Source organism: Micromonospora sp. C28ISP2-4 (assembly GCF_030519385.1).
GTDB classification, from domain to species: domain Bacteria; phylum Actinomycetota; class Actinomycetes; order Mycobacteriales; family Micromonosporaceae; genus Micromonospora; species Micromonospora tulbaghiae.
In genome coordinates this window covers 229,333-285,938 of the sequence record NZ_JAUMKG010000005.1, presented here as the reverse complement: position 1 = coordinate 285,938, position 56,606 = coordinate 229,333, and the positions used below count along the sequence as shown (strand labels likewise).

Annotated in this window: 55 protein-coding genes (2 of these 55 only partly in view); 22 read left to right on the top strand and 33 right to left on the bottom strand. The window is 71.7% G+C overall.

Features of this window, described 5'->3' with window-relative positions; genetic code table 11:
* Positions 1–453, bottom strand: partial view of a helix-turn-helix domain-containing protein gene (locus Q3W68_RS20155; RefSeq protein WP_302906920.1) — the 5' portion only. It extends 378 nt beyond the left edge of the window; only the first 453 of its 831 coding nucleotides appear in the window; the start codon lies at positions 451–453; the stop codon falls past the left edge of the window.
* Between the two features lie 180 nt (positions 454–633).
* On the opposite strand from Q3W68_RS20155, the gene Q3W68_RS20150 reads away from it, so the two are divergent.
* Both Q3W68_RS20150 and Q3W68_RS20145 read left to right on the top strand, forming a co-directional pair.
* The gene (locus tag Q3W68_RS20150) at positions 634–996 is read left to right on the top strand and encodes a nuclear transport factor 2 family protein (RefSeq protein ID WP_302906919.1); all 363 of its coding nucleotides are present in this window, start codon (positions 634–636) and stop codon (positions 994–996) included.
* 149 nt (positions 997–1,145) lie between these two features.
* A complete protein-coding gene (locus Q3W68_RS20145; RefSeq protein WP_302906918.1) occupies positions 1,146–1,799 on the top strand; it encodes a Type 1 glutamine amidotransferase-like domain-containing protein in 654 nt (217 codons plus the stop codon).
* A gap of 7 nt (positions 1,800–1,806) precedes the next feature.
* On the opposite strand, the gene Q3W68_RS20140 is transcribed toward Q3W68_RS20145, so the two are convergent.
* Positions 1,807–2,760 (bottom strand): AEC family transporter, encoded by a 954-nt coding sequence (locus Q3W68_RS20140; RefSeq protein ID WP_302906917.1) that lies wholly within the window; start codon positions 2,758–2,760, stop codon positions 1,807–1,809.
* A gap of 190 nt (positions 2,761–2,950) precedes the next feature.
* A complete protein-coding gene (locus Q3W68_RS20135; protein WP_302906916.1) occupies positions 2,951–3,436 on the bottom strand; it encodes an N-acetyltransferase in 486 nt (161 codons plus the stop codon).
* A gap of 54 nt (positions 3,437–3,490) precedes the next feature.
* On the opposite strand from Q3W68_RS20135, the gene Q3W68_RS20130 reads away from it, so the two are divergent.
* Positions 3,491–4,165, top strand: coding sequence for an HAD family hydrolase (locus Q3W68_RS20130; RefSeq protein WP_302906915.1), 675 nt, complete (start codon positions 3,491–3,493; stop codon positions 4,163–4,165).
* Between the two features lie 63 nt (positions 4,166–4,228).
* Here Q3W68_RS20130 and Q3W68_RS20125 read toward each other — a convergent pair whose 3' ends face one another.
* Positions 4,229–4,855, bottom strand: coding sequence for a VOC family protein (locus tag Q3W68_RS20125; RefSeq protein WP_302906914.1), 627 nt, complete (start codon positions 4,853–4,855; stop codon positions 4,229–4,231).
* 50 nt (positions 4,856–4,905) lie between these two features.
* Here Q3W68_RS20125 and Q3W68_RS20120 point away from each other — a divergent pair, with 50 nt between their 5' ends.
* On the top strand, positions 4,906–5,490 hold the full coding sequence (locus tag Q3W68_RS20120) for a GIY-YIG nuclease family protein (protein WP_302906913.1): 585 nt from the start codon (positions 4,906–4,908) through the stop codon (positions 5,488–5,490).
* Between the two features lie 20 nt (positions 5,491–5,510).
* Here Q3W68_RS20120 and pyrE read toward each other — a convergent pair whose 3' ends face one another.
* The 4 genes from pyrE to Q3W68_RS20100 are packed head-to-tail and all read right to left on the bottom strand — an operon-like array spanning position 5,511 to position 6,806.
* Positions 5,511–6,035: an orotate phosphoribosyltransferase gene (gene pyrE / locus Q3W68_RS20115; RefSeq protein ID WP_302906912.1), complete on the bottom strand. Its 525-nt coding sequence runs from the start codon at positions 6,033–6,035 to the stop codon at positions 5,511–5,513.
* A gap of 26 nt (positions 6,036–6,061) precedes the next feature.
* Positions 6,062–6,235, bottom strand: coding sequence for a hypothetical protein (locus Q3W68_RS20110; RefSeq protein ID WP_167796883.1), 174 nt, complete (start codon positions 6,233–6,235; stop codon positions 6,062–6,064).
* Complete coding sequence (locus Q3W68_RS20105; protein WP_302906911.1) at positions 6,232–6,450, bottom strand: hypothetical protein; 219 nt, start codon at positions 6,448–6,450, stop codon at positions 6,232–6,234. Before Q3W68_RS20105 ends, Q3W68_RS20110 begins: the two co-directional genes overlap by 4 nt.
* Positions 6,447–6,806, bottom strand: a complete 360-nt coding sequence (locus tag Q3W68_RS20100) for a hypothetical protein (protein ID WP_302907152.1) — start codon at positions 6,804–6,806, stop codon at positions 6,447–6,449. The genes Q3W68_RS20105 and Q3W68_RS20100 overlap by 4 nt, the downstream gene beginning before the upstream one ends.
* 219 nt (positions 6,807–7,025) lie before the next feature.
* Here Q3W68_RS20100 and Q3W68_RS20095 point away from each other — a divergent pair, with 219 nt between their 5' ends.
* The 4 genes from Q3W68_RS20095 to Q3W68_RS20080 all read left to right on the top strand — a co-directional run bounded on the left by Q3W68_RS20095 (position 7,026) and on the right by Q3W68_RS20080 (position 11,502).
* A complete protein-coding gene (locus Q3W68_RS20095) occupies positions 7,026–8,153 on the top strand; it encodes a DNA-binding transcriptional regulator (protein ID WP_302906910.1) in 1,128 nt (375 codons plus the stop codon).
* Complete coding sequence (locus Q3W68_RS20090; protein WP_302906909.1) at positions 8,150–8,743, top strand: HD family hydrolase; 594 nt, start codon at positions 8,150–8,152, stop codon at positions 8,741–8,743. The genes Q3W68_RS20095 and Q3W68_RS20090 overlap by 4 nt, the downstream gene beginning before the upstream one ends.
* A gap of 206 nt (positions 8,744–8,949) precedes the next feature.
* Complete coding sequence (locus tag Q3W68_RS20085) at positions 8,950–10,149, top strand: DUF6236 family protein (RefSeq protein WP_302906908.1); 1,200 nt, start codon at positions 8,950–8,952, stop codon at positions 10,147–10,149.
* A 111-nt stretch (positions 10,150–10,260) separates the two neighbouring features.
* Positions 10,261–11,502: a hypothetical protein gene (locus Q3W68_RS20080; RefSeq protein ID WP_302906907.1), complete on the top strand. Its 1,242-nt coding sequence runs from the start codon at positions 10,261–10,263 to the stop codon at positions 11,500–11,502.
* 122 nt (positions 11,503–11,624) lie between these two features.
* Here the strand turns inward: Q3W68_RS20080 and Q3W68_RS20075 are convergent, their stop codons facing one another.
* The 6 genes from Q3W68_RS20075 to Q3W68_RS20050 all read right to left on the bottom strand — a co-directional run bounded on the left by Q3W68_RS20075 (position 11,625) and on the right by Q3W68_RS20050 (position 20,367).
* A complete protein-coding gene (locus Q3W68_RS20075; protein WP_302906906.1) occupies positions 11,625–13,445 on the bottom strand; it encodes an acyl-CoA dehydrogenase in 1,821 nt (606 codons plus the stop codon).
* 16 nt (positions 13,446–13,461) lie between these two features.
* A complete protein-coding gene (locus Q3W68_RS20070; RefSeq protein WP_302906905.1) occupies positions 13,462–14,922 on the bottom strand; it encodes an ATP-binding protein in 1,461 nt (486 codons plus the stop codon).
* Positions 14,923–15,021: 99 nt separating this feature from the next.
* Positions 15,022–16,215, bottom strand: a complete 1,194-nt coding sequence (locus Q3W68_RS20065) for an alanine--tRNA ligase-related protein (RefSeq protein WP_302906904.1) — start codon at positions 16,213–16,215, stop codon at positions 15,022–15,024.
* A 318-nt stretch (positions 16,216–16,533) separates the two neighbouring features.
* Complete coding sequence (locus Q3W68_RS20060) at positions 16,534–17,952, bottom strand: glycosyltransferase (RefSeq protein ID WP_302906903.1); 1,419 nt, start codon at positions 17,950–17,952, stop codon at positions 16,534–16,536.
* Positions 17,953–18,121: 169 nt separating this feature from the next.
* Entirely contained in the window at positions 18,122–19,261 is a 1,140-nt protein-coding gene (locus Q3W68_RS20055; RefSeq protein ID WP_302906902.1) for an acyl-CoA desaturase, read from the bottom strand.
* A gap of 14 nt (positions 19,262–19,275) precedes the next feature.
* On the bottom strand, positions 19,276–20,367 hold the full coding sequence (locus tag Q3W68_RS20050; RefSeq protein ID WP_302906901.1) for a ferredoxin reductase: 1,092 nt from the start codon (positions 20,365–20,367) through the stop codon (positions 19,276–19,278).
* Between the two features lie 84 nt (positions 20,368–20,451).
* Between Q3W68_RS20050 and Q3W68_RS20045 the strand changes: the two genes are divergently transcribed.
* The 4 genes from Q3W68_RS20045 (at position 20,452) to Q3W68_RS20030 (ending at position 24,126) form a co-directional block, all read left to right on the top strand.
* Entirely contained in the window at positions 20,452–21,675 is a 1,224-nt protein-coding gene (locus Q3W68_RS20045) for a CdaR family transcriptional regulator (protein WP_302906900.1), read from the top strand.
* Between the two features lie 106 nt (positions 21,676–21,781).
* Complete coding sequence (locus Q3W68_RS20040; RefSeq protein ID WP_302906899.1) at positions 21,782–22,777, top strand: nitroreductase; 996 nt, start codon at positions 21,782–21,784, stop codon at positions 22,775–22,777.
* 35 nt (positions 22,778–22,812) lie between these two features.
* Positions 22,813–23,343, top strand: a complete 531-nt coding sequence (locus Q3W68_RS20035) for a serine/threonine protein kinase (RefSeq protein ID WP_302906898.1) — start codon at positions 22,813–22,815, stop codon at positions 23,341–23,343.
* A gap of 612 nt (positions 23,344–23,955) precedes the next feature.
* Positions 23,956–24,126: a hypothetical protein gene (locus Q3W68_RS20030; protein ID WP_162959107.1), complete on the top strand. Its 171-nt coding sequence runs from the start codon at positions 23,956–23,958 to the stop codon at positions 24,124–24,126.
* 85 nt (positions 24,127–24,211) lie between these two features.
* Here the strand turns inward: Q3W68_RS20030 and Q3W68_RS20025 are convergent, their stop codons facing one another.
* Complete coding sequence (locus Q3W68_RS20025; RefSeq protein ID WP_151498864.1) at positions 24,212–24,472, bottom strand: hypothetical protein; 261 nt, start codon at positions 24,470–24,472, stop codon at positions 24,212–24,214.
* Positions 24,473–24,490: 18 nt separating this feature from the next.
* Positions 24,491–26,275: an N-acetylglutaminylglutamine amidotransferase gene (locus tag Q3W68_RS20020; protein ID WP_302907151.1), complete on the bottom strand. Its 1,785-nt coding sequence runs from the start codon at positions 26,273–26,275 to the stop codon at positions 24,491–24,493.
* A 233-nt stretch (positions 26,276–26,508) separates the two neighbouring features.
* On the opposite strand from Q3W68_RS20020, the gene glnA reads away from it, so the two are divergent.
* Both glnA and Q3W68_RS20010 read left to right on the top strand, forming a co-directional pair.
* Positions 26,509–27,933, top strand: coding sequence for a type I glutamate--ammonia ligase (gene glnA, locus Q3W68_RS20015; RefSeq protein WP_302906897.1), 1,425 nt, complete (start codon positions 26,509–26,511; stop codon positions 27,931–27,933).
* 140 nt (positions 27,934–28,073) lie between these two features.
* Entirely contained in the window at positions 28,074–29,216 is a 1,143-nt protein-coding gene (locus tag Q3W68_RS20010; protein ID WP_302906896.1) for a glutamate--cysteine ligase, read from the top strand.
* Positions 29,217–29,250: 34 nt separating this feature from the next.
* Here Q3W68_RS20010 and Q3W68_RS20005 read toward each other — a convergent pair whose 3' ends face one another.
* Complete coding sequence (locus tag Q3W68_RS20005; RefSeq protein WP_302906895.1) at positions 29,251–30,078, bottom strand: PIG-L family deacetylase; 828 nt, start codon at positions 30,076–30,078, stop codon at positions 29,251–29,253.
* A gap of 73 nt (positions 30,079–30,151) precedes the next feature.
* On the opposite strand from Q3W68_RS20005, the gene Q3W68_RS20000 reads away from it, so the two are divergent.
* Complete coding sequence (locus tag Q3W68_RS20000) at positions 30,152–30,865, top strand: hypothetical protein (RefSeq protein WP_302906894.1); 714 nt, start codon at positions 30,152–30,154, stop codon at positions 30,863–30,865.
* Between the two features lie 72 nt (positions 30,866–30,937).
* Here Q3W68_RS20000 and Q3W68_RS19995 read toward each other — a convergent pair whose 3' ends face one another.
* From Q3W68_RS19995 to Q3W68_RS19975, 5 genes are all read right to left on the bottom strand, one after another.
* Positions 30,938–33,742 (bottom strand): glycoside hydrolase N-terminal domain-containing protein, encoded by a 2,805-nt coding sequence (locus Q3W68_RS19995; protein WP_302906893.1) that lies wholly within the window; start codon positions 33,740–33,742, stop codon positions 30,938–30,940.
* Between the two features lie 152 nt (positions 33,743–33,894).
* Complete coding sequence (locus Q3W68_RS19990) at positions 33,895–34,911, bottom strand: nitroreductase (RefSeq protein WP_302907150.1); 1,017 nt, start codon at positions 34,909–34,911, stop codon at positions 33,895–33,897.
* A gap of 2 nt (positions 34,912–34,913) precedes the next feature.
* The gene (locus tag Q3W68_RS19985; protein WP_302906892.1) at positions 34,914–35,996 is read right to left on the bottom strand and encodes a hypothetical protein; all 1,083 of its coding nucleotides are present in this window, start codon (positions 35,994–35,996) and stop codon (positions 34,914–34,916) included.
* Positions 35,993–36,433 (bottom strand): DUF4188 domain-containing protein, encoded by a 441-nt coding sequence (locus Q3W68_RS19980; RefSeq protein WP_302906891.1) that lies wholly within the window; start codon positions 36,431–36,433, stop codon positions 35,993–35,995. The genes Q3W68_RS19985 and Q3W68_RS19980 overlap by 4 nt, the downstream gene beginning before the upstream one ends.
* A 3-nt stretch (positions 36,434–36,436) precedes the next feature.
* Positions 36,437–37,999, bottom strand: coding sequence for a phenylacetate--CoA ligase family protein (locus Q3W68_RS19975; RefSeq protein ID WP_302906890.1), 1,563 nt, complete (start codon positions 37,997–37,999; stop codon positions 36,437–36,439).
* 161 nt (positions 38,000–38,160) lie between these two features.
* On the opposite strand from Q3W68_RS19975, the gene Q3W68_RS19970 reads away from it, so the two are divergent.
* Together Q3W68_RS19970 and Q3W68_RS19965 are read left to right on the top strand one after the other, a co-directional pair.
* On the top strand, positions 38,161–38,571 hold the full coding sequence (locus Q3W68_RS19970) for a hypothetical protein (RefSeq protein WP_302906889.1): 411 nt from the start codon (positions 38,161–38,163) through the stop codon (positions 38,569–38,571).
* 7 nt (positions 38,572–38,578) lie between these two features.
* The gene (locus Q3W68_RS19965) at positions 38,579–39,622 is read left to right on the top strand and encodes a polyprenyl synthetase family protein (protein ID WP_302906888.1); all 1,044 of its coding nucleotides are present in this window, start codon (positions 38,579–38,581) and stop codon (positions 39,620–39,622) included.
* Here Q3W68_RS19965 and Q3W68_RS19960 read toward each other — a convergent pair.
* From Q3W68_RS19960 to Q3W68_RS19925, 8 genes are read right to left on the bottom strand one after another with little or no spacing between them, the layout of a single operon-like run.
* Complete coding sequence (locus Q3W68_RS19960) at positions 39,619–40,587, bottom strand: acetylxylan esterase (RefSeq protein WP_302906887.1); 969 nt, start codon at positions 40,585–40,587, stop codon at positions 39,619–39,621. The two genes, Q3W68_RS19965 and Q3W68_RS19960, sit on opposite strands and share 4 nt — an antisense overlap.
* A complete protein-coding gene (locus tag Q3W68_RS19955; RefSeq protein ID WP_302906886.1) occupies positions 40,578–41,267 on the bottom strand; it encodes an N-acetylmannosamine-6-phosphate 2-epimerase in 690 nt (229 codons plus the stop codon). The genes Q3W68_RS19960 and Q3W68_RS19955 overlap by 10 nt, the downstream gene beginning before the upstream one ends.
* Positions 41,264–42,193 (bottom strand): ROK family protein, encoded by a 930-nt coding sequence (locus Q3W68_RS19950; RefSeq protein WP_302906885.1) that lies wholly within the window; start codon positions 42,191–42,193, stop codon positions 41,264–41,266. The genes Q3W68_RS19955 and Q3W68_RS19950 overlap by 4 nt, the downstream gene beginning before the upstream one ends.
* Before the next feature lie 2 nt (positions 42,194–42,195).
* Positions 42,196–43,134, bottom strand: a complete 939-nt coding sequence (locus Q3W68_RS19945; protein WP_091425187.1) for a dihydrodipicolinate synthase family protein — start codon at positions 43,132–43,134, stop codon at positions 42,196–42,198.
* Positions 43,131–44,198 (bottom strand): ABC transporter ATP-binding protein, encoded by a 1,068-nt coding sequence (locus tag Q3W68_RS19940; RefSeq protein WP_302906884.1) that lies wholly within the window; start codon positions 44,196–44,198, stop codon positions 43,131–43,133. Before Q3W68_RS19940 ends, Q3W68_RS19945 begins: the two co-directional genes overlap by 4 nt.
* A complete protein-coding gene (locus Q3W68_RS19935; protein ID WP_302906883.1) occupies positions 44,195–46,153 on the bottom strand; it encodes a dipeptide/oligopeptide/nickel ABC transporter permease/ATP-binding protein in 1,959 nt (652 codons plus the stop codon). Before Q3W68_RS19935 ends, Q3W68_RS19940 begins: the two co-directional genes overlap by 4 nt.
* On the bottom strand, positions 46,153–47,109 hold the full coding sequence (locus tag Q3W68_RS19930) for an ABC transporter permease (protein WP_302906882.1): 957 nt from the start codon (positions 47,107–47,109) through the stop codon (positions 46,153–46,155). The genes Q3W68_RS19935 and Q3W68_RS19930 overlap by 1 nt, the downstream gene beginning before the upstream one ends.
* A 54-nt stretch (positions 47,110–47,163) precedes the next feature.
* On the bottom strand, positions 47,164–48,651 hold the full coding sequence (locus Q3W68_RS19925) for an ABC transporter substrate-binding protein (RefSeq protein WP_302906881.1): 1,488 nt from the start codon (positions 48,649–48,651) through the stop codon (positions 47,164–47,166).
* A gap of 276 nt (positions 48,652–48,927) precedes the next feature.
* Here Q3W68_RS19925 and Q3W68_RS19920 point away from each other — a divergent pair, with 276 nt between their 5' ends.
* The 5 genes from Q3W68_RS19920 to Q3W68_RS19900 all read left to right on the top strand — a co-directional run bounded on the left by Q3W68_RS19920 (position 48,928) and on the right by Q3W68_RS19900 (position 54,303).
* On the top strand, positions 48,928–49,659 hold the full coding sequence (locus Q3W68_RS19920; RefSeq protein ID WP_302906880.1) for a FadR/GntR family transcriptional regulator: 732 nt from the start codon (positions 48,928–48,930) through the stop codon (positions 49,657–49,659).
* Positions 49,660–49,782: 123 nt separating this feature from the next.
* Complete coding sequence (locus Q3W68_RS19915) at positions 49,783–50,745, top strand: hypothetical protein (RefSeq protein ID WP_302906879.1); 963 nt, start codon at positions 49,783–49,785, stop codon at positions 50,743–50,745.
* Between the two features lie 59 nt (positions 50,746–50,804).
* Entirely contained in the window at positions 50,805–51,299 is a 495-nt protein-coding gene (locus Q3W68_RS19910) for a hypothetical protein (protein ID WP_302906878.1), read from the top strand.
* Between the two features lie 116 nt (positions 51,300–51,415).
* Entirely contained in the window at positions 51,416–52,414 is a 999-nt protein-coding gene (locus tag Q3W68_RS19905) for a helix-turn-helix transcriptional regulator (protein WP_302906877.1), read from the top strand.
* Positions 52,415–52,596: 182 nt separating this feature from the next.
* Complete coding sequence (locus tag Q3W68_RS19900; protein ID WP_302906876.1) at positions 52,597–54,303, top strand: exo-alpha-sialidase; 1,707 nt, start codon at positions 52,597–52,599, stop codon at positions 54,301–54,303.
* Between the two features lie 43 nt (positions 54,304–54,346).
* On the opposite strand, the gene Q3W68_RS19895 is transcribed toward Q3W68_RS19900, so the two are convergent.
* The 3 genes in view from Q3W68_RS19895 to Q3W68_RS19885 are tightly spaced (at most 32 nt apart) and all read right to left on the bottom strand, a layout consistent with a single transcriptional unit that may run on beyond the window.
* Entirely contained in the window at positions 54,347–55,939 is a 1,593-nt protein-coding gene (locus Q3W68_RS19895) for an amidohydrolase (RefSeq protein WP_302906875.1), read from the bottom strand.
* Positions 55,940–55,971: 32 nt separating this feature from the next.
* Positions 55,972–56,370 (bottom strand): monovalent cation/H(+) antiporter subunit G, encoded by a 399-nt coding sequence (gene mnhG, locus Q3W68_RS19890; protein ID WP_302906874.1) that lies wholly within the window; start codon positions 56,368–56,370, stop codon positions 55,972–55,974.
* On the bottom strand, positions 56,367–56,606 hold the 3' portion of the coding sequence (locus tag Q3W68_RS19885) for a monovalent cation/H+ antiporter complex subunit F (protein ID WP_302906873.1). The gene runs 24 nt beyond the window's last position; only the last 240 of its 264 coding nucleotides appear in the window; its start codon lies off the right edge, out of view — the gene reads right to left on this strand; it ends in the stop codon at positions 56,367–56,369. The genes mnhG and Q3W68_RS19885 overlap by 4 nt, the downstream gene beginning before the upstream one ends.

Below are 56,606 nucleotides of genomic sequence, written 5' to 3'. Positions count from 1 at the left end.
GGCGGTCTCGGACAGCCGCCGCATCAGCTCCTCTTCGAGCAGCGTCAGCATCTCGTGCGGTCCGTCCGCCGCGGCCAGCCGGTCGCGCAGCTCGGCGACCGCGGGCCGGCCCCACACCTGCTCCAGCGTCACCGGCCGGTCGCACAGCTCGGCCGCGGGCATCGGCAGGAGCGGCGCCAAACCCCAGGGCTTCACGTGTACGCCGACGGACAGGGTCGGGGATGGGTAGCCGAACTCGAACGCCCGGGTGGGCGTGGTGATCACGCAGCCGTCGGCGTACTCGACCGTCTCGATGTCGGCGCCGCCGCGGATCCGGAACGGCGCCCCGAGGTTGACGATGAACAGCGCCGCCGGCATCGGCGGCAGCGTCAAACGGGGGTACGGGGGCGTACCCGCCAGGTAGTAGAGGTCGTCGACGAGCCCGTCCAGCGGCGGTCGAGGCACTCTGGACACGTACTCCACGGTCCCAGCATCGCGGACGGCCCGCCGCTCCCCCGCGTCGGCGCAGTCGAAATCTGTTCCCATCCGTCGAGCTGCCCGTTGCGCGGATCGACGGAGACCTCGGACGCTCGCGCGTTCTGCTGACCGCGAAGAGGTCTTCATGACGTCTCGTCCACCGGCCATGCTGGCAGGATGGATGTGCCGGGACGCCCTACCTCCGAGGCCCTGCTCAGTAACCTCTACGCGGCCTTCAACAGACGTGACATCCCCACGCTGCTGGCCGCCATGACGCCGGATGTCTCCTGGCCCAACGGCTGGGAAGGAGGCGTTGTTCGCGGCCGGGACCAGGTGGGTGCCTACTGGCGCCGGCAGTGGGACCAGCTCGATCCCGTCGTCACGCCGATCGCGTTCCGCACGGAGGCCGACGGCCGCATCGCCGTCACGGTTCATCAGGTCGTCCACGACAAAGCCGGAGCGACGCTCGCCGACCACAGCGTCACGCACGTCTACCGCCTCGACGGCGGCTTGGTGACAGACATGGAGATCCGCGAGTGACGCCGCGTCCTCGTCGTTCGCGCCGACGCCCGCTCGTCTCACATCCGAATCGGCGATGAGTTTCGTTCTGGCTTCCGGTCTGTATTCCGTGCACCCGATCTCCCGACTCCCGGGGAGGGCGTCATGACCGCTACACACAGGAGGCAAGCGTGAAGCTTCTTCTCACATCCGCCGGCGTTCAGAACCCGAGCATCCGCGATGCGCTGGTCGACCTGCTGGGCAAGCCGATCGCCGAATCCAGCGCCCTCTGCATCCCTACCGCGGCCTACCCGATGGGCGGACCAGCCTCGGCCTGGCGCTTCATCACCGGTCAGACGCCGCTACCCATGAGCGGCCTGGGCTGGAAGTCGCTAGGCGTCCTCGAACTGACAGCGCTACCGAGCATCGGCGAGGAGCACTGGGTCCCCTGGGTCCGCGAGGCAGACGTCCTGCTCGTGCACGGCGGCGACGCGACGTACCTGTCTCACTGGATGCGGCAGTCCGGGCTGGCGGATCTCCTGCCGTCGCTGCCCGACACCGTCTGGGTGGGGTTGAGCGCCGGAAGCATGGTGCTGACCCCACGGGTCGGCGCGGACTTCGTCGAGTGGCAGTCCGCGCCCGACGACCGCACGCTGGGGCTCGTCGACTTCTCGATCTTCCCGCACCTGGGCCTCGAACCGGACAACACCATGGCCGCCGCCGAGAAGTGGGCGGCCGAGATCGCGGGTCCGGCGTACGCGATCGACGACCAGACGGCCATCAAGGTGACCGACGGCGCCGTCGAAGTCGTCTCCGAGGGGCACTGGAGGAGGTTCCCCTCTTAGGCGGTAGCTACCCGAGCAGCGTCGCCGCCGCGGCCACTGTGGCCAGCGACAGCGTCGTGGTCGCCACCACCGCCCGGTTGGCCACCGTCTCGCCGACGCCGTACTCCTGAGCGAAGATGAACGTGTTCTGCGCTGTCGGCAGGCCCGCGCACACCACCACGGCGAGCATCTGCGGCGCGGACAGGTGCAGGGCCAGCCCGGCCGCGTACGCGACGATCGGCTGCGCGACGAGCTTCAGCGCGCTGATCACGGCCAGCTCGGCGGGCCCGGGCAGCTCTGCCGGTTCGGCCGGCTCTGCCGGTTCGGCGGCCCGCGACGGTGCCGTGCGGTGCAGCGACGCGCCGAGCGCGACCAGGGCGGCCGGGACCGCGGCGCCCGCCAGCAGGGCGAGCGGCGCGGCGGCCACCGACGGCAGACGTACGCCGGCAGCCGAGCACGCGACACCGAGCAGCGACGCCAGGATCACCGGATTGCGTACGGGCAGGGAGGCGATCCGGCGCACCCTCACCCGCCCGTGCGGGTCGCAGTGCCGGTCCAGCGCGACCAGGATCACAGGCGTCACCACCAGCACCTGCAACAGCACCACCGCTGCCAGGAAGGACACGTCGCCGAGAACCTGCGTCGCGATCGGGATGCCGAGGTTCGCCGAGTTCACGTACCCGGCGGTCATGCCCCAGATCGGCCGTTCGCCGGGCTCGCGACCGAACAGCCGGCTCGCGCCGACCCACCCGAACCCGATCACAGCCACGGTGCTCACCCCGAAGGCGAGCAGCGAACGGCCGGCGAACCCGGACAGCGGCATCCGGGCCAGGGCCAGGAACAGGGCGGCCGGCATCGCGAGATGGAACACGAACCGGCCGAGCACCGACGCCGCCGCCTCGCCCAGCAGGCCCCAGCGACAGGCCGCGTAGCCGGCGGCGGTGAGGATCCAGATCGGTACGAACGCCGACACCAGAGTCATACGGGCGTCACCGGAACGTCGCGTCCACGGTGCTTACCAGGCCGACTGGCAGCCGAGGGCTGTCCAGGTGTACGCGATCGGGAAGCCACGCGTTCAGCCTCGCATCGAGCCCGACGTGGAGGGCTTCGAGGTGTCTGCGACCGCGTCCCTGTGCATCCTCGATCGAGACCGGGTGGCGGAACTGGTTGGTCTAGGCATTGTCTGCTGGATCTTGGCGGGTGTGATCGAGGGTGAGGTTGAGTAACGTCAGGCCGGTGACGGGCTGGAAGCCGATGTCGGTGTAGAGCGTCAGGGCAGCGGTGTTGTCGGTCTCCGTCTGGAGTGACACGCGATGCGCGCCAGCGGCACGGGCGTTGCGGATGACGTGCTGGAGCAGGGCGTTCGCGACACCGCTACGGCGATGGTGCGGGGCCACGTAGAGGTCGCGGATCGACCATGAGGTGCCCAGCATGAGCGATGCCGGCGTGATCGTGACGGTGACGAAGCCGCGAACGTCATCACCTCGGATGGCGGCAGCGGCGGAGAACCGGTGTTGTGCGATTTGGTCGTGCAGCCAGGAGCGGGTGATCTCTGGGGCCGACGGTTGGCCGTAGTGCGCCCGGTAGTCGTCGAACAGAGCAGCTACCTGGTCGAACGCTGGATGGCCAAGGGCTATCGGCACGATCGTCGTCGTCATGCCGTAAGTGTGGCCGCTCACAGAACTCGTCGTGTTGATCTAGGGTGATGCGTGATGATCGCCAAGCCCGTGACGACAGTACTGTTCGACTTCGCCTGGACCCTGTTCGCCAGAGACTCGGAGCGCTGGGTGGGCAGCGCGGCGGCATCGATCGACCGGACATTGGCTGCCGGCGAGGCGCACCGTATTGCTGGCGACTTCGCGGAACTGTTGCGGGAGACGGCCACGGATCCGGCCCACATCGCCCGAGATCTTGATCCGCGAGTCTGGGATCGGGCGATCCTCGCCGTGCTGGAACAGATTCCGGGCGTGGACCGGGCGCTGGCATCGGTCTTGCACGAAACACACGCCGAAGCGATCGTGCCGTACGCCGACACCGTCGCCACCCTGTCCGCACTGCGTGACAGCGGTGTTCGCATCGGCGTCGTCAGCAACGTCGGCTGGGACATCCGCACATGCTTTGCGCGACACGGACTCGACGGCTACGTGGATGCGTTCGTACTGTCCTACGAGGTCGGCTTCGTCAAGCCGGACCCTCGGATCTGGGGCGCCGCCCTCGAAGCCCTCCATGCCGCTCCGGGCCAGACCGTGATGGTCGGTGATCATCCCGCCGGTGACGGCGGATCGGTTTCCGCCGGCATACCAGCGCTGATCCTGCCAATGGTGGATTCGCCCGCGCAGGAACGCGGCTTCGAACACGTGCTCAGGCTTGCCCAGGCTCCGTCCTGACAGGTCCGTCGCTGCACGCGCCGATACGGTCGATTGCGGCGTGAAGCGTCGGGTGGGCCGCCATCATCGGCCGACCCAAGTGGCGACGCACGCCTCGTTGCCCTCGGCGTCGGCCAAGACCCACCACTTCGGTGCGTGCGTATCAGAGACCAGCTGGCCACCCGCGGCCAACGCGGCGGCGATGCGGGCCTCGGCCTGATCATGTGGGACGGCGACATCGAGGTGCATGCGGTTGCGTTGTGGACGCGGAGCATCCATCGGCTGCAGCCCGAAGCCCGGACCCCGGCGCGCCGGGTCGGCTAGATAGTCGTCATCGATCTGGCGGTAACCCAGCAGCGCCCGCCAGAACGGCAGCACGTCTGCGCCGACCAGGGCGTCGAGGGTGACGTTGATGAGCTGCACGGCGGTCGGGTCGGCGGGGATGTCCAGGTCCCTGGCGGCAGCCGAGATGCGCCGGGCCAGCGCGACGTCCCGCGACAACAGGGACACGGTGACGCCGGCGTGACGCAGATCGACGTTGACGTACTGCTGCTCCGCGCCACTGGCGAGCCGGCCGACCTCATCGACGAACGCTATGCCCTTGGTCAGCGAGCCGGTGCGGAAGTACGCCGAGACCACGTGGTAGAGGCAGCGCCAGTCCTCGACACCGTCGGCCGCGTGGAACTGGCCGGCCGTGATCTGCACCGTCATGCCGGCGAACCTAGCATCGGCTGCGCGACGGAGCGCACCAAGCGCCTAGGATGGTCCCGGTGACCAGACCCGAACCGCGACCCGCCGACCTCCCGACCGACGAAGCCCGGCTCGACGAGGCCCTGCGGCTGCTCTCCGGCGTGCCGGTCGCACTCGATGTCGCCGTCAAGCGGCTCGCCCGCGGCAGCGGCGTCTACGCCTGGTGGGCTGATCCCTCGGTCCTCCCCGACCTTCCCGGGCCGCCGAACGACAGCGACCCGTCGCGGCGCATGCTCTACCTCGGGCGGGCGACCAGCCTGCGGGGCCGGATTCTGCGCAACCACCTGAGGCGTTCGGGCAGCTCGACCCTGCGCCGCACGTTGGCCGGGCTTCTCGTGTCCGAGGGCTACCGGACGACCTGGACCGACCGGGTCGTCCTGGTGCCCGAGGACGAGGCACGGCTGACCGCGTGGATGCACGAGCACCTGCGCCTGACCTGGGCGGAGGATCCCGAGCCGTCGGACATCGAGGCCGAACTGGTCCGGCGTCTGCACCCGCCGCTCAACGTCCACGGCGTCGACCCCGAGCACATCCAGGCCGCAGTGGTCGCCGCCAAGAACTCGTACAACGCCAGCAGCAGCCCGGCGCAGCCCTAGCTACAGGTGGGGTGCGAGCCTCACGCCGTCAGTGCGGCTTCCAGATCCCGGCGCGTGAGGGCGGAGCGGAGGTGCAGTCCCTCGGCCGCCAGGTTCTCCCGGCCGCCCTGCTCGCGGTCGATGGCGCAGACCACCGTCTCCACCTGCGCGCCGACGGACCGCAGGTGTCCGCACGAGGCCAGAAGCGCGCCTCCCGTGGTCACGACGTCCTCGATCACCACGACCCGCAGACCGTCCACCGGCCCGCCCTCGGCCACCTTCGCGGCGCCGTACTCCTTGGCCTGCTTCCGCACGAAGACCGTCGGCAGCCCGGTCAGTTGCGACATCACCGTGGCCAGCGGAATGCCGCCCATCTCCATCCCCGCCAGCACGTCACATTCCGGGAGCAGGGCCACCATCGCCTCGGCGACCTCGCGCAGCAGCTCCGGCTTCCCCTCGAACAGGTACTTGTCGAAGTACTCGTCACTGACCTTCCCCGACCGGAGAGCGAACCGGCCGGTGAGATGGCAGGTGTCGTAGAGGCGGCGCGCGAGCGGGTGAGTCACCCGCTCAGTCTCGCACCTGGCTGGAATCAAACGATCCGTCGGATGCGTACCCTTGGCCGCTCGTTACGCAGGTGACCCAGCTTGTGCTGGCGGACCTGCTCCTCCCACACCTCCTGGTCGTACTCCGGATCCGGCGCCGTCCACCGGTGCGACCCGTCGCTGTAGTGGAACTTCTCGTCGCCGGCCCGCAGCACGCTCACCGCAGCCACCCCAGGAACCGCCGGTGCAACGCCCCGGCCGGTGCCCAGCTCAGATCCGCCGTCGCCCGCACCAGCTGCGCCCCCAGGTAAACCGCCAACGACACCGGCGCGCCCTCGTACTCGGCAAGCAGCTCCCGGCGCCGCGTCGCGCACGGCCACGGCGCACCGCACCCACCGCACGTCCAGAGCGGCAGCACCGGCCCGTGGGTGCTCACCCCCGCACCCCCAGGAAGCGGGCGACGCTCGCGCGCGCCTGCCGGCTGGTCGCCCACGCGACCTGCCAGCAGGGGTACGGAGTCAGCCGCGCCCACCACAGCCGGCAACCCACGCACATCCCGTCCAGACCCCGTACGTGCACCGCCAGGATCGCCTGTTCCGCAGCACTCACTGGTCCTCCTGCGGCGGCCAATGACCGCGATTGATCGGTACGCGGTGGCGGCTCCGGCACGGCAGGTCCGCACCACAGCGGCACACCCACCGCCACTTCCGCCACGACCAGGCCGGGCGATGCCGACGTGCGAGCGTCAAAGCAGCAGCGATCACGTACTGGTCGTAGGTGACTCGTCTCCAAGGTGGTGTCCTCTCCCGCATCGCCGTTTCCTCCGCAGGGCAGCGGAACTCGACCGGGCCGCGAATCGCGGACCGGATCTGGAACGTTCGATAACTGCGACGCTACGATCACGGCGTCGATCACTGGACTCACCAGCGGTACGAGTGAGCCGACCAGGAACGCCACGTCGCGGTCCGCGTCCGGCGAAACGTCGACCACCGGTCAACGTAGGGATGTCAGTTGGCAGGTCACCGCAGTTCCACGCCGCATCGAGGCGAGGTGACGGGCTATCTCCTGAAGCTCATTCGGGAATCCGTGCCGCTCACCCAAGAACAACTCGCCGCGCATCTGGACGTGGACCGGGTGACCGTTCAGAGCTGGGAGTCGGGGCGCAGACCGTTCACCGCTGTGCCATTCGGTCAGGCCGTTGCGATTCGCCAGCGACTCGGACGGCTCGGAGCGAACACGAAGCTGCTGGCCGCTCTCGACGATGCCGCCGAGGCAGACCTCATCCTTGCGGCACTCCTCCGGGACGAGGCGGGCCGGTCTACTCTCGCCGAGCAACCCCTCGGCTGTTCGGTGCTGACGCACCGTCTGACCGACTTGATCCTCTGGGGCGTTCTCGGGCAGACGCCGACCTTCATCCAGAGTCTCCCTACACCCCGCCGACGCGGCCCCGTCGCGACTGCCCCGCTTCTGTCCGCCGACGAGAGGCGGGCCTTCTTCCTACGCCTTCGCGTGCTCGCTGAACGCTCCGCCTTCGAACGCGACCCGGATGTCCTGCTGCACCGGCAAGCCTGCTTCCTTGCCGGCATGGATCCCACAGGCGCGTCCGCGTCGTGGCTCGCCGACGGCACCACCCGGACCGCCCGCCAGATCACCCGCTTCCACACCTGGTCACCGTTGTGGCCCGACATGCGGTCGATGGTGACCTCTCTCGCGAACCAGGGAGACCCGGAGCCGCTGAGAGACTTCATCGACCGCGCCCACCCGGACGATGCCTGCGAGCGGGCTGCGCTCAACTACTCCGCCTACTGGGTCGGTGAGATCCCGTACCGGCATCGCGACGACTCGTTCATGCCCACCGCTCTCGGCGACTGGCGAGGAGTCGTACTGCTCCGGCACCTAGTTGAGCGCCTCGCCATCGGCCACCCGTTCGTCGACCTCAACGTGCACAACCTCTGGGCTCTGCTCATTGCGAGGCGCGGGCTCACCCACGACGACCTCGCGACCGGGCAAACACTGGCCGACCGCTGCGCCACGCTGCTCGACAGCGACCAGCTATCCAGGCAGTCACGACAAGAACTAACGTCTATCCTCTACAGCCTCCGTGCTGACGGAGTCACCGGTACAGGGACGGGCAGATGAGCGAGGACCAGGACGCCGCAGGAGCCATGAGCTTCATCTTCGAGGCCGGCGTGCTCAAACGGGCCGCCCGTACCGGTTGGTGGTTCGCCGGCGTGAAGCACCCCGAGTCCATCGCCGAGCACTCGTTCCGCACGGCGCTCATCGGCATGATGCTCGCAGCCATGGAGGGCGCCGACCCGGCTCGCGTCTCAATGTTGTGCGTCCTGCACGACACTCAGGAAACCCGGATCACCGACATTCCCCACATCGCCAAGCGTTACCTCACCGCCGCGCCTAACACCGCCGTCACCGCCGACCAGGTCGCCGACTGCCCGCCCGCCGTTGCCGACGTGATCAACGCTGCCGTTTCGGAGTACGAGGCCGGCGAAACCCTGGAGGCGGTGGTAGCCCGCGACGCGGACAAGTTGGAGTGCCTTGTCCAAGCGGTCGAATACCGGCACCAGGGGATCACGGACGTGCAGCGCTGGATCGACAGCTCACGGGCGGCACTTAATACAGCGTCCGCACATCGTCTCGCCCACGCCGCCCTCACCGGCTCTCCGTTGGCCTGGCTGAACCCGCCTCTCGCACTGGACGTAGACGCTGATTGACGGTCTTCGCGTCCTCTGGCTGCACGTCTCCACCGTCCGAACCTCCGAAGTAAGTGCACGACGCGCCCTCGAATTGGTCGGCGGGCCGAAGAATGCGCCGACTTCATGCTGCGGCCGACCAACGTTGTCGCATTGGTGACAACGCTGCGCAGAAAGCCCACCTATGCTCCGAACGCCGGAAGGCCGCCGACCGATCTGAGGATGCGATGCAGGAACCGGGGCTTTACTTCCCATTCGTCCACATCCGGGATGATGATTGGCTCAAGATGGCAGCGCTGTACTGGCCATCCGTACGTCGACTCGTACCAGCCGACTACATCAAGCATGACAGAGCCACTGCACGGACCCTTTCCTCCGCTGGCGTGTTGCGCGATGAGGACCCCGCCCGACTAATCCCGCATCTCAGTTGGGACCTGGCAAGAGCATTGCATGACAATGCGGATCGACTGATTGAGAAATTCAGCATCGATCGAGCTTTCGTCGATTGGAACAGCGAACAGCAATTTCAGGGCTCTCCGGAAAGGGAGCCGCAGCTCGGATGGATCCATGTGACGAAGTTTCCATCAGACGTTCTCCAAGACCTTCAAGAAATTGGTCTGGCTCACGTGGGACGTCACTCGGAACAACTCTCGCATCACGCGCCACCGGAGGACTGGATAGGACTCCATCCGGCAGTCGCTGGTGCCTACATGACAGCCCTCGCGAGTTCGATTAGCAAGGCGGCCCGTTTTGAGCCTCTCACGGACCAGGACGATTTAAGGGTAGCCACCACAAGCAGCGATGTCGGAGCCGCGCTAGGGCTGTTAATGGGCCGGAAGGCCGAGCCAGTCAACAGCGCGTATGCATTTGAGTCAAACATAGATGCCTACGTGATGCTCGCCCTGCAGTATGCACGACCCACAAATCTCGCAAGTGTATCGGCAAACAAAATTCTCCAATGTCGATCGGACCTTGCAGAAGAGCTGATCGCGTTTCGCGAGTACGTCGTAGCCCAGAGGGAAGAATTGGCCGACCTGGCCTCGACTCCAGTCAGACATCGACGGCTTGAAGCCTTTGCTGCCCACGTCGAGAAGACGGTGGAAATTCCCCTGCGTAAGCTCGAAAAGGGCCTGGCCCTGCACAAGTTGGAGCCGACCAGGTCTCTCATCGTGACTGGCTCGCTCGTCCCGCCAGCAGCGGCTACCGCCCTTGGGGCGATGCCGCCAGCGACGGCCACGACAGTGGGTGCATTGGCCGCCGTTGGGGCCGCATGGTGGCAGATCAACAGCGTCCGAGAATCAGCCAAAACTAACTCGCCGGTCGGGTACCTACTAGACGCACGAGATCGGCTCACGTCGAAGAACTTAGCTACTCAGGTAAGAAAAATATTTCGCGGCACCTACAGCGGCGTTACGCGGCGCCGTTAGACAGGGCGTCCACGTTTCGGCCGACTTTGCCGACCGTCCATCCGCCATTGTGTGGAGACGTAGTTAAGCAAATTATCGAGCCTCCTTCATATCCATCCCTAGGAGCTATCAGTGGACCGGCTTTCCTTTGTAGGACCGGCGGTAGGTCTTGCGGCGCTCGGGGTAAGCTTCTTTTATAACCTGCGGCCAGCGGCTAGCGAACGGAGAGTGAAGCGCTCCCGCGACGAGTTCGTACAACAACGTGAACGGATGAACGGAAGCCGGCTGCGCCTCGCGCAGCAAGCAGCCGAGATCCACCTCCGCGCCAACAAAAACTTGTTCCGAGTCGCCGGATCTACCCTGCTCGCTGAAGAGCGATGGCTTATCGATACGCCCATCAAACTCACCGACATCGAGTGCCGCTGGAATCCAAGTGAGTTCGACACGGACCAGGCCATCGCAGATTCGGCCCGTCGGATACTACCACTCCGGGTGCCGGGCAGGCGTTTCGACTCGTATAGCTCGGCGATGGCCGCGCTGTGCCCGCCCGATATCTTTCGCAATCAGCCCAGCTACCGGATGACCGGAATAGACCTGACCGCCGACCCACCCCGGGCGACTTTTGGCGAGTGCCGGTACTTCGATATGATCGACGTGGCCGAAGCTCTTGCGCATGAGCTATCGTCCAATAACGACCGGACCGATCACAACGGATCGCCGCCACGCCTTCGCCTCCGGAATGAGTTTTTGGGGGATGCCCTCGCGATGGATCGTCGGGCGGTTCTTCCGTCCATTGCCACACTGACGATCGTCCGCCGCTCCACGGGTGATCCTCTCCTTTTCCTGCACGAGCGCAGTCGCAGCGCTCTTGCGATTGCCACAGATCTCTACCAAGTGGTTCCTGCCGGCGTCTTCCAGCCCGCATCGCGGATGCCACAGGGTTACCTAGAGGACGACTTGAATCTCTGGCGGAACGTCATGCGGGAGTTTGTCGAGGAACTACTTGGGGAAGATGAATATTCGGGCGCGATGCCCGGCCGCAGAATAAATTACGACGAAGGGATTTTCGGCGACCTTGAAACGGGCTTACGGGATGGGAAGCTCGCCGTTTACTGTTTCGGATTCGGGATTGATCCTCTGACGTTGACAGCCGAATTTCTCACTGCGGCGATATTTGACGAGGAGCTATTTGCGACCTCCTTTCCCAAGGTTGTCGAAGCCAACAACGAAGGCAGCGTCATCAAGAACATCCCGTTCAACAAAAGCACAGTCGACCGGTTGAGCCGCACCTTGGCGCCGTCCGGAGCGGCATGTCTGACGTTGGCCTGGAAGAACAGGCAATTGCTCCTAGGCGCTGACCCGGCCGCCAGCTAGGGGGTGGCCGGTCCTGCACCTGCTCGTGGGTCAATTCGAGAGCGAGCGGGCCGACGTGCGCGAACGTCTATCGCGGTCATTGCTCACTGAGCGGAGCTGCCCATACGTCGGCTCCCGTACCCTTAGAACCAGCTCTCCCGCATGTCCAGCGTGGTCCGGTCCAGCCCCTCCAGCAGGTCGAACTGCGCTCCCACCTTCGGCAACTCCCACCGGTAGAAGTACCGCGCCGCCTGCCTCTTCCCCGCCAGGAACTCCCCCTCGGCGCCTTCCGGCGACCCCAGCGCCTCCACCGCGAGCACCTGCTCCAGCCACATCCACGCGATGACCACGTGCCCGACCGCCTCCAGGTACACCGAGGCGTTCGCCAGCGCCAGCTCCGGGTCGCCCGGAGCCCACAACCGCCGCGTCACCACGGCGATCCGGTCCACCGCGGCGGCGAGCTGTCCGGCCAGCTCGGAGGCGAATCCCTCCGCCTTCCAGGCCCGGCTGACGGTGGCACGGATGGTCTCCAGCAGCAGTTCCAGCGCTGCCCCGTCGCGCATGGTGACCTTGCGTCCAAGCAGATCGAGGGCCTGGATGCCGTGGGTGCCTTCGTGGATGGCGTTGAGCCGGTTGTCGCGCCAGTGCTGCTCGACGTCGTAGTCGCGGGTGTAGCCGTACCCGCCGTGCACCTGGATGGCCAGGTCGTTGGCGGCCAGGCACCACTGGGCCGGCCAGCTCTTGGTGATCGGGGTGAGCAGGTCCAGCAGCAGGTGTGCCCGTTCCCGGTCGGCCTCGGCGGGCGCGGTCTTCTGCTCGTCGAGCAGCCGTCCGCAGTAGAGCACCAGCGCGAGCGCGCCCTCCACGTAGCACTTCTGGGCCAGCAGCATCCGGCGTACGTCGGGGTGGGCCACGATCGGCACCTGCGGCGTGGTGGGGTCCTTGTCGGCGACCGGGCGGCCCTGCGGGCGCTGCCGGGCGTACGCGACGGACTTCAGGTACGCGGTGTAGCCGAGCGCTGTGGCGCCGGCCCCGATGCCGATGCGCGCCTCGTTCATCATGTGGAACATCACCGCGAGCCCCTGGTGCGGTTGGCCCACCAGGTAGCCGACCGCCCCGGCTCGCCCGTACGGCCGGTGCACGCCCTCACCGAAGTTGAGCAGTGTGTTCGTGGTGCCCCGGTAGCCGAGCTTGTGGTTGAGCCCGACCAGCACCACGTCGTTGCGCGGCCCCAGGTTGCCGTCGTCGTCGAGCAGCACCTTGGGCACGATGAACAGCGACAGGCCCTTCACGCCGGGCGGCGCGCCGGGGATGCGGGCGAGCACCAGGTGGACGATGTTCTCGGCCAGCTCGTGGTCGCCGCCGGAGATCCACATCTTGGTGCCGACGATCCGGTACGTGCCGTCGTCCTGCGGCTCGGCCCGCGTGGTCAGGTCGGTCAGGGAGCTGCCGGCCTGCGGCTCGGACAGGCACATGGTGCCGAAGAACCGGCCCTCGACCATCGGGCGGACCCAGGTGTCGATCTGCTCGGCGCTGCCGTGGGCGAGCAGCAGGTTGGCGTTGCCGAGGGTGAGCATCGGGTACGCCGAGGTGCCGACGTTGGCGGCCTGGAACCAGGCGAACGCGCCGGCGGCCACGACGTGCGGGAGTTGCAGGCCGCCGACCGACTCGTCCATGGTGGCGGCGAGCAGCCCGGTCTCGGCGAACGCCTCCAGGGCGGCCTTCACCTGCGGGATGGTCCGCACGCGTTGCCTGTCGAACGTGGGTTCGCCGGTGTCGGCGGCCCGGTTGTGCGGGGCGAACCGTTCGGCGGCGACCTGGGCGGCGAGGTCCAGCACCGCGTCGATCGTCTCGCGGGTGTGCTCGGCGTAGCGGGGCCGCTCGGTCAGCCGGGTCACGTCCAGCCAGTCGTGCAGCAGGAACGCGAGGTCGCGGCGGGACAGCAGCAGATCGGACGAGGACAAAGTGGACTCCTTCCGGTCAGCCGCGGCGCAACCCGGCGACGGCCTCCCGCAGGTCATCCTGACCGATCGGAGCCGGCGGCGCACCCTCCGCCGCCTCCCGGAGTGCCTTGGCGAGTTGCACCCGGCGCAGCACCTCCCGCAGGTCCGCGCCGGTCAGCCCGGCCGTGTCGCCGGCGAGGGCGGCCGGGTCGACGTCGTCGGCGAACATCTTGAAGCCGGGCCGCTCGTGCCGTTCGATCAGTTCGCGAACCATCTTGGTGAGGATCTCCGCGCGCCCCGCCTCGTCCGGCGCCGGGATGGCGATCTTCAGGTCGAAGCGGCCGGAGCGGATCAGCGACGCGTCGACGCGCTGCGGGAAGTTGGTGGTGGCGACGACTATGACGTCGGGGTTCTCCTCGAACAGCGTGTTCATCTCCTGCTTGAAGATGCCCGCGACCGCGTTTACCGCCTGGCTGGCCGCGTCGCCGCCGGCACCGGCGTAGCTGATGATCGAGTCGAACTCGTCGAACAGCATCACAGTGGGCCGCCGGTACCGGCGTGCCTCCCGGAAGATGCGCTTGATGTTGCGTTCCGAGCCGCCGAGGTACTTGTCCAGGATCTCCGGGGTGCGGATCTCCACGAAGTCCGCGCCGACCTCGTTCGCGAGCGCCCGCGCCAGCATGGTCTTGCCGGTGCCGGGCGGCCCGTACATCAGGATGCCCTGCGGCCGGCGCGCGCCCCAGCGGGCCATCGCCTGCGGGTGCCGGAACGACACCGCCACCTCGCGGAACCGCGCGACCACGTCGGACAGGCCGCCGACCTGGTCGAGGGTCACCGCCGCGCTGCGCGGCCCGGCCGCCGTCGCGGGTCGCCGCCCCACGAGGTACGTCCGTCCGCGCAGCACCGTCGGCTCGTCGCTGTCGCCGGACAGCTCGCGTACGGCCTGGAGCAGCAGGCCCAGCATCGCCCGCAGGTGCGCCGGATCCACCTCGGCGCTCGGCACGTCGGCGTGGATGCGTACCGTGCCGTGGTCCTGGTCGACGCGGGGCCGCAGCCCGGCTTCCCGGGCCGCGCGCAGCACCTCCCGGCCGGCCTCGTCGCCGGGCGGCGCGGCGAGCGTGGCGACCGGTCGCGGCCAGATCCGCCGTCCGGCCTCCGCCGCGATCCGGCCGACCGCGGCGGCCGGACCGTCGCCGCCGCGCGCGGCCAGCCGCTCGGCGAGCAGCACGCCGACCGGCCCGGCCAGACCGAGGGCGATCAGGCCCGCCGGTGTGCTCTCCACCCGCAGGTACGCCTCGAAGCGGTGCACCGGCTGCCCGTCCGCGGTGTCGGCGCGCACCGTGCAGCGCACCTCCCGCACCGGGGCCGGGAAGTCGCCGTCGACGAGCAGCTCCACCGGCCCGTCGACGGCGGCGGCGAGCAGCCCCGCCGCGTCGGCGATGCGCACCTCGGCGCCGAGCAGCGGCACCGTCTCCTCGTCCGGCCGTACCTCGGTCATCGGCTGCCCTCTCCTTACGGCGGCGTCCGCTTCCCTCGCGTGGCGTCCGCCTCCGAGTCTGGCACCGGCCCGGCCGCCCGGCCACCGCTCAGCCCTCGCTCAGCCCGCTTCGGCGAGCAGGCCGTCGACCAGGTCACGTGGGAGCCCGTGGGTGTCGTGCAGCCAGTGGTAGTCGCGGTCGGTAAGCGGCCCGCGCGCCCGTACCCGGCCGACCAGCGGCCGTCCGCGTCGCAGCAGCCCACGGAAGCGGCGTTCCTCGTCCACCAGCGTCGCGCGCAGCGAGCCGATGTCGACCGGCCGCGTGCTGGGATCGGGCAGCTGGCGGAAGCGGCGCAGCGTGTCCGAGTACACCTGGGGTGGCAGGTCGTCCAGGGTGCGCGCCGGGTCGTCGCGCCACAGCACCGTCAGCGCGCGGCGCAGCAGCCGCCGCAGCACGTACCCGCGGCCGGTGTTGCCGGGGCGTACCCCGTCACCGAGCACGACCACAGCGGACCGCAGGTGGTCGGAGACCACCCGCAGGTCCTCACCGCGCAGGCCCCACCGGTCCCCCACCTCGTCCACCCACTGGCGCAGCCCGTCGCCGGTGAACACGGACCGGTCGCCGCGCAGCACCATCTCCAGCCGTTCCAGGCCCATGCCGGTGTCGATGCTGGACACCGGCAGCGGCGTGAGCCGGCCGTCGGGGTGCCTGTGGTACCGCATCTGCACGTGGTTCCACACCTCCACCCAACGCTCGTCTGTACTGGGTGTGCCGGTGGGCGGGCCGTCGCCGGTCCACACGAAGATCTCGGAGTCCGGTCCGCAGGGGCCGGTCGGGCCGTTGGACCACCAGTTGTCCTCGCCCAGCGCCTCCACCGGCACGCCGAGCGCGGTCCAGGTGTCCCGCGCGGTGTCGTCCGGCCCTTCACCGTTGCCGCCGCCGAAGACCGTGGCGTGCAGCCTCTTCACCGGGATGCCGAATCCGTCGGTGAGCAGGTCGAAGCCCCAGCGCAGGCTGGTCGCGATGTCGTAGTCGCCGAGCGACCACGAGCCGAGCATCTGGAACACGGTCAGGTGGGTGTCGTCGCCGACCTCGTCCAGGTCCGTCGTGCGCAGGCACCGCTGCACGTTCGCCAGTCGCCGTCCGCCCGGGTGCGGGCGCCCCAGCAGGTACGGCGTGAGTGGGTGCATGCCGGACGTGGTGAACAGCACCGGGTCGCCGGGTGGCGGCACCAGTGAACTCTCCGGCGCATGCTGATGGCCGTGCCGGTGGTAGTGGTCGAGAAATGTCTGGGTGATCTCGTCGGGCGTCATGGCGGGTGCCTTCCGGATACGGGTGACCGGACGGCCCGCCGCGCGTTTCACGGCGTCGACACGACGACGCCGGCGGACCGTTTCCGGTCGCCGGCGTGGGTGTGGGGCAGGTTCAGGCGGCGGCAACCGGCGAGCGGGAAGCTCGCGCGGCCGCGGCGGTAAGAGTGCGCCTGTTCTGCATACCGCCCACGGTAGCCCGATCCGCACCGTCCCGCCCAGCCCTTTCCCGGGCGCCCACGCCGGTGGAACGCCATGGGTGTCAAAGCGGGCCGGAGACACCCGTGGTGTTCCACCGGCGCGGGTGGTGGGCGTCGGGCGTCAGCGGGTGAGCAGGCGGCGGTAGAGGGCGTCCAGGCGTTCGGCCTGCGCCTCCCACGTCCACTCCTGCAGCGGGGAGCCCTCGCCCTCGTAGGCGGCGCGGTAGCGGGCCGGGTCGGCGAGCACCGTCCGCACGGTGCGGGCCAGGTCGGCGGCGTCGCGGGCGCGGAACACCTCGCCCTGGCCGGTGGCCCGGACCGTCTCGGCCATGGTCCGGACATCGCTGACCACGATCGGCAGCCGCGCGTGCGCGTACTCGAAGAACTTCGTGATCAGCGCGATCTCGTGGTTGGGCCAGTGGTGCAGCGGGATCAGCCCGATGTCGGCGGTGGCGAGGAACGCGACGAGCTGCCGGTGCGGTACGTACGGCTGCACGTGCACCCGGTCGCCCACCTGATGCCGGGCGGCGCGGGCGACGACCTGGCGGACGTAGGCGGCGTTCGGGTCGGCGACGACAAGCGCCAGGTGTACGCCGGGCAGCTGCGGCAGCGCCTCGACCACCGTGTCCACGCCGCGCTGGACGGCCATCGCCCCGCTGTAGACCAGCAGCGGTGTATCGGCGGCCACGCCGCAGCGCTCCCGCAGGTCGGGCGCTTCCGCATCGGGGGTGGCGGTGACCGGGGCGTTGAGGACCACGGTCGGGCGGTCGGGCAGGGCGTGGTCGCGTACCAGCAGGTCGGCGAGCGTGTCCGAGACGGTGACGACCGCGTCGGCGTGGCCGGCGTACTCGCGGACGTAGCCGAGGTGCGCGGGCAGCCAGCGGGCGTTGTCGCGGCGGGGCCGGGCGCCGGGCAGCCACTCGTGCGCGTCCCAGACCAGCTTCACGTCGCGTCCGGCGGCGCGGGCACGGTCCACGGCGCGGGCGGCCACGCCGAGCATCCGGAAGTCGTGGGCGTGGATCAGGTCGGGGCGCAGGTCGTCGACGACGCGGCCGGCGACGCGTTCGTAGTCCCAGAGTCCTGGCTCCAGCCGCCGCCAGGCCCCGTCGCGCAGCCGGGCCCGCCAGTAGCGGACCTGGGCGTGCTCGACGGGCCGGCGCGCCAGCCGCGCCACGCGCAACGGCAGCCCGCCCCGGGCCACCAGCCGCGCCCGCAGACCCGACACGCCACGCATACCGGAGCCGTCGGGGGAACCGGCGTCCCGGCCCGAAGCGGAGACGCCCTCGGAACCGGAAACGCCGGCCGGTGCAGTGCGGGGCGCGAGGGCGCGAGCGGCGGTGAGCGGCAGGACGCGTACCTCGGCCTGGCCGAGCCGCCAGCGGCGTTCGGCGTCGACGTGGGCGCAGCCGATCAGCGTGACGTCCCAGCCGGCGTCGGCGGCCGAGCGGGCCGCCTTCTGCACCCGCGAGTCACCCTCGACCGCGTTGTCGACGAGCATGACCACGCGCCGGCGACGCCGCGTCGTGCCGTCGCGCCGCATCGGCGTTCCACCCCTTCACCAGTACGCCCGGACGGGCGCGAGTGTACGGGGGAACGAGATCGTCACGACGACCGCGAAAACCGGCCTGAGCTGCGGTGACGCCGACTGTGCAGCCGCTGGTCGCGTGCCGGCCGGTGGAAGTTCACCGGCCGTGCACGCAACGGGCGGGTCAGGCCGTGCCGGAGGAGGCCAGCGCGGCCGGGGCGACCGGCTGCCGGCTGTCGTTGCGGTTGGGCAGCGACAGGCGGATGACCTTCCACCAGGCGGAGGCGACCTGCTTGGGCAGCGGGCCGGTGGTGTAGTGCAGGCCGTACCTGTCGAACAGCGCCCGCACCTGCGGCGCGATCTCCTGGTAGCGGTTGCTGGGCAGGTCGGGGAAGAGGTGGTGCTCGATCTGGTACGACAGGTTGCCGGTCATGATGTGCAGCAGCCGGCTGCCGCTGATGTTGGCCGAGCCGAGCATCTGCCGCAGGTACCACTCGCCGCGGGTCTCGCCGTCGATGGAGGTCTTCTCGAACGTCTCCACGCCGTTGGGGAAGTGCCCACACATGATCACCGAGTGGCTCCACACGTTGCGCAGCAGGTTCGCGGTGAACGTCGCGGCGAGCGTGGACAGGAACGACGGGCCGGACAGCAGCGGGTGCACCACGTAGTCCTTGAGCACCTGGCGGCGGATCTTGCGGCCGACGGCCTTGGCCTTGGCCCGGAACTTGGGGTCCTTGAGCCTGCGCTGCTTGAGGTGGTCGCCCAGCTCCATGTCGTACGCGGCGATGCCGTACTCGAAGAACATGGCGTTGATCAGGTTCCACAGCGGCTGCCCGAGGTGCATCGGGTGCCACGGCTGGTCCTCGTCGACGCGCATGATGCCGTACCCGAGGTCGTTGTCCTTGCCGACCACGTTGGTGTAGCGGTGGTGCAGCTCGTTGTGCGACTGCTTCCACTGGTCGGCCGGGGAGACGTGGTCCCACTCCCAGGTGGTGGAGTGGATCTTCGGGTCGCGCATCCAGTCCCACTGGCCGTGCAGGACGTTGTGCCCGATCTCCATGTTCTCCAGGATCTTGGCGACCGTGAGCCCGGCCGTGCCGACGACCCAGGCCGGCGGGAACAGCGAGAACAGCAGCACCGCACGGCTGCTCATCTCCAGTGTCCGCTGGGTCTTGACCACCTTGCGGATGTAGCGGGCGTCCCGCTCCCCCCGGTCGGCGATGACCCGGTCCCGGATCGCGTCCAGTTCCTTGCCGATGATCTCGATGTCCTCGGCGCTCAGGTGGGCGATCGGATTGACGGCCTTCTTCTGGATGACGGTCACGTGGGTGGCTCCTGTCAGATGTCGATGTCGCAGGTACCGGCGGCGGCCGACACGCACGTCTGGACCAGCACGCCGTCCCCCGGCACGGCGGTGGTGACGTCGCCGTTGCGCAGGTCGCGCACGGCGCCCTGGCGCAGCGGTACGACGCAGCCGAAGCAGATGCCCATCCGGCACCCGGAAGGCATCAGCACTCCGGCGTTCTCCCCCGCGTCGAGGAGGGTGGTGGCGCCGTCGGACTCGACGGTCACCCCCGCCCCGGTGAAAGTCACGGTTCCCCCCTCGCCCGGCGTGATCACCGTCGGGCGGAACCGCTCGGTGTGCAACCGCTCGACGAGGCCGCTGGACGACCAATACCCCTCAACGGCGTCGAGCATGCCGATCGGTCCGCAGGCCCACGCCTCCCGGTCGAGGTGGTCGGGCACCAGGCCGGCCAGTTCGGCGACGTCGAGCAGGCCGTCGGTGTCGGTGTGCCGCTCGATCAGCCGCAGCACGCCGCGTTCGGCGAGCGCGCGCAGCTCCGTACCGAAGATGACGTCGTCACGGGTGGGCGCCGAGTGCACGAGCACCACGTCGGCCCGGTCGGCCAGCCCGGAGCGCAGCATCCCCATGACCGGTGTGATGCCGCTGCCGGCGGTGACGAACAGGACGCGCTCGGGCGTCGCGGCGGGCAGCACGAACTCGCCCTGGGCCTGGTCGAGGTGCACGATCGTGCCGGGCCGCAGTCGGCGTACGAGATAGTTGCTGACCTTGCCGTCCGGGATGGCCTTCACCGTGACGGAGATCCGGCCGTCCGGCGCGTCCGGCGCCGAGGTGAGCGAGTACGCGCGCCACTGGCGTACGCCGTCGACGTCCACGCCGAGGCGGATGTACTGCCCGGGCTGGTGGCCCTGCCAGGCGCGGCCGGGCTGGATCACCAGCGTCGCCGCGTCCCGGGTCTCCGGGCGGACGGCGACGATCTTGCCGCGCAGCGGGGCGCCCGCGCGCAGCGGCGCGATCAGGTCGAGATAGTCCTCCGGAAGCACCGGTGTGGTGACCGCTCCGGCCAGCCGCAGCAGCCTGTCCCGGAAGGTCACCTTCTGAGGGCGGCGAGAGGCAGTTGTGGTCATATGACCAGCGTGACCGCCCGATCGCATAACATCTTGACCGACAAAGGTGAAACAGTCGCGGGTTTTTGTTCGGAGGGAACAAACATGACGTCGGAGGCCGGCACGGGGCAGCGCGCCGCGCACCTCAACCTCGACGCCGGGGTGGCGGATACGCTGCGCGCCGGGCTGCCGATGGTCGCCGAGCGGACCGTCTCCGCGATCACCGCCGAGGTGCCTGACTACTCCGGCGCGCTCACCGGCGCCATGCGGGCGAAGATCGAAAACGCGGTACGCATCGCGCTCGGCACGTTCCTCCAGCTCATCGAGGGTACCCAGGCGTTCGACCCGAGCACTCCCCTGGCCCCCGCGCTGGAGGCCGCGTACGCGCTCGGCAGCGGCGAGGCCCGCTCGGGGCGCAGCATGGACGCGCTGCTGGCCGCGTACCGGGTGGGCGCCCGGGTCGCCTGGCGCGAGGTGTCCACCACGACGGTACGCAGCGGGCTGGCCGCCGAGACGGTGGCCGAGTTCGCCGAGCTGATGTTCGCGTACATCGACGAGCTGTCCGCGGCGAGCGTGGCCGGGCACGCCGACGAGCTGGCCAGCGCCGGCCGGATGCGCCGCCGCAGCCTGGAACGGCTCACCCAGCAGTTGCTGGCCGGCGAGCCGGAGGAGTCGCTGCGGCGCAGCGCCGAACGCGCCGACTGGCCACCGCCGCAGACGCTGACGGTGGTGCTGCTGCCCCGCCGGCACCTGCGCGCGGTGCTGGCGCTGCTCAGTCCGTACACGCTGGAGAGCGGCGAGGACCTGCCCGGCATGAACCCGGCCGAGGAACTGGCCGTACTGCTGGTGCCGGACATGCACGGCGGCCGGCGCCGCCAGCTCACCCGGCTCCTGCACGGGCACCGGGCGGTGCTCGGCCCGGCCCGGCCCTGGCACCGGGTCGCCGCGTCGTACCAGCGCGCCACCCGGGCGCTCGCGCTCGGCCTGGGCGAGCCGGACTCCGGGCCGGTCGACACCGAACGTCACCTGGCCACGCTGCTGCTCAGCATGGACCCGGAGGCGCTGGCCGATCTGCGCGCGCAGGCCCTCGCGCCGCTGGCCGCGCTGCCGCCCGCCACCGCGCACCGGCTGGCCGAGACGCTGCGCTCGTGGCTGCTGCACCAGGGACGCCGCGACGAGGTGGCCGCCGAACTGTTCGTGCACCCGCAGACCGTCCGCTACCGGATGGGCAAGCTCCGGGAGCTGTTCGGCGACCGGCTGCACGATCCCGCCACGGTCCTCGACCTCACCATCGCTCTCGCCGTACCCCCGGAGCCGGACGACGCCTGACACCGCGCCGGGGCGCACGGCCCGGCGCGGCCGGGACCTCCGGCCCTGTCCGCCCGCGACGGCGGCGGGCAGGGTCGGAAGGGGACGAGCAACCAGGAGGGCCGCCATGAACAGCTCATCGACCCGCATCGACCAGGACCCGAGGGTACGGGTGCTGGAGGCGGCCGCCCGGCAGTCCCTGCACGCCCCGTCGGTGTTCAACACCCAGCCCTGGCGCTGGCGGGTCACCGCCGACGCGCTGGAACTGCGCGCCGACCCGGACCGTCAGCTCGCCCACACCGACCCGGACGGACGGCTGCTGATGCTGAGCTGCGGCGCCGCCCTGCACCACGCGCGCGTGTCGCTGGCGGCGGCCGGCTGGGCGGCCACCGTCGAGCGGCTGCCCGACCCGTCGCTGCTGGCCCGGGTGCGTACCACCGGCCCGGCCGACCTGGACGTGCCGGCGGGCCGCCTGGTCGACGCCATCCCGCGCCGCCGCACCGACCGCCGCGCGTACGGGGACCGGCCGGTGCCGGAGGCGGTGCTGGCCCGGCTCGGCGACGCCGTCGAGGCCGAGGGCGCGCACCTGCACGTGGTCCGGCCCGACCAGATGCCGATGCTCGCCGTGTCCACCGGCCGCGCCGCGGACGCGGAGCTGGCCGACCCGGCGTACCGGGAGGAGCTGCACCACTGGACGCACCGCCCGGCGGGCGGTGGCGACGGGGTACCCGCCGCCACCGCCGTGCGCCCGTCCCCGCGACGGGTGCCGCTGCGCGACTACGTCCCCGGCGGGGCGGCCGGGCTCAGCGCGGGCACTGACTTCGACCGGGGCGCGGCGTACCTGATCCTGTTCGGCGACTCCGACGAGCCGGCGGCCTGGCTGCGCGGCGGCGAGGCGCTGTCGGCGCTGCTGCTCACCGCCACCGCCGAAGGGCTGGCAAGCGCGCCGCTCAGCGACGCCGTGGAGCTGGCCTGGCCGCGCCGGATGATGCGTGACCTGCTGGCCGGCGTCGGCGACCCGTACCTGGTGGTGCGCGTGGGCTGGGGCCCGGACGCGGAGCTGCCGCCGGCGCCGCGCCGCGCGCCGGCGGACGTCATCGAGGTCGTGGTCCCGCCGCGGTGACCCGGTGCGCCCCGGCTTCGTCGTAGCCTCGACACGTGTGGGAACTGGACCGGGCCGCCGCGTTCGTCGTCTTCGGCGACCAGGACTCCGGGTGCGTCTCCTACGGCGTGGAGTCGGCGGGCCGGCGCTGGTTCGTCAAGCGGGCCGGGACACCCTCGGCGAGAGAGTCGCTGACCCGCGCCCTGGGCCTGCACGCCGCGGTCCGGCACCCGGCCGTGGTCCGGCCCGAGCTGGTGCGCGACGGCACCGACGGCCCGACCCTGGTGTACCCGTGGTGCGACGGCGTCGTGCTGAACCACGCCACCACCGGCGGTGGCAGCGACCCAACCGGCCTGGCCCGCTTCCGTCGCTACCTGTCGCCCGAGGAGCTGACCCGGGGCGCGACGATCGACGAACGCACCACCGTCCACGCGCTGGGTCGTACGCTGCACCATCTGCTCGACGGCCCGTCCGGCTGGCGCGGCACCGCCGCTGAGCGTGCGGTCGCCGACCGGGCCGGCCGGCCGGACCCGGCGGAGCGGCACGCCACAGTGGCCGCTCTGGTCCGCGACTGGCGGACCGCCTGATCCGTCTGCTGTTTGGCCGGGCTCCGGCACCTCCTGTCCGGCTCTGGAACGTGACTTTCCGTCATGCCGCCCCTTGTCGGGCATCGAGTCACGCAGGGTCATGGGCCTCTCCCCCGCCGATCGGGCCGGTTTCTCCACCGCACGCTCCTGAGCAGCGAAAATGTCGGAGAGGCCAGCAGCGGCACTCATACCGCTGCGCGCCCTTTGCTCTGCAGCCGCATACGCGACAGTGGCGGTGAGTTACCGGCGCGTCGATGGCTGCAGAGCAAAGGGCGCGCGGTGGGTCGTGCCGGGGAGGCTGCTCCACTACCGCGGGTGACGGCAATGTCGGCGCGGCCCGGCCCGACGCGGCCCGCCCGACGGCCAGCAGCAGGCCGGCGATCCGCGTCCGGCCGGCCGGACGCGTCCACGCGCCGACGCAGCCGAGCCCCGCCGCAACCCCGGCCGACGCGCGGCCAGGCCCCGTACGCGAGCCTGACCCGGCGGCCGTACGCGGCAGGGCGGTCCTGACGCGGTTGGTCGCGCGGAAAGCCGCTCCCGGCGCCCCTCCGGCGCTTAGCGTGGGACGAGGGGCGGCCTGCCCGGGGCGCCGGTGAGCGGAGGGAGAACGCGGTGACGGAGCCGGAGGAGGAGCAGGAGAAGACCCGCAAGACCGATCGGGTGCTGTTCTCGCCCGACGGCGACCCGCACCACACGCTCGCCGAGGCGCCCCAGCCGGACGAGCACCTGCCGCCCACGGTCACCCGCGACGGCCACACAGAGGTGCTCGACGACGAGCAGTGAGCGCACCGTCCCGCCCCGGCTCGTGGCCCGGGCGGGACGCGCCGCGTTCAGGCCGGCTCGCGGGCCGGGCGGGTCCGCCCCGCGGTCAGACCGGCGGGATGCCGGAGCGGCCGATGTCCGACATGTCGTCGCCGATCTCGGTCCGGGTGCCGGCCACCGGCCCGGCGGTCGCCTCGGTCCGGTCCTCAAGGCAGGCGTCACCCAGCCCGTGCATCAGCTCGCCGACCACGGCGAGCGCCGAGCCCTTGTCCGGGCAGGGCGCCCCGGTGGCGAGGACCTGACCGTCGCCGCCGACGACCGTGAATCCCACGGTGCCGTCGGCCTCGCTCTCGATGACGAACTTCACAGTGCCCTCCCGCCCCGCTCAGCTCACGCCGTGCGTCTGCAACCACAGCTCCAGCAGGCCCAGTTGCCACAGCTTGTTGCTGCCGGCGGCGGCCTGGGCCCGGTCCGGCTCGGCCAGCAGCTCGTCGACGTACGCCCGGCGGAACAGTCCCCGCCGGCGCGCCTCGGGCGCACCCAGCGCCTCGACCACCAACTCTCGCACGGGACCGTCGACGTTGCGCAGCGCCGGCACCGGGAAGTAGCCCTTGGGCCGGTCGATGACCTCCGCCGGCAGCACCTCCCGGGCCACCTCCTTGAGCACGCCCTTGCCGCCCTGCGCCAGCTTGTGCTCGGGCGGGCAGGCCGCGGCGAGCGTGACCAGGTCCTGGTCGAGGAAGGGCGTGCGCACCTCCAGCCCCCACGCCATGCTCATGCTGTCCACCCGTTTGACCGGGTCGTCGGGGAGCATCAGGTGGGTGTCCAGGCGCAGCACCGCGTCCACTGCGGTCTGCGCGCCGGGCGCCGCCAGGTCCGCGGCGACCAGCTCGCCGCTGGCGTCCCGGTCGCAGGCGTACGCCGGGTCGACCACCTCGGTCAGCTCGGCGTGGTCGCGGTCGAAGAACGCGGCGGTGAACCCGGCCGCCGCGTCCTCGCGGGCCGCGTCGGCCAGCCGGTGGTGGTAGCCGTATCCGGCGAACACCTCGTCGGCGCCCTGGCCGGACTGCGCCACCTTCACGTGCTTGGCGACCTGCTCGGACAGCAGGTGGAACGCCACCACGTCGTGGCTGCCCATCGGTTCGGTCATGGCCGCCACGGTGGCGCGTACGGCCGGGCCGAGATCCCCGTCGGCGAGCCGGATGCGGTGGTGGTCGGTGCCGAACGTGCGGGCCACCAGGTCGGAGTAGTGGAACTCGTCGCCGCTCTCGTCGCCGCGGCTGTCGAAGCCGATGCTGAACGTCTGGAGGTGGTGCTGTCCGGCGCCGTCCAGCAACGCCACGATCATGCTGGAGTCGAGCCCGCCGGAGAGCAGCACCCCGACCGGCACGTCCGCGACCAGCCGGCGGCGTACGGCGGTGCGCAGCGCGTCCCCGACGGCGGCCCGCCAGTCGGCGGCGTCCATACCCTCGTGGGCCGGGTCGCGCCGGTACTCGGGCCGCCAGTAGACGCGCTCGCGGCTGCGTCCGTCGGCTTCGATCACCCGGACGGTGGCCGGGGGCAGCTTGCGGATCCCGCGCAGGATCGTGCGCGGCGCCGGCACGATCGAGTGCCAGGACAGGTAGTGGTGCAGCGCGACCGGGTCGATGCCGGTGTCCACGTCGCCGGCGGCCAGCAGCGCCGGCAGCGTGGAGGCGAACCGGAGCCGGCCCGGCGACTCGGCGAGGTAGAGCGGCTTGATGCCGAGCCGGTCGCGGGCCAGCACGAGGCGACGACGCGGCCGGTCCACCAGCGCCACGGCGAACATGCCGACCAGGTGGTCGACGAACCGCTCCCCCCACTGCGCGTACGCCACCAGGATCACCTCGGTGTCGCTGGTGCTGTGGAAGGTGTGCCCGGCCGCGCGCAGCTCGTCGCGCAGCTCCGGGTAGTTGTAGACGCAGCCGTTGAACACCAGGGCCAGGCCGAGGTCGTCGCGGACCATCGGCTGGGCGCCGGCATCGGACAGGTCGATCACTGTGAGCCGGCGGTGTCCGAACGTGATCCAGCCGTCGCTCCACGCGCCCTCACCGTCCGGGCCGCGTGAGCGCATGGCCGCGGTCATCCGGTTCACCGCCTCGGTGTCGGGGGTGGCCCCGTCGAACCTGGCCTCACCGCTGATCCCGCACATCTCAGCGCCCACCGGTCAGTCGCGGAGCACTCACCATGCCAACCTCCCGCCGCGTCGTCCCCCGGGCGGTCCGCCGGGTACGGCGACTACCCGGCGTGTGGCGAAGGAAACCCGGATGGGCGGTTGCCGAGCCGGCCACGGCGAGCCGTCGTACGGTGGCGGTACGGGCCATGTCCCCGGGCGGTCCGGCCACGGGACGTGGCCAGGATCAACGACGCCTGCCAGGAGGACGTGTGTTCGCCAATTCCGAGGAACTCCTGCGATACCTCACCGACGAGGACGTGAAGTTCGTCGACGTACGTTTCTGTGACCTGCCCGGCGTGATGCAGCACTTCAACCTGCCGGTCGAGTCGTTCGACGACAGCGTCTTCACCGACGGCCTCGCCTTCGACGGGTCCTCGATCCGCGGCTTCCAGTCGATCCACGAGTCGGACATGCTGCTGCTGCCGGACGTGGCCACCGCGTTCGTGGACCCGTTCCGCAAGCAGAAGACGCTGGCGTTGAACTTCTTCGTCCACGACCCGTTCACCCGTGAGGCCTACTCGCGCGACCCGCGCAACGTGGCGAAGAAGGCGGAGGCGTATCTGGCGGCGAGCGGCATCGCGGACACCGCGTACTTCGGTGCGGAGGCGGAGTTCTACATCTTCGACTCGATCCGCCACGAGACCTCGGCGCACCAGTCGTTCTACTACATCGACTCGATCGAGGGCGCCTGGAACAGCGGCCGGATCGAGGAGGGCGGCAACCGGGGTTACAAGACCGCCTACAAGGGCGGCTACTTCCCGGTCCCGCCGGTGGACCACTACGCCGACCTGCGTGACGGCATGGTCCGCCGGATGGTGGACGCCGGTTTCACGGTCGAGCGTTCCCACCACGAGGTGGGCACGGGCGGGCAGTCGGAGATCAACTACAAGTTCTCGACGCTGCTGCACTCGGCCGACCAGCTCCAGCTCTTCAAGTATCTGATCAAGAACGAGGCGTGGGCGCACGGTAAGACCGCGACGTTCATGCCCAAGCCGCTGTTCGGCGACAACGGCTCCGGCATGCACACCCACCAGAGCCTCTGGCGCGGCGGCGAGCCGCTGTTCTACGACGAGACCGGCTACGCCGGGCTGTCCGACACCGCCCGCTGGTACATCGGCGGCCTCCTGCACCACGCCCCGTCGCTGCTGGCCTTCACCAACCCCACCATCAACTCCTACCGCCGCCTGGTGCCCGGCTTCGAGGCCCCGGTCAACCTGGTCTACTCCCAGCGCAACCGCTCCGCCTGCACCCGCATCCCCGTCACCGGCGGCAACCCCAAGGCCAAGCGCGTCGAGTTCCGGGTGCCGGACCCGTCCAGCAACCCGTACCTGGCGTTCTCCGCGATGCTCATGGCCGGTCTCGACGGCATCAAGAACAAGATCGAGCCCCCGGCGCCGATCGACAAGGACCTCTACGACCTCCCGCCGGAGGAGTGGGGCGACGTCAAGCAGGTGCCCGGCTCGCTGCCCGAGGCGCTGGCGGCGCTGGAGGTCGACCACGACTACCTGCTCGACGGCGACGTCTTCACCGCCGACCTGATCTCCACCTGGGTCGACTGGAAGAACGCCAACGAGGTCGACCCGGTGCGTCTGCGGCCCACGCCGCACGAGTTCGCGCTCTACTTCGACTGCTGAGCCGTACCGCCGCCGCCCCCGCCACCCGCGGGGGCGGTGTCGGCGGAAACGGCCTCGCACCGGCCTCCGCCCTCGTACCGTCGAGACATGACTCCGCCTCACGACGACACGCCGACCGTTCCGTGCCGGTGGAGCCGTCGGTGAGGCCGCGGCCCGCCGCCACCACCACCGCCACCCCGCAGATCCCCGCCGTCCTGACCCTCGGGGTGGAAGAGGAGTTCCTGCTGCTGGATCCGACGACCGGCGAGAGCATGCCGGTCGCCGAGCAGGTGCGCGGCGCGCTCTCCGGCATCGCCCGGGAGCAGAGCCGGCAGGAGTTCCGGCACAGCATGGTGGAGATGGTGACGCCGGTCAGCCCGGACCTCGGGGAGCTGCGGGAGCACCTGGTCACGCTGCGCCGGGCGGCCGCCCGGGCGGCTGACTCGGCCGGGGCGCGGCTGGTCGCGGTCGGCGCCACGCCGGTCTGCGAGGCCCACCGCACGGTGCCCGACGAGCAGCGCTACCACGACATGTCCCGCCGGTTCGGTCCGGTGGCCCACGACCCGGCGGTCTGCGGCTGCCACGTCCACGTCGGCGTGCCGGACCGGGAACTGGCCGTGCAGGTCTGCAACCACCTGCGCCCGTGGCTGCCGGTGGTGCAGGCGCTCACCGCCAACTCTCCGCTGCACGACGGGCGGGACACCGGGCACGCGAGCTGGCGCTCGATGCAGCTGGAACGGTGGCCGAGCATCGGGCCGACGCCGCACTTCGACTCCGCCGCCGACTACGACGCCACCGTGGCGGACCTGATCACCGCCGGGATCATGCTCGACGCCGCGATGGTCTACTGGTACGCGCGCCCGTCCGCGGCGTACCCCACGGTGGAGGTGCGCGTCGGCGACGTCTGCCCCACCGTCGACGACACGGTGCTGGTCGCCGGGCTGGTCCGGGCGCTCGTGGCTACCCTGATCGACGACGTCCACGCGGGAGTGCCCGCGCCACGCATCCGGGACTGCCTGGTCGCCGCCGCGCACTGGCGCGCCGCGCACGACGGCGTCGACGGCCGGCTCGTCGACCTGCGCACCGGGCGGCCCCGGCCCGCCTGGGACCTCATCGACGACCTGGTCGTCACCGTCACACCCGCGCTGACCCGCCACGGCGACCTGGACCTGGTCCGGCGCGAGCTGGACCGGCTGCGCCGGGACGGCACCGGCGCCACCCGGCAGCGACGGATCATGGCCGAGACCGACGGGGACGTCCGCGCCGTGCTGGCGCACCTGGCCGCACAGACCGTCTCGACGTGAGCCGATGACCTCCCCGGACCGGGCCTGCGAACGGTCAGCGCAACCCGGCGAACAGGTCGTCCTCCGGGGTGGCCGCGCCGGTGGTGTCCCGCACCCGCACGAACGTCTCCATGCCCATCAGCTCGGTGAACCGCTCCTGCCCCAGACGCAGGAAGAAGATGTTCTCCGCCTGACTGGCGTGCGCGGCGAGCGAGGCGAACTTCTGGCCGCCGTAGCCACGGGTGTCGACCCAGGTGGTGATCTCGTCGTCCGGCAGGCCCAGCGCCGGCATCTCGTCGGTCGCCTCCGGCTCGGGGAACTCCACCCCGATCTCCCGCATGACGGTGCCGAACTGCTGGAACGCACTGCGCGGCACGGTGGTCCAGTAGACCTTGGCCGGGATGCCGGTCTGCTCGACGGCGGCCATCGTGATCCGGTGGGCCTGGATGTGGTCCGGGTGGCCGTAGAAGCCGTTCTCGTCGTATGTGACCACGACGTCCGGGCGGTAGCGCCGGATCAGCTCGGCCAGCCGGCCGGCCGCCTCGGCCACCGGCGTGTTCCAGAACGCGCCGGGCGCGTCGTTCGTCGCCCAGCCCATCATCCCGGAGTCGCCGTAGCCGAGCGTCTCCAGGTGGGTGACCTTCAGCGCCTCGCAGCTGGCCGCCAGCTCGGCGCGGCGCATCTCCACCACGGCCTGCGGGTCGTGCCCCGGGTCGCCCGGCTTGATCCCGCCGGGACCGTCGCCGCACCCCCCGTCGGTGCACGTCACCAGCACTGTGGTGACGCCCTCGGCCGCGTAGCGCGCCAGGACGCCGCCGGTGCTCGTCGCCTCGTCGTCGGGGTGCGCGTGCACCGCCATCAGGGTCAGGGATCGATCGGTCACCCCGTCACCATACGAGCATCGGCCGACGAACTAGCATTGCCCGGTCCGCAGACGGCGACGGAAGCGAGGCGCGATGGGTTGGCTCCAGCGGTTGCTCGGTGGCGGACGGGTCGAACTGGACCCCACACGCCAGCAGGAGCTGCTGCGGGACGTCCGGCAGTCCTACGGGGCGCACGCCCGCCTCCGGTTCCCGGAGCAGGCCGACGCGATCACCCGGCTGCTGTCCGATGACGACGGTCTCGTGGTGGCCGCCGGGATCGTGTGCGAGGCCGCCGACCAGGCGCACGCCGACCTCCAGGGCCAGGCGCAGGAGGTGTTCCGGCGCACCGGGCGGCGGCTGCTGGTGCACCGCCGCAACTACCGGCCCCTGTGGAAGGAGGCCGGACCGGCGCTGCGCTGGCCGCTCGGCGCGCTGCCCAGCGGGCTGCACCCGTACGCACAGATCACCGCCGCCGTGGCGGTGGTCGGCGGGCGGGCCGACCGGCTGGACCGGGTGACCGACCCGCAGCCGTTCGTGACGCGCCTGTTCGAGGTGCTCGACCTGACCACGGCCGGCTGGGAGTTCGGCCGGGTGCGTGTGGACACCGACAGCGCGACGCTCGTGGAGCGCCTGATGGGAACCGGGGCGCGGGTGCTCGCCACGATGGACGACCCGCCCCGGCTGCCGCCCGCGGTACGGGAGATGATGCGCCGCAACCACCGCATCGCCGTCTACGACCCGGCCGGTCCCCGCGTGGTCGGCGAGCTGAACCTGGGCGCGCGGCTGCGCGAGACGCTCCTGGCGTGACCGGCGGTACGCCCCGTCCCGGCCGGGTGGACGTGGGCGGGACGCGCCGCGCAGGTCAGGTGGTCGTGCAGGTCAGGTGGTCGTGCAGGTGATGTTCGGCGGCGGGTTGTTGGTGCCGCCGGCCGTGCCGATGAAGCCGAACGTGGTGGAGCCGCCGGCCGGCAGTGCCCCGTTGTAGTCGACGTTGCGCACCGTCACGTTCGCGCCGTTCTGGGTGTGCGTACCGCTCCAGATCTGGTTGATCACCTGTCCGTTCGGGAACGTCCAGGACACGGTCCAGCCGCGGATCGCACTCGCGCCGGCGGTCACCGTGACCTCGGCCTGGAAGCCACCGGACCACGAGCCGGTGATCGCGTACGTGGCACGCGCGCCGGACGGCGCCGGGAAACTGGTGGTCGGGGTCGGGGTCGGGGACGGCGTGGACGTCGGTGTCGCAGTCGGGGACGGCGTCACACCCGGCCGGGCCGCCCGGTAGGTGTGACCGGCGCGCACGGTGAACGCGACGACGTCGGACTCCGGCCGGGTGGTCGCCGGTGTGCTGCCGTCGGTGACGTCCGTGACCGTGAAGCCGCCGGTGAACAGCCGGGACCGCAGGCGCAGCGTGCCGTCGCGGTCGGCGCGGACGGTGATCTCGTCGGCCTGGCCGCTGCTCCAAACCACCCCCACCGTGTAGCCACCTCGGCCGCGCAGGCCCGCGACCTGCCCGGCCGGCCAGGCGGTGGGCAGCGCCGGCAGCAGGTGCAGCTCGCCGGTGTGGCTGTGCAACAGCATCTCGGCGATGCCCGAGGTGGCCCCGAAGTTGCCGTCGATCTGGAACGGCGGGTGCAGGTCGAACATGTTCGGCGCGAGCCGGTCGGTGCGCACCAGGTCGCGCAGGAGCTTGTGGGCGCGGGCGCCGTCCTCCAGGCGGGCCCAGAAATTGATCTTCCAGGCCAGGGACCAGCCGGTCCCGTCGTCGCCGCGCAGCTCCAGCGTCCTGCGGGCGGCCTCGTACAGCGCCGGGGTGCCCCGCTTGGTGATCTGGTTGCCGGGGTGCAGCCCGTACAGGTGCGAGACGTGCCGGTGGGTGCGCTCGGTCTCGACCCAGTCGGCGAGCCACTCCTGCACGTTGCCCCGGGAGCCGACGCGGCTCGGCGGCAGCCGGTCCTTGGCGGTGCGTACCTGGGACCGGAAGGTGGTGTCGACGCCGAGCACCTCGCTCGCCCGGGCCGCCGCGTCGAACAGGTCGCGCAGGATCTGGTTGTCCATGGTCGGGCCGGCGCAGACGCTGGCGTCGGCGTGGTGCGCCAGCTCCGGCGAGTTCGACGGGTTCGTCACCAGGTAGCCGAGCGTCGGGTGGGCGACCAGGGTGTCGAGGAAGAACTGGGCGGCGCCCTTGAGGGCCGGGTAGTTGGCCTGGAGGAATCCGCTGTCGCCGGTGAACAGGTAGTGGTCCCAGATGAGCGTGCTCAGCCAGGCCCCGCCGGTCTGCCACATGCCCCAGAACGCGCCGTCCACGACCGACGCGCCCCGCCAGGCGTCGGTGTTGTGGTGGGTGACCCAGCCGCCGGCGCCGTACTGCGCCTGGGCGACCCGCGCGCCGGTCACCGTGAGGTCCTTGATCATGTCGAAGACCGGCAGGAAGCACTCGGACAGGTTCGTGGTGTCGGCCGGCCAGTAGTTCATCGGCAGGTTGGCGTTGACCGTGTACTTCGAGTCCCAGGACGGCGTCAGCGAGTCGTTCCAGATGCCCTGGAGGTTCGCCGGCTGGGTGCCCGGCCGCGACGAGGAGATCAGCAGGTACCGCCCGAACTGGAACAGCAGCGCGGCGAACTGCGGATCGTTCGTGCTCGCGTGCTGTGCGATCCGTACGTCGGTGGGCTGGTCGGCGGCGGCGGTGCGGCCCAGGTCGATCGTGACCCGGCCGAACAGGGCCTGGTAGTCGGCGCGGTGGCGGGTGCGGAGCTGATCGACGTCGACGCTCTTGGCGGCGTTGAGCCGGTTGCGCGCCATGCCCTGGTAGTCGCCGTTGACGGTGCGGTAGTTGACGTAGCTGGACCCGATCGAGATCAGGACCGTCACGCTGGTGGCGCCGGACACCCGGAGCGTGCCGCCGGAACTGCTCACCGTGCCGCCGGTGACGGCGGCGTGGGCCAGCGCGAGGAACCGCACCGAGCCGTTGACCCCCTCCATCGAGCCGGAGATGCCGTCGAGCGCGACCGTCGCGCCGTCCGGGCTGGACACGGTGGTCCGCTGCGGGCTGTCGAAGGTGGCGGAGAACGTGATCGAGTTCGCCCGGTCGGCGGTCAGCCGGAGCACGATCACCTGGTCGGGCGCGCTGGCGAACACCTCCCGCTGGTGCCGTACGCCGTTCAGCACGTACGTGGTGGTCACGGTGGCGGTGGTGAGGTCGAGCGTCCGGTTGTACTGGCTCGCCCCGCTCGCCGACCCGAAGGCGAGCCGGAGGTTCCCGACGGTCTGGTAGGCGAGCTGACCGCCCGGACTGCCCATCATGGTCTGGTTGATCAGATCCTGGGCCGAGGTCCACTGGTCGGCGAAGACGCGACGCCGGATCTCGGCCAGGTTCGCCGCGCCCCGCGTGTTGGCCGAGTCGTACGGGCCGCCGGCCCAGACGGTGTCCTCGTTGAGCTGGAGCCGTTCGGTGTCGATGTTGCCGAACACCATCGCACCGAGCCGCCCGTTGCCGATCGGCAGGGCGCGCAGCCAGTCGGTGCCGGCCGGCTCGTCGTACCAGAGCGCCAGGTCGTTCGCGGCCAGCACCTGCGGGGGCGCCGCCGAGCCGGCCCGGGCGGCGGCGCTCCAGGCGGCCGGCACCAGCGCGGCGCCGGCACCCGCCGCCGCGGCCTTCATGACGTTTCGTCGTGTCACTTCGGACATGGTTTCTCCCAACCGCGCGCATCAGAGGCGGGCCCGGGTGCACGACGGCGCTGTTATCGCTAACAGACTTTTTCGCGCACCCGGACGCCGCATTCCCTGCCACTACGCGCCCAGGGCTCCCGACCGGGCGACACATCAGCCAACATGGACTCTCATGGATGAAGTGACACCGCGTCAAGGGGTGTTACCGTTAACAGATCCGATCCGTGGTTCACCCGGCGGGCCGAACGGGGCGCGGGAGCGGCCGGCCGGCCGACCCGGGCCACGTGCACGACGCGCTCCGGCGTCACGTCCAGCAGCGTCCCGAGCGCGTCCCGCGTGGCGGCCACGTCGATCAGCTGACTGAGCGGGTGCGCGGCCAGCCCGGCCGTGTGCAGCGTCAGCCACGTCCGCATCAGCACGCGTCCGAACTCGACCTGGCCGGCCGCGTCCAGACCGGGCGGCGCGACGAGCGCCAGCACCGCGCCGCCCTGTGCCAGCGGATCACCACTCGCGGCGGCGAGCAGCCGGGGCAGCCCCAGCGGGCGCAACGCCGGGTACGCCGCGAGCGCCGCCCGCAGCCCGGTGGCCGCCGCCCGGCCCAGCCCGAGGCAGCGGTCGGTGAGCCCGTCGGTCCGGTAGCGGGGGCCCGACCGGTCCAGGCGCAGCCAGCGGCGCAGCTCCGCGACCACCGCCGGGTCGGCGTACACCTGCCGGTCGGCCGTGCGCAGCAGCGCGCGCAGCCGCCCGGCCGCCGGCACGACGTGGACCGCGCCACCGGCCCGCCGGGCGACCGCGTCCACGGCCGCGACCACGTCGGCGGCCGGGCCGCCGGTGAACCGGCCCCGGTGGGTACGCCGGTCCCACACGTCGGCGGTGCGGAACGGCGTCCGGTACGGCTGCCGTCCCGGCCGCAGTCGTCCCACCCGCCGGTCGGACTCGTCGTGGTCGGCGGCCCAGTCCAGCCGCAGCCCCGCGTCGGCGGCGACGATCAGGCAGGTCTCCACGAACGCGCCCAGCGACAGCCGCAGGTCCCGCCCGGTGGGGTCGCCCGCGGGCAGCGCGTCGGCCGGATTCCAGCCCACGGTGATCGCCCAGCGCTCGTAGCGCAGCCGCCACGGCTGGGTGTTGTGCGCGCTCGGGGCCCGCCAGCACAGCGGCTCCAGCGCGTGGAACGCGGCGAGGTCCATGCTCACCGCTCCTTGGCGTAGAACGTGTAGCCGTGCAGCGGGCGTCCGTCCAGGTGCCGGTACTGGGCGGCGGACGCCGGGTTGCCCCGCCCGACGTACGTGCTGCGCAGCGCCGTGTAGCCACCGGCGTGCAGGTTGCGGTGCAGGTGCTCCGACAGCAGCCGCTGGTAGCCGCGCCCCTGGAACTGTGGCACCACGCCCTTGACGATCAGCACCGCCTCCCGGCGGTACCGGCGGCGGGTCGCGAGCAGCCGCAACTGGTTGACCGGGTTCAGGTCGCCCCGGACCGCGACCAGGAAGTCGCTGATGTCCGGCACGCAGAGCACGAACGCCACCGGACGCCCGTCACGGGTCAGGTAGAGCAGTAACGACTCGTCCAGCAGGTACGCCAGCCCGTCGGTCTGCCGCCGCAGCTGCGCCGCCGAGATCGGCGTGTAGTAGCCGAGCTGGGCGAAGGAGTCGTTGAGCATCCCGCGCAGCAGGTCGAGCTGCTCGTCGAGCCGCCGGGTGCTCCCCCGGTGCAGTTCCAGCCGCGCGCCGTCGGGCTGCAGGCCGAGCGCGGGCGGCGGTCCGGCCGGCGGCGGCACCGGGCAGATCCAGGTGTCGGAGACGAACCGCCCGGTGAACCCGTTTTCCTCGTACGCGTCCGGATAGTGCGGCGGGTTCCATGCGCTGTCCACGAAACCCCGGTCGGCGTACCCGGAGGTGATCACGCCGCCGGCCTGGTTGGGCAGCAGTGCCACCGGCCCGAACAGCAGATCCCGGCCGGGCGTGGCGTGCGTGGTGATCGCGTCGAACAGCGGCCGCGCGGCCGGCGCGGTGAACTCGGTGAGCCCGAACAGCTGGCACCGGCGGCCCAGCTTCGCGTCGAGGTCCGCGTCGGTGTGCAGCGTGGTCCGCCCGACCACGGCGCCGGTGGCGTCACGCAGCACGTACATCGGCACGCCGTCGCGCCACCAGCGGCGGATCTGCTGCCGAGGCGTCGGCACGTACCGGGGCTCGTCCGCGTACAGCCGGTCGGTGAGCGTGAGGAAGTCGCGCAGGCCGCGCCGGCCGGTGACGCGCTCGAAGCGGTGGCCGGTCACCGGCGCACCGCCGGTCCGGTCGTCTCCGCGCCCAGCGGCGTGAACCGCTCGATGTGGCCCATCGCGCCGTCCTCGGCCCGCCACGCGCCGTTGGAGTAGCCGTCCGGGGAGGCGGTGTAGAGCCGGATGAACCCGGCGGTGGCGTTACGGGTGCCGTCGGTCAGCCACATCATCAGCTTGCGGTGGTGCCGGGTCCGCGCGAAGCGCAGCAGCGCCTCCCGGTCGGTGAAGAACGCGATCGTGCCGAGCGTCAGCGGGAACTGCCAGTAGACGGTGTGCCAGCAGTAGCCGGACATCCGGCGCATGTCGCGCACCATCCGGATCCAGTCGGGGGCCAGGCGCAGCAGCACCAGCGGGTTCGCGTACCGGGTGCCGCCGATGAACATGGCGCCGGCGCGGGCCTGGGCCGGGGCGCGGGAGAAGTCACTGGTACGCATCGCTCACCTCACCAGGTAGACGTTCTTGATCTTCTGCATGCCGGCGAACGGGCCGCCGCCCGGTTCGTGCAGCTGGACCCGCAGGTCACCGGCGGTCGGGTCCTCCACCAGGGACTGCGCGAAGTCACGCGACACCGAGGTCAGGTGCGCGCGTACCCCGTCGCGGCAGGCATCGGCGAGCGCCGCGCGTGCCGCGGTGTCCAGCGGGCGGCGCAGCTCGACGTGGATCACCGGCCGGGTCTCCAGCGCCGCGTCCTCGTGCAGCGTCAGGCAGAACCGGCTGATCTCGGCGGCGTACGGGTTGCCGGTGTAGAGGCCGTACTCGACGTCCTGCGGGTAGAGGTTCGCGCCCAGGTAGGACACGGTGGAGTCGCTGCGGCCGAACAACAGCAGCAGCGGCAGCGTCATCCGCTCCTCGGCGACAGCGGTACGGAACTCGGCGCGGCGTACCGGGTCGGCGTGCGCCAGTTCGACGATCCGCCGGTACGGCACCAGCAGCGCCTCGTCGCCCACGTTGTAGCGCAGCCGGGGCTGGAGCACGTGCGGGCTGGTGACGGTGCAGAGCAGTTCCCGCCGCTCGTTGGTCTCCAGGTAGGTGGCGAACGGGTTGTACTGGAACACCATCGGCAGCCGCTGCTCCCCCGCGCCGAGCAGTTCCGCCCGCAGTCCCGCGTCGGTGCGCAGCCGCCGCCGCAGCCACACCGTGAACCGGGTCTCCGCGCCGATGCCGATGGTCAGATCCGACGCCCCGTACGCCGAGCGCACCCGCACGAACCGCTGTTCCAGGTAGTCGCGCAGCGCCTCGGTCATGCCCTCGCCGCCGCAGCTGGCGAAGATCCGGTACCGCGACCACTGGAAGCCCTCGGCGTCGAGCCGGTCCCGCAGGTGCTTGAGGAACGGCGGGTACGCGGTCACCAGGTAGTCGTGGCCGGGACCGAACTCGCGCAGCGTGTCGACGATCTTCCCGAGGTCCGGGCCGGTGTTCTTCACGGTCGCGATCCGGGCCATCGCCGCACCGGTGGTGGTGCCGGTCGCCCAGGCGCCCATCGAGTACGCGTTTATGACGAACGGCCGGCGCATCGGGAACGCCAGTCCGGTGTAGCCGGCGATGTCCCGGTGCACCGCCCGCAGTTCCCGGTCGCCGCGCGGCCAGTTGAACGGCCGCCCGGACGATCCGGCCGACTCGTCGACCACCACGCCGCGCTCCGGCATCCGCCCGTCCCGGCACCGGGCCGAAGCGTCGTACGCCATGACGTACCCGTGCTTGTCGGTCTCCGGGAAGTCCCGCAGCCGGCGGCGCGGGCCGCCCGGGCGGGCCCGCAGGAACGCCTGGTAGGCAGGCACCCGCCGGGCGGCCCGCACGCAGGTCGACCGCGCGTTCGCGGCGGCGAGCCGGTCCAGGACCGGGTGGTGCCGCCGGGCCAGCCAGCGCCAGCCGGCCGGGTGGTGGGCGACGAGCCGGGCCAGCGCGGCGACCGCGCGGCCGGCGGGGGCCAGCGCGGCCTCGGCGGGCAGGGGCGTGTCGACGGTACGTGCAGCGGCGTGTCGGTGCAGCGTCTCGGCCATGACAAGCATCCTGTCGATGCCGCGACGCCGGCACATGAGCGACGAGACGGTACTGCGCTGAGTACCCGTACCCAGTCGCAGGGCCACCCGAGCCCGACACGCTCAGTCACCATGGCGACAACCGCCTGGTGTGTCGTCCCTGGTCCGGTGACACTTCGCCCATGACAGACGGCAAGCGTGAGCGCGTGAACGAGCGCTTCGAGAAGGTGGCCGAGGAGACCTCGGAGACCGTGACCCACGCGGCCACGGTGCTGGAGGAGGAACTCGCGGCGGGGCTGGCCGGCGCACGGCGGCTCGAGGAGAAGCTGACCGAGAGCCGCCGGGTGGACCCGGAGGCGTTCGACGAACTCGTCGGCCGGGTCCGCACCGACGGGCACGCCCTGATCGACACCGTGGTCGGGCAGTTGAAGATGGCCGACGACCAGCGCGGCGAGGTGATCCGGCGGTACACGTCGGACGCGCACGACGCGCTGGACACCGTACTCAATCTCGCGCGGCTGGCCCCCGAGGTGGCAAACGGGCTCGCGGACCGGCTCGCGTCGCCGGCCCCGAAGCGGGCGACGGACCGGTAGCCGCGCGATGGCGCCGACCACCGGGGTGGCCGGCGGGCACGTGGAACGGATGCTGGAGCGCTATCGCGGGCTCGCCCTCGGCGCGCTGCTCGACGACGTGCCCGACGGCGGCCCGCGCTACCTCTACGACCTGGTCGCTGAGTATCCGCGCCGGTGGGGCAAGGGGCTGCGCGCCGCTTTGTGCCTGGCGACGTGCCGGGCGTTGGGCGGCGGCGACGCCGTGGGGCTCAACGCCGCCGTGACGGTGGAGCTGTTCCACAACGCCTTCCTCATCCACGACGACATCCAGGATTCCAGCGAGCAGCGGCGCGGCGGACGGACGCTGCACGCCGAGTACGGCGTCGGCGTGGCGTTGAACGTGGGCAACATGACGAACCTGCTGGCGTTGCGGCGGCTGGCCGCGAACCGGGCGGCGCTCGGCTCCGGCATCGCGTGGCGGCTGTTCACCGAGACCGAGCTGATGATGCGCCACTCGCTGGAGGGGCAGGCCATCGAGATCGGCTGGATCCGCGACAACGTGTGCGACCTGGAGGCGGACGACTACTACCGGATGTGCCTGAAGAAGACGTCCTGGTACACGTGCATCTACCCGTGCCGCACCGGCATCCTCGTGGCGACCGGCCGGGAAAACGCGGTCGACGTGCTCGACCGGTACGGCTGGTATCTGGGCGCGGCGTTCCAGATCCAGGACGACGCGCTCAACCTCACCGGCGACTACGCCCGGTACGGCAAGGAGATCGCCGGTGACCTGTGGGAGGGCAAACGCACGCTGATCCTGATCGACTTCATGCGGCGGTGCACACCCGAGGAACGCGAGCGGCTCGTCCGGTTGCTGAGCCTCACCCGGGCGGAGCGCACCGACGCCGAGGTGCGCTGGCTGCACGGGCGGCTGCTCGCGTACGACTGTGTGGAGTCGGCGCGGCGCAGCGCCCGCGAACTCGCGCTCGCTGCCCGGCGCGAGGGTGAGCGGGCGCTGGGCGCCGCGGCCGACACCGAGGACGGCCGTTTCCTGCTGGAGCTGACCGACTACGTGGTGGAGCGCGTCAGTTAGCCGCCCAGGATCCCCCGCAGCCAGGTGAGCTGTTCGCCCTGGTGCTCCGCCTCGCCGCCCTCGTGGTCGTTGAACTCGTACACCCGCACGTCCTTGTCGCCGCCGTAGCGGTGGTAGGCGGCGAAGCAGGTCGACGGCGGGCAGACCTGGTCCCGCAGGGCGATGGAGAACAGCGCCGGCGCGGTCGCGCGCGGCGCGAGCACGGCGGCGTCCAGGTAGGACAGGGTGCGGAACACCCGGTCGGCGCGGTCGCGGTGCAGCGCGAGATATTCGACGACCTCGGCGTACGGGCTGTCCGGGCCGGCCACGCGCACGCCCCGGCGGATGTCGCACAGGAACGGCACGTCGGGCATGACCGCCACGACGTCCGGGCACAACGCACCGGCCGCCAGGGCCAGGCCGCCGCCCTGGCTGAAGCCGGTCACCGCCACCCGCGCGGGGTCGACGGCCGGGTGCCGCCGGGCGGCCTCGGCGAAGCGCACGGCGTCGGTGATCAGCCGCCGGTAGTAGTGCTCCGCCGGGTCGTCGACGCCCCGGGTGAGGAAGCCCGGCACGGTGCCGGCCGGGTAGGGGTGCGGGTCGGGCGTGCCGCCGGTGGCGGCGCTCCACCCCTGACCCCGGCTGTCCATGATCAGGTGCGCGAAACCCGCCGCCGCCCAGAACAGCTTCTCGTGCGCCAGGCCGCGCCCCCGGCCGTAGCCGAGGTACTCGACCACGCAGGGCAACGGCCCGTCGGCCCCGGCGGGCAGGTGCAGCCATCCGCGTACCGGCTCGCCGCCGAAACCGGGGATCGTGGCGGCGTACGTCCGGATCTGGGTCAGCCCGGTGTCCACCGGCTCGTAGACCGCCGCCTCCGGGTCGCCGCCGTCGAGCGTGCGCGCCCAGAACGCGTCCAGGTCCGCCGGCACGTCCAGCTCCGGCCGGTACGCCAGGCAGCCGGCCAGGTCGAGATCGGTCAGCGGCACGACGCGGCCTCCTGTACGGCGGTGGCGAACCAGCCGGTGATGGTGCTCGGGTGGGTGATGGCGGTGCCGACCACTACCGTCCACGCGCCCGCCCGCAGCGCCTGCGCCGCCTGCTCGGGGGTGTGGATGCGTCCCTCGGCGACCACCGGGACGTCGACCGCCCCGGCGAGCCGGGCGACCAGGTCCAGGTCCGGCCCGTCGCCCTTCGTGGTGTACGCGGTGTACCCGGCGAGCGTGGTCCCGACCAGGTCGGCGCCCGCAGCGGCGGCGGCGACGCCCTCGTCGAACGTGGAGCAGTCGGCCATCACCAGCGCGCCGGTGCGCTCGTGCACGGCCGCGATCGTCTCGGCGAGCGTACGGCCGTCCGGGCGGGGGCGGGACGTGCCGTCGAGCGCGACGACGTGCGCCCCGGCGTCGGCGACGGCGAGTGCGTGCTCCAGCGTCGGGGTGATGAAGACGTCGTCGTCGCCGTCCTTCCAGAGCCCGATCAGCGGCAGGTCCACCGCCGCGCGGATCGCCGCGATGTCTGCCAGCCCCTGCGCGCGGATGCCGGCGGCGCCGCCGCGCGCGGTGGCGAGCGCGACCCGGCGCATGGTGTCCGGGTCACGCATGGGCTCACCCGGGTACGCCTGGCAGGAGACCACCAGGCGGTGACGAAGCTGGTCGACGAGCGTGTTCATGAGACCTTCCAGGCGAGCGAGGCGGCGCCGAGCAGCGGCGCGTCGGGGCCGAGGGTGGAGGCGAGGACCGGCACGCCGGCCAGGCCGGGCAGCGTCTCGGCGGGCACCGCGTCGCGCAGCGCCCGCCACCACGGCTCGCCGAGGCCGGTGACGCCGCCGCCGACCACCACGGCGGCGGGGTCGAGCACGTTGACCAGGCCGCCGATGGCCGAACCGACGGCTGCGCCGCCCAGCCGGACGACCTCCCGGGCCGTCTCGTCGCCGTCCGCGGCGAGCGCGGCGACGGCCCGCAGGTCGGCCACCGGCCCGCCGGTACGCCGGACGTACTCAGCCGCGAGCGCGGGACCGGCGGCGATAGCCTCCAGGTGCCCGCGCCCGCCGCAGGTGCAGGGCAGCGATCCGGCGTACGGGGACGGCTGGTGCCCTGCGTGCCCGGCGGCGCTGTGCGCACCGGCGAGCACCGTGTCGCCGAGGACGAACGACGCCCCGACGCCGGTGCCGACGGCGACGTAGAGCACCGTGTCGTACCCGGCCGCCACGCCGTGACGTGCCTCGCCCAGCGCGTGGGCGTGCACGTCGTTGATCACGGCGACCGGCACGCCCAGCCGCCGGCGCAGGTCGCCGCGCAGGTCCGTGCCGGTCCACCCGGTCAGCACGTCGGTGGCGGACAGCACCAGACCGGAGGCGCTGTCGATCACTCCGGCGCTGCCGACGCCGAGTGCCCGTACGACGCCCGGCGTTTCCGCCCGCAGCTTCTCGACCAGGCCGGCGGCGGTGTCGAGCACCGCGGCGGCGCCGCAGCGGCCAGGCGTCGGCGCGGTGAGCCGGCCGACGACCTCTCCCCCGGCGGTGACCAGGGCGGCGGTGGTCTTGGTGCCGCCGATGTCCAGCGCGGCGACCAGACCGGTCGTGCTCAGGTCGGGCATGGTCAGAGCAGCCCGGCCAGTTCCAGCTGGGTACGCACGCGGCCCGTCTCGGCGGCGTCGAGCGGCCGCAGCGGCAGCGACACCGCGTTGCCGGCGATGACACCGAGCAGCGCCAGGGCGGTCTTGAACGCGCCGACGCCCCGGGTGGCGCCCGCCGAGGTGGCCGGGTCGGCCGCGTCGACGATGCGGAACAGGCGGGTCAGCCGGTCCTGCTCCCGCCGGGCCGCGGTCCAGTCGCCGGCCACGCAGGCGCGGTGCAGCCGCACGTATCCGGCCGGGTCCACGTTGCCCAGTCCCGGCACCGAGCCGGAGCCACCGGCGAGCATCATCGCGTCGACCACGACCTCGTGGCCGGTGAGCAGGCTGAAGTCGCGCTCCGGCGCGTGCTCGGCGACGGCCAGCGCGAGCTGGCGGAACGCGACGTCGTCGCCGCTGGAGTCCTTGACGCCGGCCAGCACACCCTCGGCGGCGAGCCGGGTCAGCAGGTCGACGGAGAGCTTGCTGTGCACGCAGACCGGGATGTCGTACGCCAGCAGCGGAAGCTCGACCGCCGCGGCGACGGCGCGGAAGTGCCGCTCGATCTCGTGCGGACCGACGATGGCGTAGAACGGCGCGGTCACGACCAGGCCGTCCGCGCCCAGCCGGGTGGACGCCTCGGCCCGCTCCACCACCCGGCGGGTGGTGGGTTCGATGCAGCCGGCGATGACCGGCACGGCGCCGCCGGCGGTCTTCACGATCGTCTCCAGGGCCAGGTCCCGCTGCCGGTCGGTGAGGAAGACCGTCTCGCCGGAGCTGCCGAGGGCGAAGATGCCGTCGACACCGGCGTCGAGCAGCCACTCGACCAGCCGTTCCAGGGAGCGGACGTCGACCTCGCCCTCCTCGGTCAGGGGGGTCACGGCCGGCGGCACGACTCCGGCGAACCGCGGGGCTGGGGTGGTCACAGGTTCTCCTCGACAGACTCAGATACGGTGCGGCCGGTCGCCGGGGTGGCGAGCGCGACCAGTTCGGTGTTCGCGGTTCCGGCGGGCACCGGGTGGTGGCACCGGAACTCGTGGCCCTCGCCCTCGGCGGGGCGCGGCGCCGGCATGTCCACGGCGCAGCCGTCGGTGGCGGCCCAGCAGCGGGTCCGGAACGGGCAGCCGCTCGGCGGCCGGGTGGCCGACGGGACCGGGCCGACCAGCGGAATGGGATCGATCGGTGACAGCAGGCCCGGCGTGGCCGAGAACAACGCCCGGGTGTACGGGTGCCGGCCGCCCTCGGGCAGCAGGTCGGCGGGGGTCTGCTCGACGATCCGGCCCAGGTACATGGTGACGACCCGGTCGCTGACCCGCTTGACGGTCTGGATGTCGTGCGAGACCAGCACCATGGCCAGCCCGAGCCGGTCCTTGAGGTCCAGCAGCAGGTTGAGGATCTGGGCCCGTACCGACACGTCGAGCGCGCTCGTCGGCTCGTCGGCGATGACCAGCCCCGGTTCCAGGGCCAGTGCGCGGGCGATGGACACCCGCTGGCGCTGGCCGCCGGAGAGCTGGCTGGGCAGCACGTCGGCGACCGAGCGGGGCAGGCCCACCAGGGCCATCAGCTCGGATACCCGCTGCTCGCGCTGCTGCCGGGTGCCCCGGCGGTGCACGTCGAGCGGGTCGCGCAGGATGTCGCGTACCGGCATGCGGCGGTTCAGCGACGTGGCCGGGTCCTGGAAGATCATGCCGACGCCGGCGCCGATGTGCTCGCGCCGCTCGGCGGCGCTCATCGACCACACGTCCTTGCCGGCGAAGGACACCGTGCCGCTGGTCGGCCGTTGCAGGCCCACGAGGACCTTTGCGAGCGTGGACTTGCCGCAGCCGGACTCGCCCACGATGCCGACCGTCTCGCCGGCCCGGATCACCAGGTCGGCGCCGGTGAGGGCGTAGACCTTCTCCCGGCTGAACATGCCGCCGCCGCGCGCGGCGTGCACCACGTGCACGTCGCTCAGCTCGGCGATCGGCCGGTGCTCGGCGGTGGCGCTCATCGGGCCGGCTCCTTCTCGCTCACGGTGACGGCGGGGTGGTGGCAGGCGTAGCCGTGGCCGTCCGTGCCCTCCAGTGCGGGTGCGGTGTCCCGGCAGATGTCGGTCGCCATCGGGCAGCGGTCGGAGAACCGGCAGCCCTTCGGGAAGTCGGCCGGTGACGGCACGACGCCGCGGATCTGGGTCAGCCGTTCCGCGCCGGTCTCCAGGGACAGGACGGAACCGAGCAGCCCGCGGGCGTAGTGGTGGGCGGGCGCCTCCATCACGTCGGCGGTCACACCGGTCTCCACGATCTGCCCGCCGTACATCACCACGACCCGGTCGGAGACGTCGCTGACCAGGGCGAGGTCGTGGCTGACCAGGATGAGGGCGAAGCCGAGCCGCTCGCGCAGGTCCAGCAGCAGCTTCATCACCTGGGCCTGCACCGTGACGTCGAGCGCCGTGGTCGGCTCGTCCGCGATGATCAGCTTCGGGTCGCGGGACAGCGCCATGGCGATCACCACGCGCTGCCGCTGCCCACCGGACAGCTCGTGCGGGTACGCGGCGAGCGTGCGCTGCGGGTCCAGTCCGACCAGCCGCATCAGTTCCTCGGCCGAGCGGGTGCCACCGCGCCGGACCATCTGGCCGAGCTGGGCGCCGACGCGCAGCGCCGGGTTCAGCGCCGAGAGCGCGTCCTGGTAGACCATGGCGATCTCGCGCCCCATCAGGGCGCGGCGGCCCTTGGCGTTCAGCTTCAGCAGGTTCGTGTCCTGGAAGCGGATCTCGCCGCGTACCCGGGCGCCCTGCGGCAGCAGGCCCATCACGGCCAGGACGCTGAGCGACTTGCCCGAGCCCGACTCGCCGACCAGGCCGACGACCTCGCCGGGGCGTACGTCGAAGGAGAGCCCGTCGACGATGTCGACGCCGCGGTGGCGCCCCTCGAAGCCGATGGACAGGTTGCTGACCTGAAGGACCGGCTTGCCCTGCGGCAGCGGGCGGGCGCGCTCGCGCAGCCGGCGGGCCGCCTCGGCGAGACCGGGGAGCTCGACCATCTCACCGGTTCCGGGCTTCGCCTGCTCCAGCGCGTCACCGCTGGTGGTGGACGTGGCGCGGCGTGCCGCCGGAGCGGCCCACGCGTCGGACATGCCCTCGGAGAGCACGTTGAGCGCCAGCACGGTGAGCAGGATCAGCAGGCCGGGGAAGAACGTGGCCCACCAGCCGCCGATCTGCACCATCTCCTTGCCGAACGCGATCACCGAGCCCCACGAGGAGGCCGCCTCCTGCGGGGCGAGACCACCGCCGATGAAGGACAGGGACGCCTCGAAGACGATCGCGTCGGCCACCATGACGGTGACGAAGACCAGGATCGGGGCGGCGCAGTTGCGCAGGACGTGCCGCCAGAGGATGTGCGGCCGGCGGGCGCCGATGATGCGCTCGGCGGCCACGTAGTCCTCGCCGTACTGGGAGAGCACGTTCGCGCGGACGATGCGGGCGACGGACGGGGTGAACACGAAGGCGATCGCGAGCACGAGGACCAGCAGGCTGTTCTTGCCGAACGAGATGATCAGCAGCGCGGAGAGCACGATCGCGGGGAACGCCATCACCACGTCGAGGAAGCGCATGATGACCTCGTCGACGGCGGTGCGGCTGCTTCCGGCGACGGCGCCGAGGATCGCGCCGAGCACCAGCGCGATGCCGGCCGCGCCGAAGCCGACGATCAGGGAGCGGCGGGTGCCGGCCACCAGCCGGGAGAAGACGTCGCGGCCGAGCTTGTCCAGGCCGAACCAGAAGTCGCCGTTCGGGCCGGTGAGCGCCGGCCCGAGACCGGTCTGGGTGGGGTCGTGACGCAGCAGCAGCGGGGCGAGCACGCCCACCACCACGATGAGCGCGACGAAGCCGAGCGCGAACCGGGCCGCGAGACCGAGCCGGGCGAAGGCCATCCCGGGGCGAGAGAGCCGGGTGGTGAGGGACCGGCGCATCAGTGGCCTCCGCGCAGTCGGGGGTTGGCGAAGAGGTAGAGGACGTCGACGACCAGGTTCACCACGACGAAGCCGAGGGCGATGGTCAGGACGGTCCCCTGGGCGAGCGCGGTGTCGTTCTGCTGGACGGCGCTCATGATCTGGGTGCCCATGCCGGGCAGCGAGAAGATGGCCTCGATGACGACGGTGCCGCCGATGAGGTAGCCGATCCGCAGGCCGAGCGCGGTGAGCGGGTTGACCAGCGCGTTGCGGAGTACGTTGCGGCCGACCACCACGCGGGGCGGCAGCCCGGCGCCGATCGCGGTGCGGACGTAGTCCTTGTCGAGTTCCTCGACCATGGACGTGCGGACGATGCGGGCCAGCGAGCAGCCGACCGGCACGGCCAGCGCCAGCGCGGGCATGGCGAGCGACTGCAACCAGAGGCCGACCGAGTCGGCGGGGTTCACGTAGCCGCCGGTCGGGAAGATCGGGCGCCGGACCGAGAACTCCTGGATGAACAGCAGGGCCAGCCAGAACGAGGGCGTGGCGATGCCGGCCATGGAGACCACGCGGATCACCTGGTCGGGCCAGCGGTCGCGGTACAGGGCGGCCGGGATGCCGAGCGCCAGCGCGATGACGAGCGCGCCCACGACGCCCAGCGCGGTGAGCTGGATGGTCAGCGGCAGCGCCATGGCGATCTTCTCGGAGACCGGGACGGACGGCGGGAACGTCATGCCGAGGTCGCCGCGAACGAGGTCGCCGAGGAAGTGCAGGTAGCGCAGTGGCAGCGGGTCGTTCAGGCCGTTGGCGGCGCGGAACGCCTCGACCTGCGCCGGCGTGGCCTGGTCACCGAGGACTGACAACGCCGGGTCGATCGGGGAGAACTGCATGATCACGAAGACGAAGAGCGTGATGCCCAGCACCAGGGGGATCAGCGTCAGGAATCGTCGTGCGACCAGGTTCAGGACGGTCAGCATGGATTCTCTTTCTCGTGGCGGGACGTCTGCGGGGCCGGAGCCCCGAGCGTGGGCTCAGCCGGTCCGGCCGGTGCCCAGGAAGTACAGGCCGGTGGTCGCGGCGCCGGAGAACCCGTCGACCTTGGCCGGGTCGTACGCGGTGACGACCTTGGTGTGCAGGATCGGGTAGAGCGGGGCCTCGTCCGCCACCATGTCCAGGGCCTGCTTCCACAGCGCCTTGCGGGCCGCCTCGTCGGAGGTCTGGGCGGCCTTGTCCAGCAGGTCGCCCATGGCCTTGCGGTTGGCGTCGCTCCAGCGGTAGCGCTGGCCCGGCCAGGTCTCGCCGTAGTAGAACCAGCGCATCAGCAGGTCGGTGTCGACGCCGAAGACGCTCGGGTCACCGGTGGCCATGAGCACCCGGAAGGTGTCCTTGGGGACGATGTCGCCGTAGATGGCCGAGGACGGCACGGTGTTCAGCGTGGCGTTGACGCCGATCTTCTTCCACTGCTCGATGACCAGCGGGGCGACGTCCTTGACCACCGAGCTGTCGGTGGTGTCGAGCCGGAACGACAGGTTGGTGACGCCGGCTTCCTTCAGCAGGGCCTTGGCCTTGTCCGGGTTGTAGTCGTAGACGGTGGCGGCCTTCTGGTAGTCCTTGTTGCCGTCGTCGAGGTAGCTGGTCGCCGGGCTGCCGTAGCCGTTGAGCGCGGTCTTGATGACCGCGTCCTTGTCGATGGCGTAGTGCAGGGCCTGGCGGACCCGCTTGTCACTGAACGGCGCGGCCTCGTTGTTGAACATGAGGAAGACCTGGTTGAAGGCCTGCTTCACGTCGATCGTGTACTTGTCCTTGAGCGAGTCCACGTTCAGGTACGGCACGGCCTCGATGGCCTGTACGCGCCCGCCCTGCAGGTCCGACACGCGGGCCGACGCCTCGGTGGTGGTGTTCCACGTCATCGTCTCGACCTTGGCGGCGCGCGGGCCGTTGTAGTTGGCGTTCTTGCTCAGCTTGACGCCGGACTCCTTGGACGCGCTGTCCACCTTGAACGGCCCCGAGCCGATCGGGGCGGTGTCGAACGCCTTGGCCGCGGCCGCGTCGGCGGTCTTGGCCTTGGGGACGACCTTGATGACCGAGATGCGCTCGCTGAACAGGGCGAACGGGTACTTGAGCTTGAACTCGACGGTCGTCGCGTCCTTGGCGGTGACGGTGTCGAGGAACGACACGAAGCCCTGCATCAGCGGCGGTGCCTTCGGGTCCGCGGGCTTGAGCACGCGGGTGAAGGACCAGGCCACGTCCTCGGCGGTGACCGGGGTGCCGTCGGAGAACTTCGCCCCGTCACGCAGCGCGACGGTGTAGGTCAGGCCGTCGGCCCCGGGGGTCGGGTCGCTCTTGGCCAGGGCGTTGTAGGGTTCCCGCGTGATCGGGTCGAGGTCGACGAGGCCCTCGAAGACGTGCTGGTTGACCGCTGTCGCCACGGCCGAGGAGGCGTTGCCGGGATCGAAACCGCTGGAGAGCGTGAAGGCCAGCGTGGCCTCGATGGACGTGCCCCCCTTCCCGTCGCCCACGGCGTTCGTCGAGGCGGGACCGCCACTGCAGGCCGCCAGCGCGACCGCGAGGCCTCCCGCGAGGGAGGCGACGGCCAGGGAGCGGGCGCGGCCTCGCAGGACGCGCCGGCTCCCCGACGGCTTACCGGTGGTGCTCACGTAGCTGCCTCCATAGGCTCTTCATGCGCTCGCGTGACCGCTCGCGCTCGGGGATGTGAAGCATAAGGTGTATGACGTCTGACGTCTGATGCCGGTAGGGTGAGGGTGTCAGATTCGGGAACGAAGGGCAAGGGGCAGATGACGACCATTGACGCCAGTCCGCTACGCGGCGCCGAGCGGCCGAGCCCTCGCCGGCAGGAGGTCGCCACCAGGATCAAGGAGTACATCCTGCGCAACCGCCTGAAGCCGGGGAACCTCCTGCCCACCGAGACGGAACTGTGCGAGGCCGTCGGCGCCAGCCGCTCCAGCGTCCGCGAGGCCGTCAAGATCCTCTCCGCGCTCGACATCGTCGAGGTGCGCCACGGCCACGGCACGTTCGTCGGCCGGATGTCGCTCAACGCCCTGGTGGAGAGCCTGACGTTCCGGGGGCTGCTCAGCGGCGAGGACGACCACCGCGTACTGGCCCAGGTCGTCGACGTCCGCCAGACGCTGGAGCAGGGCCTCGCCGCCACCGTCATCGACGCCCTCGACGAGCAGCACCGGTCGGAGCTGTCCGCACTCGCCGACGAGATGCACAGCCGGGCCGCCCGGGGCGAGGACTTCCTCGACGTCGACCGCGCGTTCCACCTGAAGCTGATGGAACCCCTGGGCAACGACCTGCTGGTCCAGCTGACCGAGGCGTTCTGGCAGGTGCAGGCCATCGTCGCGCCCACACTGCAGACCGAGCCGGAGGACCGCGTGATCACCGCTCAGCGGCACCAGGCGATCGTTGCCGCCCTCACCGCCGCCGACGTGACGGCGCTGCGCTCGGCCGTCGCCGAGCACTACGCACCCATCCGGGCGAGCATCGCCCGCGCCGCGCAGCCCTGATCCACCGTACGCCGGGACCTGTCGTTCGAGCCTGATCGAAGGTCTCTGTCCCGGGGCACGTCCCGTGCCGAAGCTGTCCTCTGACGGGCGCATCCGGCGCCCCGGACGGCCGAGGTGCATGTCATGGCGGTGGTGTCGCGCCGAGCGCGGTCATGGTGGTACGCCCTCGCGGTCCCCGCCGCCCTCGCGGCGGCGGTGGCCGGGGCGCTGGGGGCACGCCCGGACATCGCGCCGCCGCCCGAGAGTCACCGCGCGCCTGCGGCGGGTGCCACCGCCGCGCCGGTCCCGCCCGCTTCCGCCGCGCCCGCTTCCGGCACACCCGCTGAGATGCGGTACGCCGCCACGCAGGTGCTGATCCGCGACTGCATGCAGCGTCGCGGCTTCCACTACTGGCCGGCGCCCCGGCAGCCGGTGCCGGAGCTGCGCGAGTTCCCGTACGTCCTCGACGACGTCTCCTACGCCCGCCGGTACGGCTACGGCGGCGCCCTGGAACGCCGCCTCCAGGAGGCGATGGCGGCCGACCCGAACACGCGGTACGTCCGGGAGTTGCCCCAGGAGCGCGGCGCCGCCGCCGTACGCGCGGTCAACGGCGACCCCGGCGAGCCCGACGCCCTGCGCGCGACGCTGCCGGGCGGCGGGACGGTGCGCCGCAGCAGTCACAGCTGCACGTCCGAGGCGGAGCGGCAGCTCTATCGCGACCTGCCCGGCTGGTACCGCGTCACCAGGATCACGGACAACCTGGCCGGACTGCGCGTCGGCCGGGTGCTCGCCGACCCCCGCTACGCCGGCGGGGTGGCCGAGTGGCGGCGGTGCATGCGCGCCGCCGGGCACGACGTCGCCGACCCCGCATCGGCCCGCGTGTCGGTGCCCGAGCCGGCTGCTGGCGCCGCTTCAGCCGGCGAGATCAGGCTGGCGGTGACCGAGGCGACCTGCGCGGCCCGCACCGGGTTCGGCCGGCTCGCCCGGCGGCTCGACGCCGAGCATCGCCGCGCCCTCGACCGGCGGTTCCACACCGAGGTCGCCGAACGGCTCCGCCTGGAGGCGGCCGCGCTGCCGCGGGCGCGCGCCGTGCTGGCCGCCGGCTGACCCACCCCACGACTTCCGTGGCGGCCCGCCACGGCAGGACCCGACCGGAGGGAAACACCATGAGAGCAGTACGGTCCGCGCTGGCCACAGTGGTCGCGGCGGCAGCCGCGCTGGCCTTCACCGCCACCGCCGCCCAGGCCGCGCCCCGGCCGACCCCACACGCGGACGCGACGCAGCGTGCCGCCGCGGGCAGCGGCTACCTGTACGTCAGCCAGGACGCCTACTGGGAGGGCCGGTGGTGCTGGTGGTACAACGCCGACACCAACTGGGACACGATCAACACGGCGGAGAACGCCAACTGCGACAACAACAACCGGGCCAGCATGCGCAACCTGGCGTCCTCGGCCTGGAACGACTCGAACGGCGGCCGGCCGGTCGCCCTCTACATCCACCCCAACTACACCGGCGCGTACGCCTGCCTCGGCGCGGGCGACGCGTGGGACGACCTCACCGGCGTCTGGTTCAGCTGGGGCTCCAACCGGGACGGCTACATGGACAACGCGAACGACAACATCGCCTCCCACCGGTGGCGCACGAGCTGCAGCGCGGGCTGAGACACCGCGGGGCGGCAGCCGGACGGCTGCCGCCCCACCCGCACCCAATTCAGTGACATATGTCAATGTCGCGGACGAGACTGAGCGCGGCGGCAGGCGTCGGAACACTGTGTGTCATGGGGACGCTACGCATCCACTTCACCGCCGGGGACCTCAGCCGCACCCGGCTGGCGGCCCGGCCGGATCCACTGTGGGAGATCATCTGTAGCCTGCACCGCCTCCAGACCCGGGCCGGCTACGCGGGTTACGCGCTGTGGCACCGGCAGATCCGACCGGACCTGGAGCGCGCCGGCCTCGTCCCCGTCGTCCGCGAGCGGCTGCTGCCCGTCGCGCCGCTCAAGCGGTACTTCCCGGACTTCCTCACGCCCGGCCCGGTCACCGACCTCGACGAGGGGATCGACCGGGTGCTCGGCACCCCGGCCCGGCGGATCCGCACCGAACTCGGGCGGATGGTGACGCCCGTCGACGGCGCGTGGATGAGCGATCTGGCTGCCGGCCGGCTCGCGGCCCGGCACGGCCTCGGCGACGCGCTGCGCGCCTACTTCCGGGTCGCGCTCGCTCCGTACTGGACGCAGATCACCTCAGCCGTCTCCGGCGACCGCGCGCTGCGCGGGACCTGGGTCCTCGACAACGGCGCCGGGCAGATCCTCGACGACCTGAGCCCGGAGACCTCCTGGGATCCGCCGGTGCTGTCCGTGCACGGCTACCCCGAGGACCGGGACATGCATCTCGACGGCCGGGGCATCACGCTGGTCCCGTCGTACTTCTGCTGGCACGCGCCGATCACGCTGGCCGACCCCGAGCTGCCGCCGACGCTCGTCTATCCGGCGCGCCGGCAGCGACCGGAGCCGATGCCGCCTGCCGGCCCGCAACGCCGGCTCGGTCCGCTGCTGGGCCACACCCGGGTGGCGGTCCTGCGCGCCGCCGCGAGCGGCGCCACCACCGGCGAGCTGGCGCGACGTGCCCGCATCTCGCCGGCCACCACCAGCCATCACACCACCATCCTGCGCGAGGCCGGGCTGATCACCAGCCAGCGGCACGGCAACCTGGTGCTGCACCGGCTCACCGCCATGGGCGAGGCACTGCTCGGCGAGACACCCGGGCCGGACCGCTGACCGCTGCCGAGCGGGACGGACGTCGACCGGAACCGATCCTTGACGGGCCGGGGTGAATCCGCCTAGCGTGCAGACATCGGACATCTGACGTCTTATAGCTAGTCCGATTCCCCCTCCCCCGTCCCGAAAGGAACCACGTGTCCCCTCGCCGCGCCATACCGCGCCGCGCAACCGTCCTCGCGGTGGCCGCCCTCACGCTGCTCTCCGTACTGCCCGCCACCGCGGCCCAGGCCGCCCCCGCCGGTGTGACCGCCACCGTCGGCGCCGACTGCGCCGCCGGCCGGCTGCTGCTCGACCTCGACAACCGCAGCACCACGACGCAGACCTACACCGTCACGTGGCCGGGTCGTTCCGGCTCGCCGTGGACCCGCACGGTCGCCGCCGGTGGCAGCGCCGAGCTGTACTGGACGCTGTCCCCCGGCACGCCGTACACGCTGCGCACCACCACCCCGACCGGCCTGGACGACACCACCAGCGGCATCTTCCACTGCGGCACCGGCATGTCCGCGCTGGCCGGCTTCGACTGCACGAACGGCCGCCTCCAGCTCGCCCTGGAGAACCGCACCACCACCGCCCGGGACTTCACGGTCACGTGGCCCGGACGCACCGGCTCGCCGTGGACCCGCACCGTCGCCGCCGGCGGCAACTTCCTGCACTACTGGACCGTCGGCGCCGGCACCCCGTACACGCTGCGGGTCACCGCGCCGGGCTTCGACACCACCCTGCGCGGCACCACCTCCTGCGACCTCGGCGCCGGCAACCCGCAGATGACCACCACGACGCTGCTGACCACGCAGACCGTGATCCGCGGCCTCAACGGTGCGAACGGCCGGTACGACGGCACCGTCGCCTCGGTCCGCATCCCCGGCCTGGCCGTCACCAACAACGGCACCGTCATCGCCGTGGCCGACGCCCGGGTCAACGGCTCGTACGACCTCGGCGGCGGCACCAACAACATCCAGATCGTGATGATCCGCAGCACCGACGGCGGGCGCACCTTCGAGCAGCCCCGCGTCATCCACGCCCCGCCCACCACCAGCGAGGGCGTCGGCGACCCCAGCCTGCTCGTCGACCGCGACACCGGCGTCGTCTACTGCTTCTTCACCTACTCCCCCCGGCCCGGCATCAGCTTCTGGTCCGCCGGGACCGGTCTGAACACGGCCGACGACCCGAACAGCATGCACCTGCGCTACATCACCAGCCGCGACAACGGCGCCACCTGGAGCGCTCCGGTGGAGCTGAACCCGGCGGTCAAGGACCCGTCCTGGCAGCAGGCGTTCTTCTCCTCCGGCCACGGCATCCAGACCAGCACCGGCCGCCTGATCCAGCCGATCGCCTACCGGAACGCAGCCGGCACGAGCCACGCCGCCAACATCTACAGCGACGACCACGGCGCGACCTGGCGGCGCGGCGGGTCCGCCGGTGGAAACATCAACGAGAGCAAGGCGATCGAGCGCGGCACCGGCGCGGTGGTGCAGAACATGCGGCACAACTCGACCCGCAGCCGGTTCTACGCCACCTCCACCGACGGAGCGGCGACGTTCGGTACGGCGACGGCGAGCACCGTGCTGACCGACCCGCTCTGCAACGCCGACGAGATGTCCTACCTGCGCCCGTCGGAGGTCGGCGCGAACCGGGCGCCGGTGCGCACCCGCACCGCGTTGTTCAGCAACAACGCCCACCCGACCGCGCGCAACGACCTCACCGTACGGCTGTCCACCGACGACGGCGCGACCTGGCCGGCGCGGGCGCTGGTCAAGCCCGGCGCCGCCGGTTACTCGACGATGGCGGTCCTGGCCGACGGCACCGTCGGCAACCTGTACGAGGTGGGCAACACCGGCGGCATCTACTTCGCCCGGTTCAGCCTCGACTGGGTGAAGGGCGCCTGAGAGCCGTGTCCCGCCCGGACAGCGGTGTCCGGGCGGGACACGGTCAGCGCTGCCAGCGGACCACGCCGCCGACCACTGTCAGCGCCACGGTCAGGTCGCGCAGCTCCGCCGCGTCGACCCGGTACGGGTCGGTGGGCAGCACGATGAAGTCGGCGAGCATGCCCTGGCGCAACCGGCCCTTCAGGTGCTCCTCGTAGGAGGCGTACGCGCCCGCCTCGGTGAAGCAGCGCAACGCCGTGTCCAGGTCGAGCCGCTCGTGCGGGTCGACGCCGCCGGGCGGGGTGCCGTCGGGCTGCTGCCGGGTCACCGCGGCGTGGATGCCGAAGAACGGGTCGGGGTCCTCCACCGGGGCGTCCGACCCGAACGCCACTGTCGCCCCGGCGTCGAGCAGGCTGCGCCAGGCGTACGAGGCCAGGCCCCGGCCCGCGAGCATCCGGCTGGTGAGCGGGATGTCGCTGGTGCAGTGCGTGGGCTGCATCGAGGCGATCACGCCGGAGCGGGCGAGCAGCGGAACGTCGTCCGGCAGCAGGTGCTGGGTGTGCTCGATCCGGTGCCGCAGCCGCGCCACCGCGCCGGGATCGGCCGACTCCCGCCAGCGCGCGTACGCCCGCAGCACCATCCGGTTCGCCGCGTCGCCGATGGCGTGCGCGGCCACCGCGATCCCCGCCCCGGCGGCGGTCGCCAGCAGCCGCTCGAACTCCTCCGCCGGGGTGACGGCGATGCCGTGGTTGCCGGGCTCGCCGTCGTACGGCTCGGTCATCAGGCAGGTGTGTGAGCCGAGCGCGCCGTCGGTGAAGATCTTCACCGGGCCGGTGCTCAGCCAGCGGTCCCCGTCCCCGGTGGCCCAGCCGCTGTCGATCGCCTCGTCCAGGGCCGTGGCGGGGATCGTCTTGTGCACCCGCAGCGGCAGCTCGCCGCGCGCGTACAGCGTCTCGTAGGCGGCCCGGGCGTCCTGCCCGTCGAGGTCGTGGATGCCGGTGAGCCCGGCGGCGAGCAGCCGGGGCAGGTGGGTGCGCAGCTGCGTGACCAGGTCACCGGCGTGCGGGGAGCGCACCACCGCGTACGCCGCGTCGGCCGCCGCCTCGCGCAGGATACCGGTCGGCTCGCCGTGCTCGTCCCGCGCGATCTGCCCGCCGGGCGGATCGGGGGTGCCGGCGTCGATGCCGAGGCGGGCCAGGGCGGCGGTGTTCACCCAGATGGTGTGGCCGTCGATGCTGGGCAGCGCCGCCGGCCGGTCCGGGCAGACCCGGTCCAGGTCGGTGCGGGTCGGCTGCACCGGCCGCGTCCACTTGTTGCTGTCCCACCCGCCGCCGAGCAGCCAGGCGTCCGGCGGCAGCGTGGCGGCGTGCCGCGCGATCCGGGTCAGCGCCTCGTCGAGGCTCGCCGTGCCGCGCAGGTCCACCTGGTCCAGCCCGCGCACGTAGGAGGCCGCGTGGATGTGACTGTCGATCAGCCCGGGCAGCACGGCCATCCCGCCGAGGTCGACCCGGCGCGCGCCGCCGCCGGCCCGGTCCCGGCACTCGGCGAGGTCACCGACGGCGACGATCCGCTCGCCGCGGACCAGCATCGCCTCGGCGTACGGGCGGTCCGGGTCGATCGTGTGGATGCGGGCGTTCTCGTAGACCGTGCCGCTCATGGGCTCCCTGCCTCGGCGCTCGTACGGAAGTCTCAGGACGTGCGGACCGGCGACGTCTCCTCCGGCTCACCGGCCCGGTCCGCGCGGAGCCGGTCGATGTGGCCGGCCAGCTCGTCGGTGATCAGCAGATCGCGCCGGATGTCGTCGTGCGGGTACGCGGTCCGTCCGACCATGTGCGCCGCGACCGGGGCGGTGGCGAGCTGGAACAGGCCGACCAGGACCAGCGTGGTGATGTCCACCCCGGTACGCAGCCGCAGCGCGCAGCCGAGCAGCACCAGCAGCAGTCCGAGCACCTGCGGCTTGGCGGCCGCGTGCATCCGCGACAGCACGTCCGGGAAGCGGACCAGCGCGATGCCCGCGGCGAGGCAGAGCAGGGCGCCGGCGATCAGGCAGATGCCGGCTACGGTGTCGAGGATCGCGTCGACCATCACTTCGAGCTTCTCCGGGACGCGAACCGGGCGACGCTCACCGAGCCGACGAACCCGACGAGGGCGAGGACCACCAGGACCGGAAGCGCTGTGGCGTCCCGGCTGTAGGCCGCCTCGGTGGCGATGGCCGCGACCGCGACGGCGAGCAGCACGTCGGTGGCGACGGCCCGGTCGAGGATCGACGGCCCGCGGATGATGCGGACGAGGGTGAGCCCACCGGCCGCGACGAGCAGCGCGGT

Bases quoted from the DNA above. Each gene is read 5' to 3' on its own strand.
- Q3W68_RS20150 (WP_302906919.1), top strand. From the start codon at position 634: ATGGATGTGCCGGGACGCCCTACCTCCGAGGCCCTGCTCAGTAACCTC.
- Q3W68_RS20140 (WP_302906917.1), bottom strand. From the start codon at position 2,760: ATGACTCTGGTGTCGGCGTTCGTACCGATCTGGATCCTCACCGCCGCC.
- Q3W68_RS20135 (WP_302906916.1), bottom strand. From the start codon at position 3,436: ATGACGACGACGATCGTGCCGATAGCCCTTGGCCATCCAGCGTTCGAC.
- Q3W68_RS20130 (WP_302906915.1), top strand. From the start codon at position 3,491: ATGATCGCCAAGCCCGTGACGACAGTACTGTTCGACTTCGCCTGGACC.
- Q3W68_RS20125 (WP_302906914.1), bottom strand. From the start codon at position 4,855: ATGACGGTGCAGATCACGGCCGGCCAGTTCCACGCGGCCGACGGTGTC.
- Q3W68_RS20120 (WP_302906913.1), top strand. From the start codon at position 4,906: ATGGTCCCGGTGACCAGACCCGAACCGCGACCCGCCGACCTCCCGACC.
- Q3W68_RS20090 (WP_302906909.1), top strand. From the start codon at position 8,150: ATGAGCGAGGACCAGGACGCCGCAGGAGCCATGAGCTTCATCTTCGAG.
- Q3W68_RS20085 (WP_302906908.1), top strand. From the start codon at position 8,950: ATGCAGGAACCGGGGCTTTACTTCCCATTCGTCCACATCCGGGATGAT.
- Q3W68_RS20070 (WP_302906905.1), bottom strand. From the start codon at position 14,922: ATGACCGAGGTACGGCCGGACGAGGAGACGGTGCCGCTGCTCGGCGCC.
- Q3W68_RS20065 (WP_302906904.1), bottom strand. From the start codon at position 16,215: ATGACGCCCGACGAGATCACCCAGACATTTCTCGACCACTACCACCGG.
- Q3W68_RS20060 (WP_302906903.1), bottom strand. From the start codon at position 17,952: ATGCGGCGCGACGGCACGACGCGGCGTCGCCGGCGCGTGGTCATGCTC.
- Q3W68_RS20050 (WP_302906901.1), bottom strand. From the start codon at position 20,367: ATGACCACAACTGCCTCTCGCCGCCCTCAGAAGGTGACCTTCCGGGAC.
- Q3W68_RS20045 (WP_302906900.1), top strand. From the start codon at position 20,452: ATGACGTCGGAGGCCGGCACGGGGCAGCGCGCCGCGCACCTCAACCTC.
- Q3W68_RS20040 (WP_302906899.1), top strand. From the start codon at position 21,782: ATGAACAGCTCATCGACCCGCATCGACCAGGACCCGAGGGTACGGGTG.
- Q3W68_RS20020 (WP_302907151.1), bottom strand. From the start codon at position 26,275: ATGTGCGGGATCAGCGGTGAGGCCAGGTTCGACGGGGCCACCCCCGAC.
- Q3W68_RS20000 (WP_302906894.1), top strand. From the start codon at position 30,152: ATGGGTTGGCTCCAGCGGTTGCTCGGTGGCGGACGGGTCGAACTGGAC.
- Q3W68_RS19995 (WP_302906893.1), bottom strand. From the start codon at position 33,742: ATGTCCGAAGTGACACGACGAAACGTCATGAAGGCCGCGGCGGCGGGT.
- Q3W68_RS19990 (WP_302907150.1), bottom strand. From the start codon at position 34,911: ATGGACCTCGCCGCGTTCCACGCGCTGGAGCCGCTGTGCTGGCGGGCC.
- Q3W68_RS19980 (WP_302906891.1), bottom strand. From the start codon at position 36,433: ATGCGTACCAGTGACTTCTCCCGCGCCCCGGCCCAGGCCCGCGCCGGC.
- Q3W68_RS19975 (WP_302906890.1), bottom strand. From the start codon at position 37,999: ATGGCCGAGACGCTGCACCGACACGCCGCTGCACGTACCGTCGACACG.
- Q3W68_RS19970 (WP_302906889.1), top strand. From the start codon at position 38,161: ATGACAGACGGCAAGCGTGAGCGCGTGAACGAGCGCTTCGAGAAGGTG.
- Q3W68_RS19965 (WP_302906888.1), top strand. From the start codon at position 38,579: ATGGCGCCGACCACCGGGGTGGCCGGCGGGCACGTGGAACGGATGCTG.
- Q3W68_RS19955 (WP_302906886.1), bottom strand. From the start codon at position 41,267: ATGAACACGCTCGTCGACCAGCTTCGTCACCGCCTGGTGGTCTCCTGC.
- Q3W68_RS19950 (WP_302906885.1), bottom strand. From the start codon at position 42,193: ATGCCCGACCTGAGCACGACCGGTCTGGTCGCCGCGCTGGACATCGGC.
- Q3W68_RS19940 (WP_302906884.1), bottom strand. From the start codon at position 44,198: ATGAGCGCCACCGCCGAGCACCGGCCGATCGCCGAGCTGAGCGACGTG.
- Q3W68_RS19935 (WP_302906883.1), bottom strand. From the start codon at position 46,153: ATGCGCCGGTCCCTCACCACCCGGCTCTCTCGCCCCGGGATGGCCTTC.
- Q3W68_RS19930 (WP_302906882.1), bottom strand. From the start codon at position 47,109: ATGCTGACCGTCCTGAACCTGGTCGCACGACGATTCCTGACGCTGATC.
- Q3W68_RS19920 (WP_302906880.1), top strand. From the start codon at position 48,928: ATGACGACCATTGACGCCAGTCCGCTACGCGGCGCCGAGCGGCCGAGC.
- Q3W68_RS19915 (WP_302906879.1), top strand. From the start codon at position 49,783: ATGGCGGTGGTGTCGCGCCGAGCGCGGTCATGGTGGTACGCCCTCGCG.
- Q3W68_RS19910 (WP_302906878.1), top strand. From the start codon at position 50,805: ATGAGAGCAGTACGGTCCGCGCTGGCCACAGTGGTCGCGGCGGCAGCC.
- Q3W68_RS19905 (WP_302906877.1), top strand. From the start codon at position 51,416: ATGGGGACGCTACGCATCCACTTCACCGCCGGGGACCTCAGCCGCACC.
- Q3W68_RS19895 (WP_302906875.1), bottom strand. From the start codon at position 55,939: ATGAGCGGCACGGTCTACGAGAACGCCCGCATCCACACGATCGACCCG.